The sequence below is a fragment of the Vibrio sp. S457-15 genome (assembly GCF_000960545.1).
Lineage (GTDB): Bacteria > Pseudomonadota > Gammaproteobacteria > Enterobacterales > Vibrionaceae > Vibrio > Vibrio parahaemolyticus.
This window is the reverse complement of record NZ_JYOQ01000174.1, coordinates 1-57,671: the sequence shown is the minus strand read 5'-3', so window position 1 is coordinate 57,671 and position 57,671 is coordinate 1. Positions and strand designations below refer to the sequence as shown.

The following is a 57,671-nucleotide window of genomic DNA, read 5'->3' as shown; positions in this document are numbered from 1 at the left end:
CTATTGATTTGCTCGCGAAGCAAATCGGTATTTTCGTCATAAACAAAGTTCAGGGAAGAGTAGGTAGATTTCATTGCGTGTCCTTGCCTTTACGTCACCTACATCCCAGAGTTGAGGTGTTAGGTGACTTTTTCGCCTTTCATGGATCTCAGTGTGTTTTGGCATCGCAACTGTGCCGCGTTTAACTCCATCATTACCGCTTGAATGTCGTTTGCTTGCTGTTGCAATGCTGCCTTCTTCTCTTCGATCAACCGAATCATATAGTTCAACTGCTCAGTACTTTGATCGGTATCGTAGAGTTCAAATAACTCTTTGATATCTGCAAGAGAAAAGCCCAATCGCTTACCTCGCAAAATCAGTTTTAGTCGAATTCGATCGCGACCATTGTAGATTCGTGTGTTGCCTTTACGTTCTGGAGTTAGGAGACCTAAATCTTCGTAGAAGCGAATACTTCGGGTAGTAATGTCGAACTCTTTCGCGAGCTCGCTGATCTTAAATGTGTTCATTCCTTAACCTTACGACTTTCGTATAACATTCATACGAATATACAATTCGTTAACGTTAAAGTAAATAAACAACATCCACTCTTGAGCCTTGATATCACTCGCATTTACTCGAAATAAAATAGTCACTCGAACAAACAATAACCTCAAACTTGACGTTAACGTAAATGTTAGTATAGTTATGACGTAAACGTCAACAAAAGGTTAATGGAATGAAAAATGAAACATGGATTGTTGCCGCTAAGCGAACGCCTATCGGCTCTTTTCAAGGTGCATTAGCTTCAACAGATGTCACGGAACTCGGTGCGAAAGCCATCCAAGGGGCACTAGCCGAAAGCCAACTCGATGTGCAAAAAATAGACGAAGTGTTGATGGGATGCGTTTTACCCGCCGGCGTGGGGCAAGCGCCAGCAAGACAAGCAAGTCTTAAAGCAGAAATGCCAAAATCGATCGGTTGTACGACACTGAATAAAGTCTGTGGTTCGGGTATGAAAACCGTCATGCTGGCCCATGACCTGATTCAATCTGGTAACGCGCACGCGGTTATCGCTGGCGGTATGGAAAACATGTCCTCTTCTCCTTATCTACTTAAGAAAGCGCGTGATGGTTTCCGTTTAGGTCACGAGCAAGTGCTTGATCACATGTTTTATGACGGTTTGCAGGATGCCTACCAAGGCGAATTGATGGGTGCCTTTGCCGAACAAACCGCGCAAAAGTACCAATTCAGCCGTGAAAGTATGGATATCTGGGCACAGCAGTCGGTGACTCGTGCGCAGCAAGCGATTGAGCAAGGTTTGTTCAAAGAAGAGATCGTGCCTGTTAACGTAAAAAATCGACGCGACGAAACCTTGGTGGTAGACGATGAGCAACCGAGCAAACTCGACGTCAATAAAATTCCCACCTTACGACCTGCGTTTGCCAAAGATGGCGGCGTAACGGCAGCAAATTCCAGTTCTATTTCTGATGGTGCATCGGCAATGGTATTGGTTGATAGTGAATTTGGCCGTCAGGAAAACCTTCAACCTCTAGCAAAAATTGTCGCGTACAGCACGCATGCAAGACAGCCTGATGAGTTCACCATCGCACCCGTATTCGCGATTGAAACGCTGCTGGAAAAAACGGGCTGGGACAAATCAGACGTGGACCTTTGGGAAATCAATGAAGCCTTTTCCGTTGTCGCTCAATACGCGGTGAAAGCACTCGAATTGGACGAGAGCAAAGTGAACCCTCGCGGCGGCGCTTGTGCGTTGGGGCATCCAATTGGTGCGAGTGGTAACCGAATCCTCGTGACTTTGATTCACGCTCTTAAACAAACAGGCGGTAAACGTGGCGTTGCATCGCTTTGTATTGGTGGCGGCGAGGCTACCGCCATCGCGATTGAAATCTGCTAATTCATTCTCAACAAAGTTTCACTTACATAACAGTAGTCAGTAACAAGCTGAAAAATACAAGGATGTCATCATGACAGAACAAGTAAAGCAGTATATCGGTGGTGAATTTGCCATGTCCGACTCAAAACAATGGCTAGATGTAACTAACCCGGCAACCAACGAAGTGATTGCGCAAGTACCTTGTGCCACGGAATCAGAAATGAATGCGGCGATCGCTAGCGCAACAGAGACGTTTAAGCGTTGGAAAGAAGTCGCTGCGCCGGAGCGTGCAAGATTGATGCTGCGCTACCAACACCTGCTAAAAGAGCAACACGATGAGTTGGCGATACTGCTTTCAAGTGAAACAGGTAAAACCCTCGCTGATGCGAAAGGTGATGTTTGGCGCGGGATTGAAGTGGTAGAACAAGCGGCGAACATTTGTAGCTCAATGATGGGCGAAACGGTTGAAAACGTCGCGACCAATATTGATGGTTACTCTTACATTCAACCACTCGGTGTTTGTGCTGGTATCACACCCTTTAACTTCCCAGCGATGATTCCATTGTGGATGTTCCCAATGGCGATCGCTTGTGGCAACACCTTCATTTTGAAACCGTCGGAGCAAGTGCCGCTGACTGCAATGAAATTGGCAGAGCTATTTGAACAAGCTGGCGCACCAAAAGGCGTATTGCAAGTTGTTCACGGTACCAAAGAGCAAGTCGATCGCATTCTGACTGATCCAGTCGTTCGTGCGATCTCTTTTGTTGGCTCTGTGCCAGTTGGGGAGTACATCTACAAAACCGGTACGGATAACCTAAAACGCGTGCAGTCATTTGCGGGTGCGAAAAATCACATGGTCATCATGCCAGATGCAAACAAACAGCAAGTCATCAATAACCTAGTTGGCGCGTCAGTCGGTGCCGCAGGCCAACGCTGTATGGCGATTTCGGTGGCGGTATTTGTCGGCGAAACCAAAGAATGGATTCCAGAGCTTAAAGAGGCGTTAGCTCAGGTTCAACCAGGCGCGTGGGATGATGAAACCGCCGGTTATGGTCCGCTGATTAGCCCTCAAGCGAAGCAGCGAGTGGTTAATCTGATTAATGAAGGCAAAGCGTCAGGCGCGAATTGTGTTCTGGACGGTACAGATTGCGAAGTATCTGGCTTCCCGAACGGCAACTGGGTGGGGCCAACAATGTTTACCAATGTGACCACTGACATGTCGATCTATCAGGAAGAGATTTTCGGCCCAGTGCTGTTAACTATGGAAGTGGATGACCTAGATGAAGCAATTGAGCTAATCAATGCAAACCGTTTCGGTAACGGTACGTCTATTTTCACGGCGAACGGCGCTGCCGCGAGAAAGTATCAACACAATATCGAAGTAGGTAACGTAGGCATCAACGTGCCGATTCCGGTGCCATTGCCATTCTTCTCATTTACAGGGTGGAAAGGCAGTTTCTACGGTGACCTGCATGCTTACGGTAAACAAGCGGTTCGCTTCTACACCGAAACAAAAACTGTCACTGCGCGTTGGTTTGAAGATGACATTCCAAGCGGTCCAAACATGACCATTCAACTTAGCTAATTAATGGATTAGCGATACCTCTAGCCAAGCCCTTCATCCCTTTAGAGGGGTTGGATCGGATACAAATGCAACGAATTAGACCTTAGGACTTCAAGATGGATTTTGAATTAAACGAAGATCAACTCGCGTTTGCCGAAGTAGCAAAGCAGTTTGCAGACCAAATGTTAGCGCCGCATGCGGCCGAGTGGGATGAAAACCATCACTTCCCTAAAGATGTACTGCGTCAAGCAGGTGAACTTGGCTTTCTGAGCATCTATACGCCGCCAGAGCATGGTGGTTTGGGATTGTCTCGTTTGGATGCGGCGATCATTTTCGAGCAGTTGGCTATGGGTTGTACCGCGACTACTGCGTTTATGACCATTCACAACATGGCGACATGGATGATCACCAGCTTTGCCAAAGCGGAAGTGGTGCAGCAATTTAGCGCGGATCTAATTTCGGGTGAAAAGCTCGCTTCCTACTGTTTAACCGAACCTAATGCCGGCTCTGATGCCGCTTCACTGACGACCAGTGCAGTGCGTGACCGCGATGAGTTTGTCCTCAATGGCGCAAAAGTGTTTATCTCTGGCGCGGGTGATACAGATGTTCTCGTCGTGATGGCGCGTTCGTGCGGCGAAGGAGCGGGAGGCGTTTCTGCGTTCGTCGTTCCTGCTGATTGCGAAGGCATTAGCTACGGTAAAAAAGAAGCCAAAATGGGTTGGAACTGCCAGCCAACTCGCATGATTACCTTCGAAAATGTTCGTATTCCGGCTGACTATCTGTTGGGTGAAGAGGGAGAAGGCTTTAAGTTCGCCATGCTTGGCCTTGATGGTGGTCGAATCAATATCGCTACTTGTTCCGTCGGTACTGCGCAACAAGCACTGAACGAAGCCAAGCAATACATGAACGAACGCAAACAGTTCGGCCGTTCACTGGCGCAATTTCAAGCGTTGCAGTTCAAGCTTGCTGATATGGCGACTGAGCTGGTCGCTGCGCGTCAAATGGTGCGACTCGCTGCCGCTAAACTCGATGCCCAGCACGCAGAAAAAAGTGCGTACTGTGCCATGGCAAAACGCTTTGCCACCGATGTTGGCTTTAAAGTCTGCGATCAGGCGCTTCAAATTCACGGTGGCTATGGCTACATCAAAGAATATCCAGTCGAGCGCCATTTCCGAGACGTTCGTGTTCACCAAATCCTTGAAGGCACCAACGAAATCATGCGTCTGATCGTCGCAAGACGATTACTCACGGAAGGCGTTGAACTGCTCTAGAAAGCGAGACACAGCCTTACCTAAAGAAATTAAAAAGGACTGAAAGATTATGACGGCACAAATCAAATTGGAGCGCGAAGCGCATATCGCCAAACTCACGATTAGTAATCCGCCAGCGAACACTTGGACGCTTGAATCCCTAAATCAGCTCAAAGAGTTGGCGATTGAACTCAGTAATGATCGCTCTATTTATGCGTTGGTACTGACGGGCGAAGGCGAGAAATTCTTTTCTGCTGGAGCGGATCTCAACAACTTTGCATCGGGTGATAAATCACAAGCAGCAGATATGGCGTTCGCATTTGGTGAAGCGTTTGAAGCGCTGTCGGCGTTCGATGGGGTTTCTATTGCAGCGGTTAATGGCTATGCGATGGGTGGTGGTCTGGAAGTGGCGATGGCGTGTGACATTCGCATCGCAGAAGAACAAGTACAAATGGCACTTCCTGAAGCATCGGTCGGCTTGTTGCCTTGCGCGGGCGGAACGCAAAACCTGACCGCGTTGGTAGGTGAAGGTTGGGCGAAGCGTATGATTCTATGTGGCGAACGAGTGACGGCCGAGCGAGCGGAAAAAATTGGTTTAGTCGAAGAAGTGGTGGCGAAAGGCCAAGCACTAGAAGCGGCGATAGTACTTGCACAGCGTGTTGCTGGCCAATCGCCGAAATCCGTGTCTGCGTGCAAAACGCTCATTCAAGGTCGACGCAGCCAAACTCACGCTTCTGGATTGGTTTTGGAGCGTGAACTGTTTTTACAGCTGTTCAATACACAAGATCAGACTGAGGGTGTAAACGCCTTCTTGCAAAAGCGTAAGCCACAATGGACAAACAGCTAGCGGAGGCCAAATGACAGGTACAGTAAATGTTTCAAAACTTGAGTGCGCTGATGGCTCCGCTATTGGTGTGTTGGAGATTGATAATCCAGCTGCCCTTAACGCGTTGAGTTACGTGATGATTGAGAAGTTGTACAAACAGCTTAATGAATGGCAAACGGACGACAGCATCGTTGCGGTATTCTTGCATGCTCAAGGTGAAAAAGCGTTTTGTGCTGGTGGTGACATTCAAGCGATTTACCGTGCGCTTGAAAACAAAGAGCAAGACTTTGATTCTGCGTTTTCAGCGATGGAAACCTTCTTTGACCTCGAATATCGCTGTGATCATCTTATTCACACTTATCCAAAACCGATCATCGCGTGGGGGCATGGTTACCTGATGGGCGGCGGTGTGGGCTTGTTTATGGGCGCAAGCCACCGCGTAGCAGAAACCACCACACGCTTTGCGATGCCAGAGATTAAAATCGGCCTCTACCCAGACGTAGGCGCGACGTACTTCCTAAATCAGTTGCCAAAACATTTGGCACTTTTCTTAAGTTTGACGGCTTGCCAAATTAATGCGACAGACATGAAAGCGTTGGGATTAAGCCAATGGATTGCAAAGCCAGAAAGCAAACAAGCTCTGTTGGATCTACTCGCATCGGTAAGTTGGAAGGATGAAGTGAACATCAACGAAAAAATCGCTACTACGCTACGTTCGGTACAAGTGGACGAGCCAAGCGAAGGGATGTTGATGCCATATGCGGGATTGATTGAGCAGCTTTGTTCGGGTGATTTAGATTCGATTGTTCGCGCAATCAGCAGTGCCGACGTTGATGATAAGTGGTTCGTCAATGCGCAAAAAGCATTGAGCTACGGCAGCCCACTGTCGCTCAATATCACTTATCAGCAGCTAACGCAGTATCAAAATCTCTCTTTGAAAGCGTGCTTTGATATGGAATTTAATCTGACGTTACGTTGCGGCTTAGAAGGTGATTTGAGAGAAGGGGTTCGTGCGCTGATTATCGATAAAACCAATCAACCGACTTGGCAACATCGCACGGTTTCTGACGTAACGCCACAAGTTTTGGAGCGCTTCTTCGCGCCAATTGATTCAGCAGAATACCCACTGACCGTATCCTCGGTTGCCACTGTGGCACTTTAGACAAGGAAGAAATACGACATGGATAAAATTGCATTTATTGGCCTTGGCAACATGGGCGCGCCTATGGCTAAGAACCTACTCACAGCGGGCTTGAACGTCGAAGTGTTTGATTTGAATCCAAACGCTGTGGCAGAACTTACCGCACTTGGTGCGTTGAGTGCAGATTCGGTAAAACAAGCCGTTCAAGGTGCGAGCGTGGTGGTCACCATGCTACCTGCTAGCCAACACGTTCAAAGTGTTTATCTTGGTCAAGACGGGATCTTAGATAGCGTAGATTCTGGAACGCTGCTAATCGACTCTTCGACCATCGATCCAGCGACCGCTCGTTTGGTTGGCGAAAAGGCGCTGCAGCTTGGCATCAGCTTTGTTGATGCACCGGTATCTGGTGGCGTTGCGGGCGCAGCGGCAGGTACGTTGACTTTCATTGTTGGCGGCTCACAAGAGAACTTTGTTCAAGCCAAGGGGGTGCTTAGCCGCATGGGCAAAAACATTTTCCATGCAGGTGATGCCGGAGCCGGTCAGGTGGCGAAGATCTGCAATAACATGATGTTGGGCATTTTGATGAGCGGCACTTGTGAAGCACTCAATTTAGGCATGGAAAACGGACTCGATCCCAAAGTGCTGTCTGACATCATGCTGCAAAGTTCAGGCCGTAACTGGGCGCTAGAGCTTTACAACCCGTGCCCAGGTGTGATGGAAAACACGCCTGCAAGCAATGGTTATCAGGGCGGCTTTATGAGTCAGTTAATGGCGAAAGATCTCGGTCTTGCGATGGAAGCGGCGGTTGCCAGTCAAACATCAACGCCAATGGGCAGCTTGGCTCGTAACCTGTTTAATTTTCACAACGGTCAGGGCAACGGACAAAAAGATTTTTCAAGCTTGTTTGAGTTCTACCAAAAGCAAAATCAGGCCTAAGGAGTGCTTATGGATCTAGCAAATAAGGTTATTGCGATCACGGGGGCCGGGCAGGGGCTGGGTAAACAAATGGCACTGTCTTTGGCGCAAAGTGGCGTTCATCTTGCGCTTATCGACCTCAACCCAGACCAACTGGCTGAAACGAAAGCGGAGTGTGAATTTCTCGGCGTTACCGCTCGTTTTTACGTGACGAACGTGACTGACGAGCAGCAGGTGTGCACTGCATTTGCGCAAATTGAAGCGGATTTCAAACAGCTCAATGGCGTGATCAACAACGCGGGCATTATGCGCGATGGGATGTTTATTAAAGTAAAAGATGGTCAGATTAATACGATGTCGCTAGAGCAGTTTCAGTCCGTTCTGGATGTGAATGTGACTGGCACTTTCCTGTGTGGCCGTGAAGCGAGCAAGGTAATGCTGAACACCGACAGTAAAGGCGTTCTAATCAACATATCCAGTGTTGCGCGCGCCGGGAATATTGGTCAAACCAACTACTCCGCATCCAAAGCGGCAGTGGCTACTATGGCTACAGTGTGGGCTAAAGAGTTAGGGCGTTTTGGCATTCGTTCAGTGGCGATTGCGCCGGGCGTCATCAAAACTGCGATGACAGACCAAATAAAGCCTGAAGCGATGGAACGCTTGGTTAATATGATTCCTGTGGGACGCTTAGGGCTTGCGGACGAAATTTCATCGACCATCAAATATGTGTTAACCAACGAGTTCGTCACCGGGAGGGTACTAGAAGTCGATGGTGGAATGCGAATGTAATCTTAATAAGAGGACCAGCGATAACAGTGTTGCTGGTTCTTCCGTATTATTCTAGTGATCGTTAAAGCGCCACTTTAGTTTCACGTAATGTCCTCTTCCAACAGCGTTTATACGCTAGTTTTCATAACACACCATGCTCAGTGACACGACGCAATTATCTCTTTTATCCAAAATTGTGATGTTTTCGAGCAAAATAACCACAAAATCTATTGTTGCGTCAAAACTGAAATTATTCATTTGTCTCTTAAATGAGAAAATTCCTTTTATGGTTGAAAATTATTCTCTTTGTCTTTTTTGTGGGACGAAATCGTTTCTACATCGAAAGTTGGTGATTTATTATTCACTACAGAATGCATGGGAAAGCATGCGCGGTGTGACCATTGTCATTCACGTGCAAAATAATAATCAAAACTTCCCACCACACTGAAGTAACTACCCATCAGGGAATAATAATAATGTCGCAATTTTATAAGCTCAGAGCGTTGTCGCTTGTGTTTTGGTTCGTGTTTTTGACGACCAAAGTCTACGCACAAAGCCCTGAGCCAAAAGATAAGTTTCTGCAATCTCTTGAAGGGATTGAGAGCCAAATTTACGCGCTGCCACAAAGTTCACTAGCACAAATCGAATCATTAGAAGAAGACTCTCTACTGCAAAACCAGCCCAAGGATCTGTTGATTCGTTATTGGCTGGCGAAGTCGACCGTTCTTGAGTTGTTAGGGCGCGATAAAGAGAGCTTAGCAGTGGTAGATAAAGGGCTGAGTTTGACACCAGAGCAAAGCCAAGAGCACTTGCTGTTCAAGCTGATCCAAATTCGAGCCATGATGGGCAATCGAGATATCGATACCGCGCTCTCGTCGTTGGATGCTTTGCTTGAAACATCACGAGAAAAAGGTGACAAGAAATTGGAATCGGAAGTTCTGTTGCTCAAAGGTCGTTACTACGATGAGCAAGGGGACTATAAGAAATCGTACGCGGCGTTGATGTCTTCGATGGAAGCGGCGGAGTCATCGGGTGCGCAGGGCTTAGTCGAACGAGCAGCACTAGAGCTCGGTGATGTATTGGTAAAAATTCAAGGCTATGACCGCTCTGAAGTCGTGCTGAAGCAGGCGTATCGTTATTTTAAAGACCGCCGCATGTCGTTTAATGAGTTGCTTAGCGTCCTAACTATTGCAAAGCTACACAAAGCTCAGTTCCAATACGATGAAGCCATCACATCTTATCAAGCAGCTTTAAAGCTTGCGCAGATTATTGGTGACGGACGTTTTCGCTTTCGGGTGAACTTGGAGCTTGCGTCTCTGTATCGCGAAACCAACAACGAAAAAAACATGCTGCGTCATCTCAAGCTTGCCGAAAACTTGCAGTACCGTGAAACCTCGAATGCGTACTTGGCAACATTTAAATTGTTGCAAGCTGAGTACATGCTAGAGCGTAAGCAGTATCAAGCTTTGTTAACGATGATTACGCCTTTACTTCCTGAGATCATCGAGAGTCGCTATATCAAACAGCAGCAAATGGAGCTGTTAAAAGTCGCTGCTATGGCTTACGCCGGAGATCAAAACTTCGAATTGGCCTATCAAACCTACGGTCAATATCATGAAAAATTCATTCAATTTAGTAATCAGCGTGAAGTCGAGAACTTAGAGCGACAACAAACCTTGTTTGAGCTAGAGCGATTAGAGTACGAGAACGAAAACCTCAACTGGAACAATGTGCTACAGCGTCTAGAGCTGGAGAATAATCGCCGAACGTTCTACCTGTTGGGTGAAGTGTTATTGGTAATGATTGGTATTTTATTGCTTATGGCGTTGGTATTTTTGTACGTGAACCGTTCGCGTTTACGTATGCGTCGTTTGGCGAAAACCGACATGTTAACGGGCCTATTTAACCGCCGATTCTTGGAAGAGTGGTTTGCGAAACCTGCAGAGCAAAAGCCTAAGCTGATTGAAAAGCCAATTCCAGAAACGAAGAAAGGTCAGTTGGTTCACAAGCTAAACAAGCAAGTCATGCGTGTTCAATACGGCTATTTGGCGCTCAATCATTGGGTTGAAAGAAAGCTTGATAAGCAGAAAATGGTAGCGAAAAAGCCGGAAACAGGGCCTATCACGCTGGTTATGATGGATGTCGACCACTTCAAACAAGTCAACGATACCTATGGCCATGTGTTTGGTGACGTCGTATTAACTGGCGTAGCCAAAGTGCTCGATTCGTCGGTGCGTGAGAGTGATATTGTTGCTCGTCTTGGTGGGGAAGAGTTCGTTATCGTTCTTCCTAATACCGATCTTGAAGAAGCAACCGCGCTGGCTGAACGACTGCGTATTGCGCTTTCTCAACGTGGCTTTGTAACGGAGAACAATCAAGCCGTGAATGTCACTTGTAGTTTTGGTGTGATCACTTCGGATGACGTCGACGTTGCATTTGAAGCGCTTTGTAGCCAAGCAGATAAGTTGTTGTACGAAGCCAAATCCAGTGGACGAAACTGTGTGAAAGCAATGTCGTTTAGCTGATCATTGCACAATAAGAGTCGCGCAACGCGGCTCTTTTTTTGCCAGTTTTATGTGCTCACCACTCCCTTCTTAAGTTCTGGCAGAACTCGACGTACTTATCTATCTGAATCTTATCAATATGCTTCCTGCAAGTGCAGCACTTGGATATGCGTCCATTTTGCCAGGTGCTCCCACCTTTCATTTAAATCTTCCAATTTACGTAGTTGTGGTTGGTAACAAGTCAGCAACGCACGGGACTGGGCAGTCAATTGGAATTACCTGCTCATCATTCAGAAACAACACAACACAACACAAATAATTAGTGTTCGATGTAAATTTTTTATAAGGCTTCTACATTGCTTTATTCGCTGCGTTGATGCTTAAGTTGAGTTTAATTAAGGATCTTGATTAAACTATTGAAAATAAATGTATTAACTTGTTTTGTTTGTTGTTTTTGGGTGGTTGTTTGAATAGATAATGGGTTGGGTTTGTCTTGGTATAGTGTGTATTTAAATCTCATTATCACTACTTTTAATAATAAATAGTTTGAGTTCGAACTAATTTTTTGGCATTTTATATTTAACTAACCGTTCAATTAAAAATAACAAGGACGCAAAATGCCAAAGGTGGGGATGCCTGAAATCAGAAAACCGCAGCTTGTAAAAGCGACCATGTCAGTGATTGACAGAGTCGGTTTACATGCTGCGAGCATCTCGTTGATCAGTAAAGAGGCTGGAGTATCAACGGGGATAATTAATCACTACTTCGGTGGTAAACACGGATTGTTGGAAGAAACGATGCGCGAGATCCTTCGTCAGCTTTCTTCAACAATCACTGGGAAGCTTCGTGTGTTGCCAGCAGATGCTCATCATCAGCGTATCAACGCCATTATTGACGGCAACTTTGTTGGTTATCAGGCAGAAAACAAAGTGGCTAAAACGTGGTTGGCTTTCTGGTCTTACTCTATGCATGACGAGCAACTTAAGCGTTTGCAACGAGTGAATGAACGACGTCTGTTGTCCCATCTAAGAAGAGAACTAAAAGCACTATTAAGTGCGGAGCAAGCAGAGTTGGTTGCTCACGGGATAGCGTCACTGATTGACGGTATATGGCTACGCGGCACGCTCAACCCGCAAGGCATCGATGCTGATAAAGCGAGGATCATCATCAACGATTATCTCGAAAAGCAGCTAACGTTTTACTCTCATAAAATATAAAAGTCACAGGTCTTCACTATGGAAATGAAAACACATTACATCGATGGTGCAATGTATATCGGATGTTCTGAAGAGCATTTCACCACTTACAATCCGGCAAATGGTGAGCCATTGGCCAATGTTAAACAAGCAGCCCAGAGCGATATGGAAGCCGCTATTGAATCTGCAAAGCGCGGTTTTGAGGTTTGGTCTGCAATGACGGCCATTGAACGTAGCCGGATTCTTAATAAAGCGGTAGCGATTCTGCGTGAACGCAATGATGAGTTAGCCGCTTTAGAAGTGGCGGACACGGGTAAGCCAATTCAAGAAGCGATCGCTGTTGATATTACGACAGGCGCAGATGTTATCGAATATTACGCTGGTCTTGCGCCAAGTTTGCAGGGTGAGCAACAACCACTCAATGAAAACCAGTTTTTCTATACGCGCCGAGAGCCGTTAGGTATTTGCGCAGGTATTGGTGCCTGGAACTACCCGATTCAAATCGCAATGTGGAAATCTGCACCGGCATTGGCTGCCGGTAACGCAATGATCTTTAAGCCGTCGGAAGAAACTCCGCTTACCGCTCTTAAGCTTGCGGAAATTTATTCTGAAGCGGGTCTTCCTGATGGTGTGTTTAACGTCGTGCAGGGTGACTACCGCGTAGGGCAGATGCTAACTGCGCATCCGGATATTGCTAAAGTATCGTTCACTGGCGAATCAGGTACTGGCAAAGTTGTTATGGGTGACAGTGCAAAAACGCTTAAGCAAGTCACAATGGAACTTGGTGGTAAGTCTCCTCTGATCGTATTCGACGATGCAAAGCTGGACGATGCGGTATCCGCAGCAATGGTTGCTAACTTCTACACTCAGGGTGAGGTATGTACCAACGGTACCCGTGTATTTGTCCATGAATCTATCTACGACGACTTTGTTGCACAGCTTAAAACTCGCACTGAGAAACTGGTTGTTGGCGACCCTCTTGATGAAAATACGCAAATCGGTGCCTTAATTTCAAAAGAACATGAAAGCAAAGTGCTGTCAGCGATTGAGAGCGCAAAAGCGAGCGGTGCCACTCTGCTGACCGGCGGTTACAAAGTAACAGATAATGGCCTGCAAAATGGTAACTTCGTTGCTCCAACCGTATTTATCGACTGTGACGACAGCATGAGCCACGTACAGCAAGAGATCTTTGGTCCTGTAATGTCCGTGCTTAAATTCAGCGACGAAGCTGAAGTTATCGAACGCGCTAATGATACGGATTATGGCCTAGCTGCTGGTGTCTTCACTCAGAATCTCTCTCGCGCTCATCGCGTTATTCACAAAATTCAGGCAGGTATCTGCTGGGTTAATGCTTGGGGTGACTCTCCGGCAGAAATGCCAGTTGGTGGCTACAAGCAATCCGGCATTGGCCGTGAGAACGGCGTCGAAACACTGAAGCATTACACGCAAACTAAGAGCGTACTGGTTCAGCTTAGCGATTTCGAAAGCCCTTACGCCTAAACACACCTAGGAGACACAAAATGAAACAACACTACGATTATATTATCGTCGGTGCGGGTTCGGCCGGCTGTGTGTTAGCGGATCGCTTGAGTGAGAGTGGTCAGCACTCAGTATTATTGCTGGAAGCGGGTGGTACGGATAAGAGTATTTTCATCCAAATGCCGACAGCACTTTCGTACCCGATGAACACTGAAAAATACGCTTGGCAGTTTGAGACCGTACAAGAAGATGGTCTTGATGGACGCCAATTGCACTGTCCTCGCGGTAAAGTTCTCGGTGGTAGCTCTTCTATCAACGGTATGGTTTACGTACGTGGCCATGCTTGCGACTTCGACCAGTGGGAAGAAGAGGGAGCTAAAGGTTGGAATTACCAAGCGTGCTTACCGTACTTCCGCAAAGCTGAATCTTGGATCGGTGGTGCTGATGAGTACCGCGGTGACAGTGGTCCGCTAGGTACATGTAGCGGCAATGACATGAAGCTGAACCCGTTGTATGAAGCCTTTATTGAGGCTGGTAAAGAGGCGGGCTATCCAGAAACTGACGATTACAACGGTTTTCAGCAAGAAGGCTTCGGTCCAATGCACATGACGGTTGATAAAGGCGTACGTGCTTCAACCTCTAATGCATACTTAAGCCGTGCTAAAAAGCGCAAAAATTTCACGCTCATGAAGCGAGTGACTGTGCGTCGTGTATTACTTGAAGAAACAAGGCTTGAAGAAAAAGGGCTTGAAGAGACAGGACAACAAGGCAAGAAAGCGGTCGGCGTTGAATTTGAGAAAGCAGGTTCAATTCAGCAGTGTTTCGCGAAAAATGAAGTCATTTCTAGTGCAGGCTCAATCGGCTCGGTACAGCTACTCCAACTTTCCGGTATTGGTCCTAAAGATGTACTGGAAAAAGCGGGCATCGAGTTGAAACACCAGTTGGAAGGGGTAGGTAAAAACCTGCAAGACCATCTGGAAGTGTACTTCCAATACCACTGTAAGCAGCCAATCACACTGAACAGTAAACTAGGCTTGGTGAGCAAAGGGCTAATCGGTACCGAGTGGATTCTTACTAGAAAAGGCCTAGGCGCAACCAACCATTTTGAATCGTGTGCGTTTATTCGCTCGCGTGAAGGGCTGAAGTGGCCAAATATTCAATATCACTTCTTACCAGCTGCGATGCGTTATGACGGTCAGGCGGCCTTTGATGGCCATGGTTTCCAGGTACACGTCGGCCCTAATAAACCAGAGAGCCGTGGCACTGTAGAGGTGGTTTCTTCTAACCCGAATGATAAGCCAAAGATTGAGTTTAACTACATCTCGACCGAGCAAGATAAAAAGGACTGGCGTGACTGTATTCGTCTGACGCGCGAAATTCTCAATCAACCTGCGATGGATGAGTTCCGTGGCGATGAGATCCAGCCCGGTCTCAATATCACTACCGACGAGCAAATTGATGAGTGGGTTAAGCAAAATGTTGAGAGTGCTTATCATCCTTCATGTAGCTGCAAAATGGGTGCAGACGATGATCCGCTAGCCGTACTGGATGAGCAGTGTCAGGTGCGCGGCATCCAGGGTTTGCGTGTTGTGGACTCGTCGATTTTCCCAACCATTCCAAATGGCAACCTGAATGCGCCAACCATCATGGTTGCAGAACGGGCTGCGGACATGATTTTGGGTAATACGCTCGAAAAATCAAATAACACTCCGGTTTGGATTGCACCGAACTGGCAAGAGATGCAGCGAATGCATCCACCGAAAAGAGACTTGGAATCGATCTCTTAATCTTTAAAAACTGAGAATAAAGTCAGAAATTATTAAAAGGAATTCAACATGTCTAAGATGACGAAAATACTATCGACTATCGCGTTAAGTTCTTTAGCTACCGGCGCTTACGCAAACCAATGTGAAACCGTTCGGTTTGCCGATGTCGGCTGGACAGACATTACCGCAACCACTGCTGTGACAACAGAGCTACTGAAAGGCTTGGGTTACAAAACTAAGACGGATCTGCTGTCTGTACCAGTAACTTATTCTTCTATGGCGAACGGCGACATTGATATCTTCCTTGGTAACTGGATGCCAACGATGGAAGGTGACATTGCTAAGTACCGAGATGCTGGCACTGTCGAAACAGTAAAAGCGAATCTTGTCGGCGCGAAATACACCTTAGCCGTACCAAAATACGTTTATGACGCAGGTGTGAAGAGCTTTGCTGACCTGGAAAAACATGCCGACAAATTTAAAGACCGCATTTACGGCATTGAACCAGGTAACGATGGTAACCGCCTGATTCAATCCATGATCGACAGCAACGCATTTGGTTTAAAAGACTTCAGTCTGGTTGAATCAAGCGAAGCGGGCATGGTGTCACAAGTATCACGTGCGGTACGTCGCAATCAGTGGATCGTTTACCTGGGTTGGGCGCCGCACCCAATGAACAGTAATGTTGAAATGGAATACCTATCGGGTGGCGATGATTTCTTCGGCCCAAATTACGGCGGTGCGAACGTTTATACGAACGTACGCAAAAACTACCTTGCTGAGTGCACAAATGTGGGCCAATTGGTGAAAAACCTAGAGTTCAGCCTAGAAATGGAAAACGAGCTGATGGAAGCGATTCTCAACCAGAAGCAAAAACCATCTAAAGCCGCACAGGCTTGGTTAAACGCGAACGCAGACAAAATCGAAGCGTGGCTGAAAGACGTGAAAACCGTCGATGGTCAAGACGCACAGTCGGCAATTGCTCGTTACCTTAAAGACAACGTTTAATTGATTTTTCTTAGTGGGCAGCGATGCCCACATCATCAACACAAAGGTTTTATTGTGAATTTTATTACGGACAACAAACTACCGTTGGGCCAATGGATGGAAACGGGCGTCGATTGGTTAACCATCAATGCATCCGGCTTTTTCGATGCAATCTCTATTACCCTAGAAACCATCATTATGTTTGTGGTGGACATCTTTAAATGGATGCCGCCAGCCGCTCCTATCATTATGACTGCTGCGTTAGCGTGGTTTTTGCACCGCAGTCTCCCGTTGGTCGTATTTATTGTATTGGCTCTGTTGGCAATTCTTAACCTTGGCTACTGGCAAGAAATGCTGGAAACCTTTGTTCTCGTGTTTGCAGCGACAACGATTTCCGTATTAATTGGCGTGCCACTTGGGATCATGGCAGCGCATCGCCCTTGGTTATACACGTTACTCCGACCTATTTTGGATTTGATGCAAACCGTACCGACATTTGTGTACTTGATCCCGACATTGGTTCTTTTTGGTTTAGGCATTGTACCGGGACTGATATCAACCATCATTTTTGCCATTGCAGCACCAATCCGATTGACGTATTTGGGCATCATCAAAGTGCCAGAAGAACTACTGGAAGCGGGTAAAGCATTTGGTGCAAGCCGTATGAAGTTACTGTTTAAGGTGGAGTTACCTGCGGCATTACCTAGCATCATGGCGGGGGTTACTCAATGTATTATGCTATCTCTTTCGATGGTGGTCATTGCCGCACTAGTAGGTGCAGATGGTTTAGGTAAGCCGGTTGTACGCGCACTGAACACGGTAAATATCTCGCAAGGTTTTGAAGCTGGTTTAGCGATTGTTCTTGTTGCCATCATTCTTGATCGCTTATGCAAAGCACCAAACCAGAAGGAGGCTTAATCATGGACGCAATTACTATTGAAAATCTTGATGTAGTGTTTGGTCAGCAGCAATCACAAGCTTTGGCTTTGCTGGATCAAGGTAAGTCTCGTCAGGAGATCATCGACGAAACCGGTCAGGTCGTTGGTGTTGATAATGTTTCTCTGACGGTCAAACGCGGTGAGATTTGTGTGTTGATGGGGTTGTCGGGTTCTGGCAAATCCAGCTTGCTTCGCACCGTGAACGGACTTAATGGGATTTCTCGTGGTTCGCTGAAAATTCAAGATGGCGACAATATGGTGGAGCTTGCTAACTGTAATGAGCAAACGCTTCGTCATCTACGTACTCATCGAGTGTCGATGGTGTTTCAGAAGTTTGCTCTGATGCCTTGGCTAACCGTACTGGATAACGTTGCCTTTGGCCTGGAAATGCAAGGCATCGGTAAAGCAGAGCGCCGTGCAAAAGCACGTGAACAGTTAGAAATGGTTGGCTTGTCAGAATGGGAGAGTAAGTTTCCGCATGAGCTTTCTGGCGGTATGCAGCAGCGTGTGGGCTTAGCGCGCGCATTTGCGATGGACACAGATATTCTTCTCATGGATGAACCGTTTTCAGCACTTGACCCACTGATCCGAGCGCAGCTGCAAGATGAACTGATTCTGCTGCAAGAAAAGCTCAATAAAACCATTTTGTTCGTCAGTCACGACCTCGATGAAGCACTCAAAATTGGTAACAACATTGCCATTATGGAGTCGGGTAAACTCATTCAGCATGGTAAGCCAGAGCAGATCATTCTGGCACCAGAAACCGATTATGTGGCGGACTTCGTTGCACATACGAATCCTCTGAATGTGCTTAAAGGTCGTTCTCTAATGAAGTCGAGTGATGCTCTGGTACGTGAAAAAGAGCGTGTTCTTATTTGTCCTGATAAAGAAATTTGGGTGACGCAAGAGTCGAAAGGGCTGAGTTTGTCGGACTCTGAACAGTCACTGATTCAGTGGGTGAGCGAATCATCGAACCTTGATGATGTCGAATCTAACTCTCTGGTTCAGGTTAGCCCGAACATCAGCATGCGCGAAGCGATAGAGCTTAAGCAGCGCAGTAACCAGCCTCTGTTGCTGGTGGAAGATGACAAGTTGGTTGGTGTGTTGAGTGATCACGAGTTGTATGACGCGCTGCTTGGTAATTTTAAATCCGAGCAAGTGGCTTAGTCGATATAAACGTCTGAACTGAAAGCGATACTCAACTCAAATTACACTCAAAACAAACAAGCCGCACACCAATGTGCGGCTTGCTCATTCAACAATGATGATTTCAATCAGCTTTTATAGCGTGGTGATAACATCATCCAATGCCATACGCGCTTTAGGTAGGCCGTGATTGTAGTCTTCACCATCTTTGTGGTAACCAATCGCCAGCGCAACTTCACAAACGTGGCCTTCCAACTCGTCTTTAAATTCTTCGCCAATCAGCTCAGGATCAACGCCTTCCATCGGAGTTGAGTCAATACCAAGGCGCGCTAACGTGTGCAGTAGGTTACCCAGCGCGATGTAAACTTGCGCCTTAGTCCAATGACCGTTGAAGCCATTTTCATCGGTGTTAGCTTCGGCAAATGCGTATGCGCCCATAAAGGTGTTGTACATATCTGCTGGTAGGTGACCTGAAGTGACTTCGGCATCCACGCGTTTTGCAAACTTCTCTTTTGTGAACTTAGGATCGTAAGCAAGAAGGATCGTGTGCGACGCCGTGGTTGCGTGGGGTTGGTTAAATTGGTGTTTGTTCGCGAATGTGCTGTGGAAGCGTTGTTTCGCTTCATCACTTTCAATCACGATGAATTTCCATGGTTGCGAGTTGATTGACGATGCAGACAGACGAATGGCTTCTTTGATGATGGCCATATCTTCTTGAGAAATGCGTTTTTCTGCGTCGTATTTTTTCGCTGTGTAGCGGCTGTTTAGATCTTTAATGATTTGATGAGACACGTTTTTATCCTCGTTATTCAGTTTTATATCGGCCGCTTTTAGCTTCGACAACCACGCGTACCTCGAAAGTGAGTTCATAGTACCGAATAACCAGCAATTGATAAGATGGCTTTTATTTAAATCACTTTTAACTTTTTGTTGAAAATCGAACAGAGAACTTGGGAGTGATGTTTCAAACTCTGCGTAGAGAACGTGGTCTTTGCTGTTTCTTGGCCAAAATTACAAGCTTTGAGATATTCGCTTGCCCCTTGTTTGAGATATTAAATTACACTCATAAAATATGAGTTGTACTCTGGTTTTCGTTTGGAGTGGTCATGAATGTGATTGAGGTTTTCAACGACAGTTACGAGCGTTGTATTCTCAGTGAGCACTTTTTCGAGCGGTTTTATGCCAAGTTTTGGTCGAAAGGAAAGAGCTTTCGGCAGAAATTTGAAGGCGTAGATATGCAAAAGCAAGTTCGTATGCTCAAAGGTTCGATCGTCTTTTTTATGATGACAGACACGTCTTCTGATGCGCGAAAAATGATGGAAAAGTATGGCAAAAAGCACGGTATCGGTAACATTGGTATCAAACCCGAAGACATTGATATTTGGTTTGAAAGCTTATTGGAAACAGTACAAGAGTGTGATTATGAGTACAACTCCGACGTTGAAAAGGCATGGCGCGCTTGTTTTAAATCGGGTCTGGAAATCATGAAACGCGAATGTGGTACGCCGCCAAGTAAATCCGACACGGGTCAGTGATCGAAAGGTTTGTGATATCTAATATGAAGAAGCGGCCTTACTGTTTACACCAAACTCAACGAGACCAAACTAAGTCCGCTCAAGTTAAACCAAAGCCGCTTCCGCCCTTATTTGAAAATTAATGTGGTTATTCTTCTTTATCCTGCCCCTGATTCTTTTTAACGGCGTTGGCAATATCCGTTACCGCTTCGACCAAATTAATTGGCATTGGGAAGATGATGGTTGAGGTTTTGTCCGTCGTAATTTCGGTTAAGGTTTGCATATAGCGTAATTGCAGCGCGTTTGGCGCTTCGTTTAGCATTTCTGCGGCTTCTTTCAGCTTGTTCGACGCTTCCAATTCACCCGTTGCGTGAATCACTTTCGCTCGGCGGTTACGTTCCGCCTCGGCTTGTCGAGCCAGCGCGCGAACCATGCTGTCGTTCAAATCGACGTGTTTGACTTCGACGGTGGAGATTTTAATGCCCCAATCGTCGGTTTGTTGATCGAGAATGGACTGTAAATCCTTGTTGAGTCGTTCTCGTTCGGATAGCAGTTCATCCAACTCGTGTTGGCCCAGCACCGAGCGCAGCGTCGTTTGTGCTAACTGGCTGGTGGCATCGCTGTAACTTTCAATATTGTTGATTGCCATTTGTGGGTCAACCACACGAAAATACACCACCGCGTTAACGCGCACAGAGACGTTATCTTTGGTGATCAAATCTTGTGTTGGTACATCCAGCACAATGGTTCGTAAATCAACACGCACCATTTGTTGGATGAAAGGAATCAAAATGATCAAGCCTGGGCCTTTTACTTCTTGAAATCGCCCCAGAAAGAACACCACGCCTCGTTCGTACTCGCGCAGAACCTTAAACATTTGTGTCGCTAATGCGAACAGCAGCACCACGATCACAGCAACAGTGTAGAGCATCATAAACGCCTCCTATTCTTTAGGGCGGTCATTGGGCTTCACCGTTAAGGTTAGCCCTTTAACATGAACAATGGTGACCGATTCACCTTGTTTGAGTTCTTGATCTTGTTCGGTCTTCGCTTGCCAAAATGCACCTTCAAACTGCACGCGGCCTTGTCCGTCGATGAAGTCGTCACTCACAATGGCATGTTTACCGGGGTAGGTCTCTAAACCTGTGGTGACGCCTTTTCCTCGAATCCTGAGTAAGAAACCAATAGTGAGAAGAATCAACGCGATAGAGAAAATGGCGATACCGAAAATCAACGGTAGGGCAATTTGGAAGCCCGGGAGCTCGCTGTCCATCAGGAATATTGAACCAAGCACAAATGCTACTACGCCGCCCAAGCCTAAAATGCCAAAGCTTGGGCTAAAGGCTTCGGCAATCATGAGCGCGATACCGAGTAGCAGCAGTCCTAAACCTGCGTAGTTGACGGGCATCATTTGCAGTGCGTACATCGCAAGCAGTAAGCAGATGCCGCCAAGCACACCGGGTAAACCCACTCCGGGGTTATAAAACTCGAGTAATAGGCCGTAAATGCCGATGAGCATTAGAATGTAGGCGACATTAGGATTGGTGATCACCGCAAGCATTTCTGCGCGCCAGTCCGGTGTTCTTTCAACCCAAATGGGATTGTCGAGTGACAATGTCACGAGGAGATTGTTCACCTTGACGGATTTACCGTTTATCGCGGTGACCAACTCTTCTGGCGAGTTGGCGATGACATCAATGACATTGAGTTCTAAGGCTTCTTCTGCGTCTAAACTGGCGGCTTCACTGACGGCTTTTTCTGCCCATTGTGCATTGCGGTCATGTAATTTTGCGAGCCCTTTAATGTAGGCTTTTGCGTCATTGATGACCTTTTTCTCCATGGCGGTTTTAGCCGGAACTTGATCGCCGCTCTTTTCTGCATTGGGTTTGTTTTCATCCGAGGCTTCTTTGTCTTTGCCGTCATCAGAAGAGGGCGCTTGTGGTGCACCACCTATGGCGACAGGTGTTGCTGCGCCTAGGTTGGTCGCTTCTGCCATTGCCGCAACGTGGCTGGCAAGCAGAATGTAAGTGCCCGCGCTCGCGGCTCTAGAGCCTGAAGGCCCAACCCAAGTCGCAATCGGTGTGGTCGAGGTTGTGATGGCGTGAATAATGTCTCTCATCGCGCTATCTAGCCCGCCAGGGGTATCCATTTTGAGAATCACTAGGCTCACGCCGTTGATTTGAGCTTGTTCAATTTCCCTAGTGAGGTAGTCACTGTTGGCTGGGCCAATTGCCCCTTTTACGGGCACAATCCAAACCGTATTTGCCAGTGTTTGGCCAGCAAATAGAAGCAGCGGTAGTAGCCATATCCATGTCCGTTTCATGCAGTCCTCCTTGTCCGGTGACAGGGACTTATTTAAAACCTTGTTTAAAGTATATACGCAGACATTTATATCGGGTTGAAACCGTGTTCGATCATCAGTGCGATGCAATACTGAGTCTTACTTGGCAAGAAGCAGAGAGATTGGGGAACAAAAAAGGCAAAGCGACAGAGGCCGCTTTGCCTTGGGAGGGGGAGCTAGACTAACAGTGGGGCAAGCCAGAAAACTGAGCGAATGCGTCTTCTCGAGTCATCGGTTTATAGAAGTAGAAACCTTGTAACTCATCTATATTCCACACTTTTAGTTTGCGGACTTGGCTGGCCGTCTCGACGCCTTCTGCAACGATGGTTAATCCCAACTCTTGCGACATATTGGCGATGTTTCGCACGAGCGTTTTGGCTCGGTCGTTGGTTTCAATTTCATCCACGTACGATTTGTCGAGTTTGACGATGTCTAGCGGGAAGTTGCACACGCTGCTAAATGACGCGTAGCCTGTACCGAAATCGTCCAACGCCAGTTGTACGCCCAGTTGTTTGATTTCGTTGATGCAGTGGATGGATTCCGTTTCGCCGCCCATCAGCATACTTTCGGTGATTTCTAGCACCAAATGACCAGCAGAGATGTTGTGCTCTTCAATCATGGATTGCAGGAATGAAATCAGCCGTGAATGGTAGAAATGCTGCGCACTCAGGTTGACGTGCACCGTTAGTGGCGGCAAGCCTTGGCTGTGTCTCTTTGTGTTCAGTTTTCCGATAAAATCGCAAGACTGATTGAGGATGGACTCTCCAAGCTCTACAATCAGTTTCCCTTGCTCTGCAAGCGGAATAAAGATCAACGGCGAGATAATGCCGAGCGTTGGATGCGGCCATCGAGCCAATGCTTCAAAGCCAATGATTTCACCTGATTTCGCGTTCACGATTGGTTGAAAATAAGGAATGATGTTGTCTTGTCGAATTGCTACTTCTAAGTCGCGATGGATGATCATCGACGTTTCTGCCTGCTCAGATAATTCACCATCAGCAACCAACACTTCATGCATGTGACGCCCGCTCATTGACTGCGCTGAGTAACGAGCAACAAGCAATAGGTGCTCAAGGGACTGGTGGGTGATTTTAGGGTCAACCATCACGGCTTTGCTGTCGAGCGACAACATAATCCCAGAGAGTTCGATTTTGTAAGAGAGCTGATTTAACAGTCGGTTTGCCGCTTCCAATGCGTCGCTGTGACCGCTTGCATTGGGAAGAATGACGATGAACTCATGCTCACTAATCCGACCAATTTGGTGAGTGCCCAAATGGTCGCGCAACAAAGTCGAGATGTACTGGATCGCCTCATCAAAGATCAGGTGTCCGTACACTTCAGCGATTTGCTTGAGGCTCTTACTAGTGATGTAGATGAACGAGAAGTGATTCGGTTGGTGTTTCACCAACTCTTCAAGTGCGCCTAAGATTACCGGGCGATTACAAAAGCCAGACACAGGATCAAAATCGGTCAGCTTTTGAATCATCTCTGCTTGTTGTTTGTTTTCACTCAAATCTTGCAACAGCAGCATCAAGGCGGTGTGCCCGTTGTGCTGAATCAGTGTTGCTTCTATTAAACAATCGATGGTTTCGCCGTGGCTGTCTAGCATCTGTGCTTCAAACTGATTGCGGCCATGTTGAAGCTCTCGATACATTGCATCAACACGACACTCATCAGCAGTCGTAGGGCAGAGCGTGTCTAATGACTGCTCAAGAAGCTCGGACTTTTTATAACTCAGTAGTTCAAGCGCTCGATGGTTGGCGTCGACGATTTCACGTTCAATAACGATCAGCATGCCCAACGATGAGCTGTGGTAAAGTGCGCCGAATTTCTCCATGGAGTCTTTCAGCTGTAACTGAGTCATAGACGTGTTTTCAGAGAGCTTTTGCACAAGCTTTGTCGCGAGTTCTAACTCATCGAACTTTACGGACTGCAAACCTTCAAGCTGATATTGGGAGGCGATTTCGTTAATGCCTTCTGCAAAGTGGCTAAAGCGTGTTGCCACCTTTCTTTTGAAGATGAAAAACGTGCTGGTAGCAATGACTGACGCTACCACCCCAACCGTCGCAAAGAGGTAAATAAAGAGCGTATTACCTTTTGAATAGTGTTCACGTTTGGTTTGTGTTTTCAACCACGCAATCGGCTCACCCGCGAGATCGCTGATTGGGGTCCATTTGATGATGGACTCTGAGGTTTTATCGATGCTTTTAGTTTTTGCATGATCGACAGGATTAAACGACTTGGTCACGAGCGTATTGCTGGCAGACATCATCGCTTTAAAGTCGCCAGGGAAACGCTCAGACAGATTGCGTCCCCACAGCATCCAGCCGTTCGAAGGACGATCTCCTTCGCTGTTGCGAACCGGCGCTAAGCTCAACCCCCAAATGTTGTCATTGATCTTAAATATGCCCGCCAAACTTTCGCGGTGAACATCAAGCTTACTGTTCATCGCCAAAATATGCTGTTGGAGGAGTGGCACGGACACGACTTTATTGTTTAGTGAGGATGAAGACTCTGGTGTGCTTTCACGACTCAATGACACTAAGGACTGACCATCCAGTGTGATAAACGACATCAAATCGAGGTTCAGCGCATCAAGGGTTTCGACATATAAGTTGCGTTCGCTGTAACCTGCGATGTCACGGTGTGCGAAAAGGTCATAGGTCTCATCCCAGTAAGCCCAATCATAGGAACTTCCTTCTTGCTGAGTCACCATCATGTCAATTACGGCGATAGCTTGCTGACTTGAGTGGTCAATTTCCATGTTTTCCAACTCATCTAAGCTGTAAAGGAAAAAGTATCGGCTGATAAAAAGGAAACTAATTATCATCCCGAGCAGACCGAGCGAGAAATACAAGGCAGTCTTGTAGCGAAGATTTAAGTTAAACAAGCGAGGTGTTTGCATTAAAAAATAGTTATAAGTATTAGTTTTAAAAAAGTGTACGACATATCATATTTGAAATAGTTGATGCTCGTCCAACTTGTCGACATCCATTTTCGCTAGCTTATCTAGGTTATATAGTGAGTTAACCGATTGCTTTTTAAGCAAAGCGAGCAGTAAATTAATAAAAAAGTAGATAGTACAATCGCTTAGATAACAGCGCTTCTAGCACGTCATTTTTTGCAAAAAATTTTGTTGATTGTTTAACACGCCTTGATACAAGCATCCGTTTTTCATTCGCCTGTTGACGTAGTAAACTGCGAAAAAACAACAGGAAATTGTGATGTTTATAGTTCAACGCTTGGTCAAATTGGCCATCATCTGTGTCATCTTCTTCACCATCTTTGATTTGATTGCTTACGGTGAAGTCACTTGGTTTTATCGCCTGCTTGCCTTCATCAACTAGCCACGCTCTATTGCCTTCCTGACGCGAGTTCGAATTCTATTGGACTCGCTCTGTCTGTTTTTATCTCTCTCCCTCTTGAGCTTTATACGAAACAAAATCATACCTTTTACTCTCACCTGAAAATGGCAAAAAATCGCATTTGCAACTAGGTTCATAATTAGGGCGTTCTAGGAAGTTCAAGTTATGAGGCTGAGTACAGCTATCAAATGGGGTGCCGCCGTGCTATTCGTTTGTACCGCATCATCCGTCAGTGTTGCAAAAGCAGAAGTCGAGCTTGTTTTGCCTATCGAGGGCGATCCGGTCGTCGACGTTAAGTTAGCGCGTATTGGTTGGCATTTATTTAGAGATCCCAACTTGTCATCGAATGGTAAAGTCAGTTGTGAAAGTTGCCACAATCTACAAACGAATGGCGCGCAAAACACAGCCGTAGCAGCAGGTGTAAAAGGGGCAGGAATACGAAACGCGATCACGGTTTTTAATGCGTCACTGAATTACCGACTGTTATGGGATGGCTCGTCGAATACGTTAGTCTCTCAAATGGATGGCCCAATTCACGACCCGTTAGAAATGGATTCCAACTGGCCGAAGATTGAAAGCTACGTTCAAAACAACGAGCAGTATCAAGCGCTGTTTAAACGCGCTGGAAACCTGCCAATTTCTATCGACAACATCAAAGCGTCCATTGTTGAGTTTGTGAAAGGGCTTGAAACTCCAGGCGCGCCGTTTGATGCCTACTTATTGGGTTACACGCATGTTTTGAATGAGAAAGCGAAACGAGGTTGGAAAACCTTCCAGAAAGCTGGTTGCGTACAATGTCATCAAGGGAAAAATGTTGGCGGCGCGATGATTCAACGCTTCGCTTACTTTGAGCATAAACCCGTGCAGAAAGACACAGGTCGCCATTTACTCACAACGGAAGGGGATGAGGGGTATTATTTCCGTGTTGCCAGCTTAAGAAACGTCGCATTAACGGGGCCGTATTTTCATAACGGGCAAGTGACCACCCTTGCTGAGGCCATTCAAATCATGGCACAAACGCAGCTTGGTATTACGATGAGTGATAGCAATATCGAAGACATCGAAGCGTTCTTGACGTCACTCAGCGCCCCAAGGCCAGTAATTTTAGAGATGCTGGAAAATGAATAAGTTTAGGTTGGTCAATTCATGCTTATTTATTGCGATGCTGGTGGCGTGCACCTTTGCCTACATGGCTCACATTAACTCCAAGAGTACGCAACAACTTCATAGTGCGCTTTCTGAGGTCGGCCATCAGCTGATTGAAGAACGCGATGTGATTGTGAATCAGTATGCCATCAAGGAAAGAAAGAACTTCGAGCTCACTAAATCGTTGGTTGATATTGAAGTTGAAGCGGAAAAATTGGCTGATACCTTCGATAATGCCGTTTGGTTTCCCATCTCGCCCAACCGCCAGAAAATACAACAGACGTTAGCCAAGTTTGAGCAACGGGTTATTCAAACCACTTCGCAATTAGACATGTTGATTGGGGTACAAGTCGAAAATCAATATGCCTTGCTGATGCTGTTGGACATCTATGAAGAGGAGTTTTCGACGCACATTGGTGAAACGCAATTAGATAAACATTACGTCGAGTTTTTTAGCCGCGACTTAGTGAATCAAAGTGGGGAGCAAAGCGAAAGTGGCGCGAACTTTTTGGGGCGCTTACATGAAAGCGATAAAAAAATCGAGCTGTTGACCAATGAGCTACTGGATCACAATTACTTTGTGTTTGTGGAAGAGGCCGAGCACTCACTTCTTGATCTCGCCCAAAATGAGGCGCGCTTCACTTGGCTGTTTGTGTTTGTCGCAGTGATGTTGTTAGTCGGGTCGTTCTTGTATCAACTGCAATACCGAATGCACAACTTGAAGCAGCTTAACTCGGAGTTGGAAGCCGAGACGGACAAAGCAGAGCGAGCCGCGAAGGCTAAATCCAGCTTTCTTGCTGCAATGAGTCACGAATTAAGAACGCCAATGAATGGTGTGCTCGGGATTTCTCAGTTGATTGCAGAGGAAACCAAAGAGCCTGTCACTAAAGAGCATATTAAGGTGATTCTGGATTCAGGGCAGCATTTAATGACTATCCTCAACGACATCTTGGACTTTTCTAAAGTTGAGGAAAATAAGCTAGAACTGGAAAAAGCCCCGTTTCATCTTGAGCAAGTATTAACTCCGGTTTGCAGCGCCATACAACCGTTAATTGATGAAAAAAGCATTGAGCTGATTGTTGAGAACGACGTTCCGAACAACACCGAGTTCACAGGCGATTGTGCTCGACTTCGCCAAATTCTGTTTAATTTGGCGGGTAACGCCGTGAAGTTTACCAATGAAGGGCACGTACTGATTCGTACCGAGTTAAATAGTGAAGACAAACATCTGTTGATCATCGTCAGTGATACAGGGATCGGTATCGCGCCCGATAAACAAGGGCGAGTATTTAACTCCTTCGAGCAAGCAGATTCTTCAACTACAAGAAGGTTTGGAGGAACGGGTTTAGGGTTGGCCATCGTTAAAAAGCTCACTGAACTTATGGGTGGTTCTATTACCTTAAAGAGCGTAGAAGGGGTCGGCACGCAGTTTATTGTCACTTTGCCGATACCATGGAATGAAAGCGAAAAACCGAGCCCGCAGCATACGCCAGTTCAAACCCGAAGCACTCAGAACTTGCGCATTTTGTTGGCAGAAGATAACCGCGTAAATGCTTTGGTAGCGAAAGGCTTTTGCGAAAAGTTAGGGCACACAGTAGATGTCGCAGAAAACGGGCTGGTTGCCGTAGAAAAGGCACGCGACAACGATTATGACCTTATCTTGATGGATAATCACATGCCAGAGATGAATGGTGTCGAAGCGACTCGTTTTATTCGCGAAAAGCTAAGGGTAAAGACGTTGCTGTTTGCCTATACTGCGGATGTCTTTCGTGAGGCTCATGACCACTTTATCGCGGCAGGTGCCGATCATGTCCTAACCAAGCCTCTACAAAGGGAAAGTTTTGCTGACGCTTTGAAGCAATTCAGTGCGAGGCTCAAAGTGAAACAAACTGAAGAGGTATCGCCAGCGAGCAATGTATTGCAACTGCAACGTAAGCCGATTGAAAACTTGAGGCTGACGGAAGAAGAACTGTCGAACTCCGAAATGTTGGCGTACCTCAAAGAACATCCGAATGAGTTACTTGATCTGCTCAACAGCATCATCACCGATTTTGAACTGGCGGTTGATGACCTGATTGAAAACTTTATGCAGAGCGATTTCGACTCTCTCAAATTGACGATGCATACGACCAAGGGAATGGCGTTGAATTTAGGGCTGAAGATACTGGCTAGCCAAGCGCTGGAACTCGAAACACAGTTAAAAATGGACCAAGTGCCAGCGATTGAACAGCTACAGATGTTGATCAATCGCCTCCAAGTGAATATTCATCAAGGACACCGTTTGAGAGATGAGTTAGTAAAAGCGCAACAAAACTCAGAGCAGGTGCTTTGAAGTGGCTGTTCTCTCATTTCACTTAGTGTCTGTTTTCTTTCCGTATTGAGCTGTGATTTACTACACCACTCAACAATCAGGGAATGAGTATGAGTAAGCACACGGCATTAATAACGTGGCAACGCCAGGTCAATGAAATATTTAGCGATAATCAATACAGTCGAGCGCACACTTGGCGCTTTGATGGCGGTTTGTTAGTTCCTGCTTCGCCATCTCCTCATGTTGTTCCGTTGCCGCTGTCGGTAGAAGAAAACGTCGATCCCGAAGAGGCGTTTGTTGCGGCACTTTCTAGTTGCCATATGTTGGTTTTCCTTTCGATTGCAGCAAAGCGTCGTTATGTGATTGACTCTTATGTTGATGCAGCTGAAGGGGCGTTGACCGTTGGTGAAAATGGAAAAGAGTGGGTTTCGAGAGTGGTGTTAAATCCGAAAGTTGTATTTTCTGGTGATAAGCAGCCAAGCTATGAGCAATTGGAAAAAATGCATCACATGGCGCATGAAAACTGTTTTATCGCGAATTCGGTGAAAACGGAGATCGTGACCAATATTCTTCATTCTGATTAATGCTCTATAGCTAAGCTAAAACTCTAAATCGCAATGATAGTAATGAGATATGAGTGATCTGTTTCACACTATTGCTTCGTTGCCTGCCTTAAATGCGTGATTGTTGTGCAGTCGCGCAACTCGTTTGTTGTTAACTTAATGTTAACATTGTGCCATGTGTGATTAGTAAAGTCAGAATCATGGATGTAATTAAGCCTTTGGACTCGTTTATTCAGCAAGATGGTATGCCGGTTTTTGGGCACTTGTCGGCGATTCCAAGATCACTCGATTTAGAGTCATTTCAATATCTCAATGAGATGGACAATCCTGTATCGAAGTGGCGAAAACATTTCGATTATAAGCAGTTCCAGTTCGTGTCTCTCGTGACCCCTGACTATGTCGTCGGGATTGCTATTGCCGATATTCGCTATTTGGCCTCCGGATTTTGTTATTTGTTCGATATTAAGCGCAATGCACTCACCGAGCAGCAATGGCTTAAACCTTGTCGGCTTGGTTATCAGACTCAGCCATCGAGCTGGTTGAGCAAAGCACATCTCGCGAACAATACAATTCAGTTCTCTATTGAGGAGGGGCAGTGGCATGTTCAGTTTGTGACGCCTTCCGTTAACGCCAACATTACACTGCATCCACAGCCACAAAGTTTGCCTCTTATGCTCTCTACGCCAACGGGTTACTCCGGATGGACGTATACACAAAAACACAACGCGCTGACGGTAACAGGGAATCTATTTATTCTGGGTGAAGAGCAAGACCTGTCACAGGTTGCTGCGGGTTATGATTTCTCGGCGGGTTACATGCGAAGGGAAACGAGCTGGCGCTGGGCGAGTATCAACCATAAAGATGGCGACAAAAGCTTGGGTCTCAACCTCGCCGCTGGCGTAAACGAAACCGGGTTTTGTGAAAATGTACTGTGGGTGGATGGTGAAAGGCATTTGCTTAATCCGGTGCAGTTTCAATTTTCACGTCAGAATCCACGTACTGATTGGCGCATCACCTCCGAAGATGGTTGCGTAGACTTAGTGTTTGAGCCTATCAATCAACGTTCTGAGAAAAAGAACTTCTGGTTTTTGAAAAGTAACTTTCGTCAATATATCGGCCACTTTTCAGGGTTTGTTGTGGATGGCAATGGCAGTAAGCACGAACTAGACGGTGTTGTGGGTTTAACGGAAGATCACTACGCAAAATGGTAGATAAGACAATGGATTGGTCACAAATCATGGAACGACCGGAGCTCTTGCTTATGGCTTTGGCCCCTATCTTTTTTCTCTGCATCGCCGCGGAATACGGTTTGGGACAGCGTCGAGGTAAACTGCCTGACAGCGCACAATATTATTTGCCGGAAGTGGCGTGTAACTTTGTGTTGGCGGGATTACATCAAGCTGCTGATATTTTAACGGGGCTGCTGATTGCGCACTTCTACTTGTGGATGTTTGATTGGCGATTATTTGATATCGAAATGAGTGTATCGACCTTCTTGCTTCTTATGTTGCTGCAAGACTTTTTCTATTACTGGTTCCACCGTGCTAGCCATCGTATTCGTTGGATGTGGGCGGCACATGTGGTGCATCACAGTTCAGAAAGAATGAATTTTAGTACGGCGTTTCGCCAAAGCTTGATGTACCCATTGGCGGGGATGTGGCTGTTCTGGCTACCTTTGGTCATTATTGGCTTTGACCCTAAATGGGTTGTATTCGTGGTGTTGTTGAATCTAGGTTTGCAGTTCTTTGTGCACACGCAGTCGATTAGTTCACTTGGCCCACTGGAGTGGGTATTCAACACGCCGTCTCACCACCGAGTGCATCACGGAATCAATCGTCAATATATTGATAAAAATTACGCAGGTGTTTTGATTATCTGGGATCGAATGTTTGGCACTTTTGAACCAGAAATAGAAACGGTTCGTTATGGCATTTCTAAACCGGTAAACAGCTTCAACCCAATCAAGGTGACGTTTGCAGAATGGAAAGATATGTTCAACGAGGTACGTCGACCAAATTTAACGTGGCAACAACGTTGGCGCTGTTTGTTTGCTCCGCCTTCGGATTCAACTGAGTAACTTAGAAAAGAATTTCTTGTGAGTAGATATTGGAGCGGGCAGCGGGAATCGAACCCGCATCATCAGCTTGGAAGGCTGAGGTAATAGCCATTATACGATGCCCGCGCATCGATAGGACTCAGCTAATATGCCACATTGATTTCAAAAGAAAAGTCTTTTTTCATCAGTCGCTTGTTAGTTGTATAAAAAACTGTCTTCTTGGTGAAAAAATACGCTTTCGATGAGCGTAAATGGCTTCCTGATGATGCTCGACGAAAATGACACCGTTATGTGACAGAGCTGGCTCATTAATCGTCAATCCATTTGATGGTTTAATCATCACCTGACATTGAACACTTATCATTCATGGTCAAGACTCAATATTGAAATGACACAACTTTATTGTCAGCCGTATAAGTAAAAAAACGAGGAGAGCGCGTATGTGGAAAACAGTAACAATTGGGGCAATGGCGCTTTTGATGGCCGCTTGTACGACAGTAACAACAGACGTGGATAAACAAGCGGACTTCGCTTCTTACAAAACGTTTGATTTTGGTACTCAAAATGATGCTCCAGCAAGTATCGATGGACGCCGTATAGAGCAAGGTTTGGCTGCTCAACTGGAATCGAAAGGGCTTTCTCGAGTTGCAAGTGGGGGTGATTTATACGTTCATCACGATATCGTTGAGGAGTCGGAGTTGGTATCGTCTGGTTCTTCTTTTAGCGTCGGTTATGGATGGAACAGCTTTGGTGTGATTACATCAAGCCCTGAACGATATAAAGAACGCAAATACGGGAAGTTAGTGGTAGAGCTGGTGGATAGTAAGGCGAACCAAGTTGTGTGGAAAGGCGTTTCAAGCCGCAAGTTAACCGAATCAATGAGTACTGAGAAAAGGGAAAATTTGATCACAGAAGAAGTGGCGAAAATGTTCGAAAACTACCCATACGGCAAGAACTAAGTCCTCAGTTATATCAAACTAAGTGGCTAAAACCACGAGGCGAGAATTTCGATTGCAAATTCTCGCCCTCAGAGTTAAAAGTACGTATTACTGTGATGTAGGTGAACGTTGTGCGTGCTCTTCTTATTAGCTTTTTCGGGCTATTTCTGAGCTTATTGGCGGTTTCTGTCGGCCAAGAGTCAACGTCGCCTGAAACTGTTCACCACTACACCGTCGGCAGTGTGTTTTATGATGAAGACGCACAAGTTTCCGAAACGCCACTAGCACCACCTTTTCATTCGTTTGCTAGCCTGTTAAATCGCAATGCACTGCGAGTTCATGATTCAAAATCAGAGCTTGATGAGCTCGATATTGGTTGGTTCGAAACGTTGGCTCCTCATTGGAACCGCGCTTTATCAGAAACGCCATATTTGAACGCGGGTCTGACGGCTTTTCTTGGTCTTGCGAAAGACTTCTCTCATTCAAAATATCAAATTGGAGATGGGTTAGGCTCTAATCTTATCTATAGGTTTATTCACGCTCGATAGTCCTAAGCATCTACCTTGTTGTTATTTAGTGATGTTTAGGAGCTCTTTTTATGTTTGATTTAATGATGGGCGTCTTGCTTGCCTTTTGGCATCAAGACTTTTCTGCACTTATGGCACCAGGAAGTGCAGGGGTTATTTATATTGTCGTGGCGACATTAATCTTTTTGGAAAGTGGTTTTATTCCTGCTGCGCCATTTCCATGCGATAGTGTGGTGGTGTTGTCTGGCACACTTGCGGCGGTGGGCGTGCTTGATCCTATTGCCATCATGTTGGTGATTATTGTGAGTGCGGGCTTAGGAAGTTGGGCGGCATACTTGCAAGGAAAATGGCTAAACCGCCTACCTAAAGTTCAAGGCTGGGTGAATGCTGTTCCACAGAAAAGACTCGAACAAGTCGATGTTCTTTTGGGTAAACATGGCTTAATTGCATTGTTTTGCGCTCGTTTCATTCCGGTGGTGCGTTCGCTTTTGCCATTGATGATGGGATTACGTGTGAAACGCGTGTCAAAGTTCCATTACTTTGCATGGCTGAGCGCCATATTGTGGACGTTGTTACTGTGCGGCTTTGGCATGCTCCTGCCTTTACTTCCGGAGAATATCAGCAAGATGGTGACGATGGGGTTAATGGCTGCGCCAGTGATTACTCTTACTATTGCTGTGATGAGTTTTGTAATTCTCAAGGTGCGCAAAGCGCGGTTTAAATCTAAGGCGGCGTCTCAGCTCTCTTAACAATGGTTCACTCATGTGTAACTAGGATATTGATGTAAGCAAAAGGCGCAGAGAATGCGCCTTTTGTTTTTGGAACGGTTAACCCTTTACCGAGTTCTTCATTCTCGCTGGTGTCAGTAGCCCACGCGGTAGAGCTGCTCACCAACATCTTTACACTGTGTTTGATAGAACTGTTCTATCTCAGAATCGTTGTTGTCTTGTGCTTTAAACTCGGTTTCGGTGGAAGAGAGTTGGCTAAAGCTGTAACCACGTTCAGACATTAAGTAGTGACGAAAAACGGCTCGGTGCTCTGGTATCGCGTTACGAGCATTGGAAGCATTTGCGCATTCCAATAGCGTTTCGTTTGTCATTTTGTCCGCGTTTGTGTCTGTATTTGCAAATGTTGGTACTGCAGTGAAAAGTAGGGCCGTTAACGCTGCTGCTGTGAATTTTTTCATAAATAGACCTCGAATCAGATCAGATAAATTTGAGGACATCCATGCCTGGTGTGACATGCTTCCTTGTTTTTCTTTGTGGTATCAAACTGTGATGATCGATTCGCGGCCGTGTTTAAACACGTACAGTAAATTCGCCTCTTTCCGCCCTGATAAACGATAGAGAGAACGTTGGTTTTTTAACATGCCATAGCTATCAGTAGGCAACGGAATAGTTTGCCACGCTAACTCTTTTAATGGAGGAGGCAAAAACGCGACAAGTAGATGGTATTCAGATTCAAAGCTGAGGGAGAGCGAACCGTCATCAGTAGACGTTCGGCGGTAACTCACCAGAGCGAACAAGTCTCGCTTGATGTGGCGCTCAAACCCATCAGAACCCCAATAGTGTTGTTGTGCTTCTGAGTGTGGGGCGTTGACTACGGATTGAAAATCAGATTGTACGAGTTTGTCGAGGCGTTCTGACGTCACGTGATTTGTATTGTGGTGCGCTGCATGCAAATGCCCAGAGAGCATGGACAGTGTCAGCACAAATAAAATACGAAGAAGATAACGCAAAAAAACAATCCTAAACGTCAGTGGGTATAGATTTGGGCAATACATTAGTCGGTAAGTGACCAATTGTGCGTATACTAACGAGACGAAACAGGAATGAACAGTATTTTAAGCGAATCTAACCAACACCTGAAAAAGCGCTAATAGATTCATGACGTGATTGACTCTCCAAGAGCACACAAATATTGGCGTTGTTCTGCTCGACATGCGATTTTATTTGCGACTTGTAAGAACATCAGGCAACAAAAAAGGGAGCTAGGCTCCCTTAGTATTGGTGTGCAGCGTGGTTTACGCGCTGGCGTAGATCACGCTACCACCTTTAATCGTGTCAATGATTTCGCGTGACAGCTTTTGAGGTAACGCTGGGCAACCCCAACTGCGTCCCAAGTAACCATTCTTTTTAATGAAAGAAGGATTCGCATAGTCTGCGCCGTGTACAACGATGTAGCGCTCGCGAGCTTTGTCATTAAGGCCAGAGCTAAGACCATCTAGTCGCAGCGAATAGCCATTAGAACCGTAGTATGTTGTGTCTGTCAAAAACGTGCCAAGTGATGTTTTGCGAGAATTCACGACATTCGAAAACTGTGTTGCTGTTTTCTTTCCGCTATTCACACCATGAGCCACGTAAGTGTTGTAGATCAGCTTCTTTTTGTTTACGTCCACAACATAAAAACGTTTTTCGGTCGATGGTTTGCTGTAATCAATAATGGTTAGTATCGACTTCTTTCTATCTGGTGTTTTTTGGTAGGCGATGAAGGCATCGCGAAACAGTTTAAAGTCGATGACGCCATTGAGTTTGGCTTCTTTATAGGTTTTTTCAATAACTTGCTGGGATACGCGGTTCTCTGCCTTGCTATTTGGGTGTTGCGCCATTGCAAAAGGAGAAACCGACAAACATGTCCATATCAACAATAAAAATAACTTTTTCATTTTGACTAAATAAAAACTCTTTGGTGTTACAAATTTATCGATTGCTTCATGCACTCGTTAAAACAACTTGCACATCAATATAATTATATTCCCAATGTTTCTTATTATGCACAAAAGCACGTAATGTTGGGATTCCATTAAGTTTCAAGGGTTCTGTCTAACCAATTGAAACTGCTTAATATTAATAAGTTAATCGTTGCTTTTGAAAAACTTCGACGTAAATACTAGCCGATTTCGCTAATTAATAAAACTGTGTTTAGCGATATTTTTGATAGAGTAAAGTTAAAAAACAACGTTTAATTAAATGGATGTGGAAAATATCTTTTAATTTCAAAGTATTTATTAGAACCATGAGCGGAGGACAAAAAGTTTACTCTGTGATCCAGCTCGAAACGCCGCGTTACTTAAGGGGCAGCCTCTGAACGTTGTGATTAAGGTTTTATAAGTAGAATAAAGGATGTAGAACGGAAAGATAGGTAAACAGCTCTTCATATGAGCGTTTCACTCCAACTGAAAAAATGTGATGATGAGTTTTATAAGGTACGGATATGGAACGAATGGAAACTCTAAATAAGGCATTTCTATATAAGGAAAAACGAAAGTGATGGGTATCCATTATTTTTATATTTGCTTTGTATGAACTGAATAGGTAATTAGACTTTTCTTATAAACAAATTAACGACCGATTAAGACAAGTTAAAACGGAATTAGTTTCATTTTTTAAAATAGTTCTTATTCGATAAATAAAAATTGTGGTCTGGATAAAATATTATTTTGTCTTTTCTGAATTTGTTTCTTAAGTTTTTTGAGCAAAGTACGGTTATAAGTCAAATCTTCACTCAGAACATCGTGTTAGTTTCTAAACACTAATTTGGCTAGTTGAGGTCGTTATCGCGTTATAGAATTACGCTTAACGACCGCTTGCTTATCAATAAGATCATTTTCAGGGAGAAGAATTAATGACGAATAAATGTGGTCAATGCCGACAATTCACGAGAGTGAAATCAAGCGATCAGGATATATGTGGCGCTTGGGGACATCCTACCTGCGCAACTAGGATAGCTTGCGAATTTTTTATGCCTACTATTTCAGCGAAACTGCGTGTCCCGACAAGTCAAGAACCCAAAAGCTGAGGTTGTAGAGAAGCTCTCCTTGCCTCATTGCTGATTGTTTTGACTGATAGCGTACGGAATATTCCCCCTTTAAATCTCAAGGGTATATAATGTGTGGCGCGTCGCAAAAGGGCGGCGCATTGCTACACTTCAGGACTCGTATGTTTAAGAAATCTCTTGTTTTCATTCTTGCCGCGTTTTCACTTCCTACTTTTGCTGCATCAACGATAGGTATTGTTGGCGCGATGGATGTAGAGGTTGAAGCTCTGCTGCCAAAAATTCAGAATCAACAAATCAAAAAAGTTGCGAACCACACTTTTTATATCGGTGAGCTTGAGGGCAAATCCGTCGTGGTAACGCAATCTGGTGTTGGCAAAGTCAATGCTGCGATGACGACCACTTTGCTGATTGAATCTTTTGGTGTGAACCAACTGATTTTTACTGGTATAGCAGGAGCAAGTGACCCGAAACTTGATCCATTGGACGTGGTTATTTCTACTCGTACTGTACATCATGACGTTGATTTAACCGCATTCAACAAACCGAAAGGGTTATTACCGGACTATCAAGAGCGTTACTTTTATGCTGACAAAACGCTACAAAATTACGCGTATGAAGCAGCGGTGGAGACGTTAGGCAAAGAGAGTGTGTTCCGAGGCATCATTGCTTCTGGTGATCAGTTTATCGCCAGTAAAGTAAAAGTCACGGGGATCTACCAAGAGTTCAACGCGATGGCCGTCGAAATGGAAGGTGCAGCATTGGGACAAGTTGCAACCGCCTTTAAGGTTCCGTATGTTGTCATCCGCACGATTTCCGACAAAGCGGATGGTTCTGCTGATGTGGTTTATTCTGAGCTGAAAAAAGCGACGGCAGATAACTCAGCAACCATTACGCTCAACATGCTTAAGCGCATGCAATAGGGTGAGAATACGAAAAGCAGCACATTAAGTGCTGCTTTTTTATGAGTTCGTCAAAGTAAACATTATCGATTCTTTACCTTCAAATTCCACCCTCAGCCGCGAGTTTGGTTGTAAGCGGCTGAGAGAATCGATTGCCATCGTTGGCCGATTTCCACCACAAGCTAAGTTGCTCTTTGTCCATTGGCTTTCCGAACAAGTATCCTTGCATGAAATCACATCGATAAGCGGACAACCATTTGTGCATAACGTCGTGTTCAATGCCTTCGGCGGTCACGGTTTTGTTTTGAGCATGGCACAGCTCAATGATCGGTTTGATCACGTGTCCATTATTGGTATTCATCAACGTCAGTAGAAACTCTCGGTCAAACTTAATCTTTTGTACTGGGTATTGAACAAGTTGAGTGAGCGACGTGTAGCCAGAGCCGAAATCATCAATAGCAAGTCGATAACCCAGTTTCGAAAGCTCATCAAGCAATGCCGTGCCTTGCTGTTCCGCGGCAAACGTCTCGGTAATTTCTAGTTCGATACATTCTGGTTTGATGCCATTTCTCGTTACGTGTTTATGAATAAATTGCGCCATTTCTAACGAGTTTAATTCGGCCGATGAAAGGTTGATGGACAGGACAATGTCTTTGCCAAAAATGCTTCTTAAATGATGGTATTCCTCGGTTGCATTGGCAAACACCCAACGGTCTATTCTGTCAAACAACCCAGCTTGCTCGGCGATTGGAATAAATTCGGTTGGTGGCACTGGCCCCAAGCCTTCTGCGTCCCAACGTAGAAGCACTTCTAAGCCTTCAATTTTGTTGTCTTTGTTATTCATGTAAGGTTGAAACACAAGCCTAAACTCATCTTCAACGTTGCTTTTACGCAGTGCACGTTCGATCTGACTGCGTCGCTGAGATTCCAAATTTAGCTCTGCTGAGTAGTACGCGTACTGATTTTTTCCAGCACGTTTGGCTTGGTACATTGCTGCGTCTGCATTGGACAACAGTTTCGCGATGTCTTGCCCATCTTGCGGGTACTGAGCGATGCCAACACTGGCGGTCACCGGGAAGGCGTTCGCCCAAGTTTGGCTTAGGTTGCTAATTGGTTTTAATAGTTCTTTGGCGAGTAAATCTGGGATGCTGCCCACGTCTTTATTGGAGCTGAGTAGAATGGCGAACTCGTCACCAGATAAACGCGCGCCCAAACAAGGGCTGTCGTATTGCTGAGAGAACTTTTGACAGGCGTTTTTAATGTGAGTCGAGAAGACCTTTAGCAGGTTGTCGCCAAGTTCATGGCCATATTTATCATTCACGTACTTGAAGTTATCCAGATCGACATAAATCACCCACAAATGAGAAGGTGGCGAGGCTAGTTCACGCGTGGCAAGTTGGTGGAATCGATGACGGTTTGCCAGCTGAGTAAGGTGATCAGTTTCTGCGAGACGTTTGGTCTTTTTGTAAATGACGTTGAGCTCTTCGTACATATCAAAAAAGCGTGATGAAAGACGGCCAATTTCATCATTGGTTCCGAGCTTTTCAATGTTGTCTCGCTGATTCGATTCTAGCTCACTGAGTTGTTTATCGAGGCGAGAGACTGGATGCAAAACGTAACGATAGAGTACTAAGACGATCAGCGTTATGGTACAAAATGCCGCGATACCAAAAGAAAGTGCAAGCTCTAGCCATACTTTGTCCACTTTGTTCCACATCAGATACTCCGCAGGGGAGAGTACCGCATAAAAGTGGGGCAGAAGTTCAATGGTTTGCGCAAGAGGGATGTCTAGATAAATGGGTTTATCGGCAAACGTAATCACACTATGAGTATCAAATTCGACGTCGTGTTTGATGTCGTTAAACACTTCTAAAGATACGGACACGACAACAAAAAACACGTTGCTAGGATCGAAGCTAACTGGCGGTGCGCCCGTTCGTTTATCAATGAGTTCGTATCGCAACAAGATGCTTTGGCCACTGGAGTTATAAATGAACCCTGTGTGGCTGTATTCACCACGAGCCGCGAAGCTGGTTGCTATGTACTCCAGCACCTTTGGGTCAACAACGCCGGACGATTCATAATATTGGTTTTCGGTGTAATAAAGCAGATTTTGCTTGCCGTCGAGGATCGCCATGCTTGCATCCCCTTTATAACCATGGCTCAGGACATCAGCGGTTTCATCTAGGCGGCTAAAAAGTACTCGCTCACGGTAGGGATTGTCGTGATTGATAAAATAGTCCTGCAGCACATCACTTTTACTCAGCGTGTACGCATAGCTGTTAAGAAAAATATTGGCTTGTCGAAATTGCCCCGCCAGTTTTTCCATCTGAAGTTGTATGTAGCTATCTTCGCGCTTGATGAGTGTTACTTTTTGAATGCTATAGATGATGTAACTCGATACCAGCGCACTCAAAATGATCACGGGTGCGACAAGCAAGATAACTCGATTGCTTAATTTCATTATGGTTCTTCGACTTCCGTTTGTGTCCCTACAAACGTTGCTTACCTAAACGGTACTGAACGGATGATATATTTTTTGCAAATTGTAACCAGATTGTAAGGTGGGTGTTCTCGAAAATCAGACAACCATTTTAGAAATGTGATGATGTGGCAGATTTCCTTCCCGTTAACTAGAGGCTTTCTCAGTAATTGGACGTATTTCTGCTTTCGCGGGCACAAACCGTAGGGTTTTTGTGGGCTTTAAAAATGCTCATCGAAACGTTTCGATGGGTAAAGTGTGACTTGGTCGGCCTTTTCTTTCTCTTAGTTGGAAAAATCACGGATCATTCTCACACCTTACCGATCGGTGACTGGTGAAATCTCGCAAGCGTCTTATTATTGCATCGAAACGTTTCGATGAGTTTTCTGTTAATAATGAAAATTTCCTAAAACAGGCACTCATTGTTGTATGAACGTGTAACCGAAAGGTCGATGAGATGAAAAAAAGTACCCTTATTAACTCAGATATTTCTTACTTAGTGGCAACGCTAGGCCACACCGATGAAATCACGATTTGTGACGCGGGGCTGCCGATTCCTGATCATGTACAGCGCATCGATTTGGCGCTAACGCATGGCGTACCAAGTTTTCTTGATACCGTTCGCGTGATTTTGTCTGAGTCACAGATTGAAGGGGTCATCATTGCAGAAGAATTTTCCGATGTCAGTCCTGTTCTTCATGAAGCACTGCTTAAAGAGTTGAGCAAAGAGAGTGAGGAAACGGGCAAATCGATTGAAATCAAATACGTTTCGCACGAGGCCTTTAAAGCACGCACCGAGCAAAGTCGCGCAGTGGTTCGAACCGGTGAATGCACACCGTACGCGAACGTGATTTTCCAAGCGGGCGTGGTTTTTTAAGCCTGAGAATTGAGGACAGATTATGACTCAAGCCATTCTACAACTGAGCGAAATCGAAAAAGCGTTCCCAGGTGTAAAGGCGCTAGATAAAGCGAGCCTGAATGTATACCCAGGTCGTGTTATGGCGCTCATGGGCGAAAATGGGGCAGGCAAGTCAACTTTGATGAAAGTGCTGACCGGTATTTACCATATGGATGCAGGTAGCATTCAGTATCAGGGTCAACCTGCTGCATTTAAAGGTCCGCGAGATTCTCAAGAAGCGGGCATCAGCATTATTCACCAAGAGTTGAACTTAATCCCTGAACTGACAATCGCTGAGAACATTTTTCTCGGTCGTGAATTTACCGGTTCTATGGGGCGCATTCAGTGGAGCAAAATGTACGCGGAAGCGGACAGACTTCTACAACGTTTGAACGTGAAACACAGCTCGAAAACCTTGCTTGGTGATCTAAGTTTGGGTGAGCAACAAATGGTAGAAATTGCCAAAGCGCTCTCGTTTGAATCGAAAGTCATCATCATGGATGAACCAACCGATGCGCTTACTGATACAGAAACCGAATCTCTGTTCAAAGTGATTAATGAGCTTCGTGAGCAAGGCTGCGGCATTGTATATATCTCACACCGCCTGAAAGAAATCTTTGAAATCTGTGACGACATTACGGTGCTTCGTGACGGTAAATTTATCGGTGAATGCCGAGTAGCAGACACGGATGAAGACGGCTTAATCGAAATGATGGTTGGCCGCAAATTAGAAGAGCAATACCCACGTATTGATGTAAAGCACGGCGAGACATGCCTTGAAGTGATTGGCTTGACAGGTTCTGGCGTTCACGATGTGAGCTTCACGCTTAAACGCGGTGAGATTTTGGGTATCTCTGGTTTGATGGGCGCAGGCCGTACCGAGTTAATGAAAGTGATTTACGGCGCGCTACCAAGCGAGCATGGCGTTATCAATCTCGATAACAAAACCATTAATCCGGTTAGCCCGCAAGATGGCTTGGCAAATGGCATCGCTTACATCTCGGAAGACCGCAAAGGGGATGGTCTGGTGCTGGGCTTATCCGTGAAAGAGAACATGTCTCTGTGTGCATTGGATAAGCTAACCAAAGGCGTACAAATCCAGCACGGCGAAGAAGTCATCGCAGTGGAAGATTTCATCAAGTTATTCAACATTAAAACACCAACTCGCGACCAAATCATTGGCAACCTTTCTGGTGGTAACCAACAGAAAGTGGCGATTGCGAAAGGGTTAATGACCAAACCTAAAGTTCTGATTTTGGATGAACCAACGCGTGGTGTTGACGTTGGTGCTAAGAAAGAAATCTACCAACTCATCAACAAATTTAAAGCCGACGGCATGAGCATCATCTTGGTTTCTTCCGAGATGCCAGAAGTGCTAGGCATGAGCGATCGCATTCTTGTGATGCATGAAGGTCGCATTACTGGCGAATTTGATGCGAAAGACGCCGACCAAGAAAAATTACTCGCCTGTGCCGTAGGCAAAAAGATCAATGAGGAAGCAGCATGAGTACCAATACCATGAGCAAACCGACCGAAACAAGCAGCAAAAAGCTGTTTACTAAAGAGTGGTTGATTGAACAAAAATCACTGATTGCACTGTTATTTTTGATTGTTGTGGTGTCTTTTTTAAACCCGAACTTTTTTACGGTAGACAACATTCTTAACATCCTTCGTCAAACCTCAGTCAACGCGATCATCGCCGTAGGTATGACTCTGGTTATCTTAACTGCTGGTATTGACTTGAGTGTCGGCTCTGTCCTTGCGCTTTGTGGTGCATTTGCCGCGAGCCTAATCGCGATGGAAGTGCCAGTTTTAATTGCGGTTCCAACGGCTCTATTAGCTGGTGCGGCACTGGGCGCAATCAGTGGCATCATCATCGCTAAAGGCAAAGTGCAAGCCTTCATCGCGACGCTGGTCACCATGACATTACTGCGCGGTGTGACCATGGTTTACACCGACGGTCGACCAATTTCTACTGGCTTCACAGACACGGCAGACGCATTCGCATGGTTTGGTACAGGCTACGCGTTAGGTATTCCAGTGCCAGTTTGGTTGATGGTTGTTGTATTCGCAGCGGCTTGGTACCTACTTAATCACACTCGCTTTGGTCGCTATGTTTACGCACTAGGCGGCAATGAATCTGCGACTCGCCTGTCTGGTATTAACGTAGACCGAGTGAAGATTGGTGTGTATGCCATCTGCGGTATGTTAGCTGCACTTGCGGGCATCATCGTGACATCTCGTCTGTCTTCTGCTCAGCCAACGGCGGGTATGGGATACGAACTGGATGCGATTGCAGCTGTGGTACTTGGCGGTACGAGCTTGATGGGCGGTAAAGGCCGTATCATGGGGACATTGATTGGTGCGCTGATCATCGGCTTCTTGAACAATGCGCTTAACCTACTGGACGTTTCTTCTTACTACCAAATGATAGCAAAAGCAGTGGTTATCTTGCTGGCGGTATTGGTAGACAACAAAAACAAGTAATTCATAACAATCTACATATCAATATGTGAATACAAATCGAGCCAGTAGGCGTGTGCTGGCTCACCCTACACAAAGGACTAGAACGATGAAAAAACTTGCAACTCTTATCTCTGCTGCACTTCTTTCTTCCACTGTATCAGTAGCGGCGCAAGCCCAAGATACGATGGCGATTGTGGTTTCGACCCTAAACAACCCGTTCTTCGTAACGATGAAAGACGGTGCGGAAGCTAAAGCGAAAGAACTGGGATACGATTTGATTGTACTGGACTCGCAAAATGACCCGAGCAAAGAACTGTCAAACATCGAAGACCTAACCATTCGCGGTGTAAAAGCGATTTTGATCAACCCAACGGATTCTGACGCAGTGTCTAATGCGATTCGTATGGCAAACCGTTCTAACATCCCTGTGTTAACGCTAGACCGTGGTGCAAGCCGTGGTGAAGTAGTGAGCCACATCGCATCTGACAACGTTGTAGGCGGCGAGATGGCTGGCCACTACATCATGGAAAAAGTTGGCGAGAAAGCAAAAGTGATTCAGCTGGAAGGTATTGCTGGTACGTCTGCGGCTCGTGAGCGTGGTGAAGGCTTCATGACCGCTGTGAAGGGAAGCGATATGGAGCTTCTTGCTAGCCAACCGGCTGACTTTGACCGCACGAAAGGTCTAAACGTAATGGAAAACCTACTGGCTGCTAACCCGGATGTTCAAGCGGTGTTTGCGCAGAATGATGAGATGGCTCTAGGTGCACTACGCGCGGTTCAAGCGTCTGGTAAAAACGTCATGATCGTTGGTTTTGACGGCACAGAAGACGGTATCGCAGCGGTTAACCGTGGCAAGCTAGCAGCGACCATCGCGCAGCAACCTGATCTTATCGGCGCGTTAGGTGTTGAAACGGCTGACAAAGTACTGAAAGGCGAGAAAGTGGATGAGTACATCCCAGTTCCTCTAAAAGTGGTAACAAAGTAAGCCTGACGTGCGATAAAGCGTCCTAATTTCTTTGCTCTCTCCTCTGTTTATATCTGTCGTTTAGGGGGAGAGGGCAAGGTTTATCTAAGCAGCCATGCATCTTGAGGTTGCTTGGGTATAGATGCCTTTGACTTTTTACAGCGACTCAAACGAGAAGTTAAAGTCATCTAAGTATTTTCCAAAAACAGTTTTTCAAAAAAGGGTTCATTCAGAACCGAGGATAACCGTATGAATAAGTTAGTGGTGTTAGGTAGTGTAAACGCTGACCATGTTCTTCAAGTGCCTTCTTTCCCTCGCCCTGGCGAGACGCTGCATGGTCGCAACTATCAAGTTATCCCAGGTGGCAAAGGTGCCAACCAAGCCGTCGCGGCGGCGCGATTAAATGCAGATATTGGTTTTATTGCTTGTGTAGGCGATGACTCTTTCGGCATCAATATTCGTGAAAACTTCAAAATGGACGGCATCGATATCACTGGTGTTAAGATGCAACCAAACTGCCCGACAGGCATCGCGATGATTCAAGTGTCGGACAGTGGTGAAAACAGCATTTGTATATCAGCAGAAGCAAACGCCAAACTCACATCAGAAGCGATTGAGCCAGATTTAGAACGTATTCGCCAAGCGGATTACTTGCTAATGCAATTGGAAACGCCGATGTGCGGCATTGAGAAAGCCGCGCGTGTGGCGAAAGATGCAAAAACCAACGTAATTTTAAACCCAGCTCCAGCTCGTGAATTGTCAGATGAACTGCTTGCTTGTATTGACGTGATCACGCCAAATGAAACGGAAGCTGAAGTGCTGACAGGTGTTACTGTAACAGACAACGAAAGCGCGCAAGAAGCGGCGAATGTGTTACATGGTAAAGGTATTGAAATTGTCATGATCACTCTCGGTGCAAAAGGCGTTTGGTTGAGCCAAAATGGTCGAGGTGAAATCATCCCCGGTTTCCGTGTCGAAGCGACCGATACCACCGCGGCAGGAGATACGTTTAATGGGGCATTCGTCACTGGTCTCTTAGAAGATTTACCTTTAGAATCAGCGATTAAGTTTGCACATGCGGCGGCTGCAATTTCTGTAACCCGCTTTGGCGCGCAAACGTCGATCCCAACTCGCGAAGAGGTGGACGCGTTTCTCGCTGAACAATAAAGCGCACAAGGCCTTTTAAAATAGGAGTAATAACATGGCGACGATGAAAGACATCGCAAAACTGGCAGGGGTTTCCACTTCAACAGTGAGCCATGTTATTAACAAGACGCGTTTTGTGAGCGAAGAAATCTCTGAACGTGTTAACAATGCAGCAAAAGAACTCAACTACTACGCGCCATCTGCTTTGGCGCGTAGCCTTAAAGTCAATCGTACCAAAACCATTGGTATGCTAGTGACAACCTCTACCAACCCATTCTTTGGCGAAGTCGTAAAAGGCGTGGAACGCAGCTGTTACCACAAAGGTTATAGTCTCATTCTATGTAACACCGAAGGTGACAACAAACGCATGCGCCAGTCCATTAATACGCTTTTGCAAAAGCGTGTCGATGGTTTGATCTTAATGTGCTCGTCGTTAGAAGGGGAGCGTATCGATGTATTTGAGCGTTATCCGGATATTCCTGTCGTGGTGATGGACAGGGGGCCGATGCTGTTTACAAGCGATAAAATTCAAGATAACTCACTTCGTGGCGGTTACTTAGCGGCAAAATACTTGATTGATTGCGGCCACACTGAAATCGGATGTATCACTGGCCCTTTGATTAAACACCAAGCGCAAATGCGATACGAAGGTTACAAGCGAGCGATGAACGAAGCAGGCTTGGAATTTAATGCCAATTGGATCATTGAATCGGACTTCGAATGTGAGGGTGGGTATCAAGCGTTCAAGAAAATAGTTGAACGAGGTAAATTACCCAGCTCGATTTTTGTCTCTAACGATATGATGGCGATGGGTGTGATTAACGCCGCAAATGAGCTCGGTATTAAAGTGCCAGATGATCTTTCCATTATTGGCTACGATGACATTCATATCGCGAAATTTATGTCGCCTTCCTTAACGACCATCCACCAACCTAAATATCGACTCGGCCAAGCCGCCGTCGAAACTCTTGTCCGAAGACTGGACGACAAATCTAACGAAGCTCAAGTCGTTCAACTGGAACCAACATTGGTTGTACGCAACAGTGTGAAATTGCTAAATTGTTGAACTCATTGTGCAAACGGATATCACATAACCACAAATTACGTGTGATATTGAGCTAGAAAATTAAAAAAGACATTTCTCTTGAAACGATAAAAGCTTATTATCATCGTTGCTTATAAATAAAAATGTTAATTGTTGTCTAGCGGATTAGTTAAATGTTATCAAAAGGTTATGCGAAGTTCTCGGTCAAACATCCTTGGTTTCACCGAGCGAATGTTCTCGCAGTAGTGATCACTTTTCTCGTGAGCTGTTACCAGCTATTAGTGAATGAAGCTTTTGAATACGTGATTGGCTTTGTTGTTACGCTATTGGCATCGGTGCTATTTGCGTCAGCTTCCGCTTTCAAAAAGCGCTACCTAGGACACGAGTCCTAGTTCATTTGGAATGAATAATTGAGATAAATAGGCGCTTTCAAGTAAGTAATGATCTGATTTATGATCGAGTGCATCAAGAGGAGGACAAATGTCCTCCTTTTTGTTTGTTGCTGCACCCTAATATGGGCGTATTCCAAACAAAATAATAAAGGACATCACCATGGACCTATTTGCCTTACTCGATATCAACAATACCCTCGTTAACATTCCGATTGGAGACGGCTACGCAATGAGCTGGATCGAAGCATTTGGAACCGTCTTTGGTCTGCTTTGCATTTGGTTTGCGAGCCAAGAGAAGACCATCAACTACGTATTCGGCTTACTGAATGTCACGCTTTTTGCTGTTATCTTTTTCCAAATTCAGTTGTACGGATTGCTACTTCTTCAACTGTTTTTCTTCTGCGCCAATATTTACGGTTGGTACGCATGGACTCGCCCAAATGCACAAGGTGAAACGTTGGAAGTTCGTTGGCTTAGCAAGCAAAAGCTGATGGCGACTGCGGTTGTTTGTGTGGTCTCGATTGCATTGTTGACCATCTACATTGACCCATTCTTCTTCGCGCTGGCAAACATTGCTGTTGATAGCCTAAACATTTTCGGTGCAGGCCTGTCTGAGCCAGTACTTGAGCCTGATGCGTTCCCGTTCTGGGATGCAACCATGACGGTACTTTCTGTTGTTGCACAAATTCTGATGACACGTAAATACGTCGAAAACTGGATTCTATGGGTTGTGATCAACATCATCAGTGTGGGTATCTACGCGACGCAAGGTGTTTACGCAATGTCTGTTCAGTACGCGATTCTTATGTTCATTGCTGCCAATGGTACGCGTGAGTGGGCTCGTAGTGCCAAGCGCAATGGCGATAAAACCTTAGCTCAAGCAGCAGCGTAAGGAACAAGCAAATGGCTAAACAACCTCATATTGGTGTTGATGAAACACAAGTCGCTCCTCTTGTTATTGTATGTGGCGAGCCAGATCGAGCGAATCGTATCGCGGCATTATTTGATGATGCAGAAATGGTGTCGGAAAACCGTGAGTACCGCGTGTTTACCGGCAACTACAAAGGTCAGGCTGTTTCTGTATGCAGCACAGGCATCGGCGCACCATCGATGATCATTGCGGTAGAAGAGCTCAAACAGTGCGGCGTAACTCATGTGGTACGTGTTGGATCTGCGGGTGCAATGCAATCGCAGATTCAGCTTGGAGAATTGATTGTTGCTGAAGGTGCAGTAAGAGACGAAGGTGGCTCCAAATCGTACGTCGATTCTGCTTACCCTGCGTACGCAAGCTTTACTCTACTGAAAGAAGTCGAGCGTTATTTGTCGACGCAAACGACGCAATATCATTTCGGCGTAGTACGTTCTCACGACAGTTTCTATACCGATGACGAAGAGGCCATTTGTCAGTACTGGAACAAGAAAGGTATTCTAGGTGCAGACATGGAAACTTCGGCGCTGTTTACGGTCGGTCGATTACGAGGCCTTCATGTGGCTTCGATTTTAAACAATGTCGTACTCTACCAACAAGATGTGAAGGAAGGGGTAGGTCAGTACGTAGATGAAGCTAAAGTGATGATGGAAGGTGAAAAGCTTGCATCTTTCACGGCTTTAGAAGCGTTGATTGCCCAAGCATAGCGTCATCTCTTTCTAAGATTAATATCAAAAGCGGCACATGGTTGTCGCTTTTTTATTTGGTTTCATCGTCTTAATGGAAGGGGTACAATCCATCTGAGATTGTTATCAATAGTAATTGTCTGGATGAATAAGCAAACTGGCTTAGTCTTTGAGTTGCTCATTTGTCCGGATTCGCATCCTTCCTAGCTCAGAGAAAAACGCATGAAAATCAGCCCTTATCCGACTGGTCGCTTCAAAAACTATCTAGAACAGAAAAGTGCCGCGTTTCGTGATCTCATCTATCAGTGCCAAGTAAACACTCGTTATTTTGATGCAGGCGAAGCCATTTTGCGCCAAGGCGAGCAACTTCAGTACCTGTATATCGTGCCTGTGGGACGTGTTTCTATGAGCATTTTGGCCGCCAATGGGCGACGTTTCCAACTAGGGGAGGCGAACTGCGATTACCACATTTATGGCGAAATGGAGTACTTTACTCAAACCCCTTGCCAGTGGAATGTGGTGGCTGATGAGCACATGCAAGTCGATGTCATTTGCATTCAAAAACTGACCGAAGCACTACAGCAGCACCCTGAGATGATGGTGTTTTTTGCCTCTGCACTGGCAGAAGACTATCAGGACTCAATGGATATCTATACTAACCGTTTGCTGCATCCCATCACTTACAACATTGCCTATGATCTTCTCGTCCGTAATCAGACGGATACGCTGCTTGGTGGCTTTGACAAAGTGAACCAAGAGGCGGAACGATTTGGTACGTCAGGCCGTGTTTATCGACGTGCGGTCAAAGATCTTATCGATAAAGGACTCATTGCAAAAACCGACAATGGCTTAGCGATTCTTGATGAAATGGCGTTAAAAGCGTTCATCGATTCGCACGAATAATTCAATTCGGGATTGCAATGATTGTCATTCATAAGTGCTTGAAATGGTTTAATCTAAAATCACTGTAATGAATGTAAAGTCGTATAAATCTTGTTGAATGCTTTTGAGAGTAACGCTATATTGCGAACGCGCATGATAATAGATTTCATTAAGGCTCAACAAAATGAAAAAACTCGTCAGTGCGGCTGTTTTCTCGCTGCTAACCATTTCTCCATCTTTTGCTGCTAACGTTGTTATTGACCATTACATGGGAAAAACCGAGTTAGAACAATCACCTAAGCGGGTGGTTGTGATTGGTTTTGGTCCTTTAGATGCTTTGGATAACTTCGGGATTGACCCTGTAGCTGTGTCAAACTCATCTCATCTTCCGAGCTACCTTTCTAAGTACAGCAAAGAGAATTACACATCTGCAGGCAGTTTGTTTGAGCCTGACTTTGAAGCTATTTATATGCAAAAACCAGATCTGATCTTGGTTGGCCCGCGTGGCTCTGCGAAATATGAAGAGCTAAGTGAAATTGCCCCAACGGTTGTGTTTGCAGCTAAAGAAGGCGAAGGTTATTGGGAAGGCACGCAGGCTCAATGGCGTAACATTGGCAAAATCTTCAACATTGAAGACAAAGTCGAGCAAAAGATTGAAACATTGGATGCTCAATTTAAAGCGATTCGCGACTACAACCAAACGAACAATAACGATGCACTAACGATTTTGAGCATCGGTGACAACATCAGTGCCTTTGGTGCGAAGTCCCGCTTCGGTGCGATTTACAATGACTTTGGTTTCATTGAAACGGTAAAAAACATCAAGACTGGTACACACGGTGACGTGATTTCTTACGAGTTTATCCGTGAAGCTGATCCGAAAAACATTTTGGTGATCGACCGTAACTCGCTGCATGCGAAGCCGAGCCAAGACCTTCGTAAATCGATGGACAATGATTTGGTGAAAGCGACGACGGCATACAAGAACCAAAAAATTACGTTCTTGGATGTTGATGCGTGGTACTTGGCTATGTCAGGCGTGACTGCGACAGAAAAAATGGTCAACGAGATCAAAAACACCGTCGATCTTTAAGCCCGGCTAGCAGAGGTTAACTTTGAAAAAGTTATTGCTAACCCTTGTGGTTTTAAGCATGGTTTCGTTGTTTGTTGGGGTGGCAGATATGACGCCCCAACAATTGTTTTCTGGCGATGCAAAAGCATTAGAGCTTTTCTTCACTAGCCGTATTCCTCGTTTGTTCGCGATTTTGCTTGCTGGGGCAGGGCTGAGTATCGCTGGCCTTGTGATGCAGCAGATCAGCCAAAACCGTTTTGCCGCGCCTTCGACCACGGGGACAATCGAGTGTGCCATGTTGGGCTACGTAATGAGCGTGGTTTTCTTTGGCGATGGTGATCATCTTTGGTTGGTGTTTGGTATCTCCGTGCTTGGAACGCTTACGTTTGTGCATTTCATCCAACGTATCCAATTCAAAAGTGTGGTGTTTGTACCGCTCGTCGGGATCATTTTCGGTAACGTTATTGAATCGATGACCACGTTCATCGCCTACAAGTACGATGCGCTCCAAAGCTTGAGTGCTTGGTCGGTCGCTAACTTCGCCAACATTTTGCGGGGGGATTTTGAACTGCTTTACATTGCGGTTCCGATGGTGATTCTCAGTTACTTGTTTGCCGCAAGAATCTCTGCGGTCGGTATTGGTAAAGACTTTGCCGTGAACTTGGGTTTGAACTATCAGCAAGTGGTTACTATTGGCGTGCTGTTGGTGTCCATCATGTCCGCAAGTGTGGTGATGATTGTTGGTCAGCTGCCGTTTCTTGGCCTTATTGTGCCGAACCTCGTCAGTCATTTTTACGGTGATAACCTGAAGAAGAACATTCCTTTAACCGCCATGTATGGTGCCATATTGGTTCTCGGCTGTGATTTAGTGAGTCGTTTGATCATCTTCCCTCATGAAATGCCAATTTCCATTGTGATCAGCATTTTAGGTGGCGTGGTATTCATTGCGATGTTGCTAAGAGGTAAGCAGCATGCGTGATTCAACCAAAATCGTTTTGCTCGGTGTTATCGCTCTGGTGTTTGCCTTTTTGTTTATCGGCATTGGCTTGAACGCAGACAACTACCAGTACTTTCTTTCGCGACGTGTACCCAAAGTGCTGGCGATTGTATTAGCTGGCGTGGCGATTGCTCAGTCATCTATGGTGTTTCAAACCATTACGCATAACCGGATATTGACGCCAAGCATTATGGGCTTTGATGTTTTGTACGTGCTCACACAAGTGTTGATCGTATTGTTGTTTGGTGGGTTGAGTACATTAGTGTTGAATATCTACGTCAACTTCACCATCGCGGCATGCATCATGGTGGCGTTTTCACTGCTTTTGTTTGGCTTCTATTTCTCCAAAGGCAGCCGAAATTTGATCACCTTATTGTTGGTCGGTTTGATATTTGGTCAGCTGTTTTCCAATGTTGCGTCTTTTTTCTCGTTATTGATGGATCCCAATACGTTCGCTTTCGTGCAGTCCAAACTGTATGCAAGCTTTAACAACGTAAAGGTTAATCTCGTGTACTTCAGTGCGCCTATGTTGATATTGGCTTGCTGGTTGCTGTTTCGTATGCATCGCACATTGGATGTGTTCTGGTTAGATCAAGACAACGCAAAAAGCTTGGGTGTTGATGTGCCGAAAGTGACGCGCAACGTCTTCATCCTTTCTGCGGTTTTGATTGCGATTTCTACCGCTTTGGTTGGCCCAATTATGTTCTTTGGTTTGCTTGTGACCAACTTGAGCCGCGAGATGTTTCATTCCTATCAACATAAAACATTGTTGATAGGCTGTTCACTGTTGGCCATTAGCTCCTTGCTTTCAGGGCAGTGGATCATTGAAAACGTTTTTAATTTTGAGACAACGCTAAGCGTGGTCATTAACTTCCTTGGCGGCATTTATTTCTTGTATCTGCTGTTGAAAAACAAAGTCGTATAAACATGATAGTCATAGAGAAACTAACCAAAGCATTTGGTTCGAGTAAAGTCGTTGATAGCGCGGATACTCAGTTCGAAAAAGGCAAAGTGACGTCAATCATTGGCCCAAATGGAGCTGGCAAGAGTACCTTACTCTCCATGGCTTCTCGCCTAACAGAGCGAGACGGTGGTAGCGTCATCATCGACTGTAAAGAGATCGCTGAGTGGGATACTAAAGAGCTGGCGAAAAGGCTTGCTGTGCTTCGCCAAGCGAACTCAATCACGATGCGATTTACCGTGAAAGAACTGGTCTCTTTTGGTCGCTTCCCTTATTCAAAAGGCAATCTTACCAAAGACGATCATGCTGTCATTGCACAAGCCATTGATTACTTAGACCTGCAAGATATTCAAGATAAATACTTGGATGAGTTGAGTGGTGGTCAGCGCCAGTTGGCGTTTATCGCCATGGTGATTGCTCAGGATACGGACTACGTTTTCTTAGATGAACCGCTGAACAACTTGGATATCAAGCACTCATTGCAGATCATGAAGGTGATTCAAAGGCTTGCTCATGACATGAACAAAGCAATGGTGGTTGTGATTCACGATATCAACTTCGCGGCGTGCTATTCCGATGTCATTCTGGCGCTTAAACAAGGTAAAGTGGTGGCAAGTGGCGCGGTTGAAGAGGTGATTCAGGCAACAACATTGGAAGACATCTACGAAACGCCATTTAACATCATTGAGTTAAATGGCAAGCGCATGTGCACTTACCACTAATCTGAACCAACTTGTTGCCTTTAACGAACTGCAATAGATAGGCGAGCTTACTTAGTGAGCTCGTCTATGATTGGGCAGCGACTTTTTGCATCGCCAGGACAAGCCGATACCCAACCTTCCAACTGCTTTTTAATTTCCATCAGGTGAGCAATTTTCTCTTCTACTTCGCGCAGTTTATCCATCGTTCTTTCTTTCACTTCGCTGCTTTTACGGTTTGGGTTATGCGCAAGCTGGACGAATTCTTTACATTCTTGAAGTGAAAATCCTGCGTTTTTTGCTCGTGAAACTAAGTTAAGTTCTTGAATATGATTATCCGAATACTCGCGATAGCCAGAATCACTGCGCGCTGGTGGAGAGATGATCCCTTTGTCTTCATACAAACGAATCGACTTTGATGACAGTCCCGTTAGCTTCGCGACAGCGCCAATATTCATGTTTAACCTCCACATTCGAGATAACACCGATGCCGTTAATTGTCGTTGTGTATCAGCGCGTTAAACATATTGTTTTTACGCAGCGTTTGATTTGCAACCCGATGGCATTGGCTTGATGTTTAACGCGAGTATATACCCATGTCGTTGACGATATATACCCCAAAAGTGCGTAAGTAGGTTGGATAGACGCATTGTTGAGCGTTCCCGTCACTCTTTTACGATCTCATGGGGCGGCACACCGAACACTTTTTTAAACGCATTAGTGAAATTAGAAGGATGGAGATAGCCCGCTTCGTACGCGGCTTCAGTAATCGACACTAAACCACGCTCCAAATGTACTCTTGCGATCTCAAGACGACGATAACGGATATAACCATTCACCGTCATATTGAGTGACTGTTTAAAGCGGCGTTGTAGGTTAGACACACTCATCGAGAATACCTCTGCAATGTGTTCGAGGCTCAACTCTTGTTCAAGGTGCGTTTCGATATAGCTGACAATGTTTTCCACGCGTGAATCACTATGACGTTCGGTGATTTTATCTCGGTAACAGTTGGTGTTTTGAGGGCAAAAATCCTGTGGCATTTGTTGTGTTGCGTGAAATAGAATTTGATAAATCAAACTTTCGATTTCGAGCTTGTCTTGGAAACGATGTGGTGTATCCCGGTTGGTGAGTTCGGTGGCAAGTTCAGTTAACGCCTGATTAAGCTCTAGGTGGTAAAAGGCTTGGTGCGTTTCAAAGAAGGCAGTACTGCAACACGACTCTTCCGTACGGGACTCTAACCATTGCGGCTTTACAAGAATATTAATCTTGTTGACCTGATTGTTTTCAATAAGCGAACGACGAAAGTTAGTAGGATGAATGAGATTCACCACCACGCCTTGAGGTGTATCACTGGCGTCGAGATCGAACTGTAAATCGTCGTAGCCAAAAGAGAGTTTTCCTTCGAGAAGAATGGTGATCAACAACGAAGCGTGCGCGGTAGAGACGATATTGGAGTCAACCAATTCAATGCAGCGCCCACCATGCACAAAAATCTGGTCATTGTACTGATAAGACAAAAACTTCCCTTCAGCCAGTTGGGTCTGGCATGGTTGCCCTTGCGTCACAATAAACTGTTTTTCCGTGGCTTCCAGTTTTTGGGTCATAGCTATTTTGCCAAGTTTAGTTCGTTTGGCGGTGACTTCCTGCATTTGACGTTTCCTCATAACACTTGTGCGATTTCGCATAACTGAATCGCCTTTGTATTTATAAAACACCTGCTTATTATACCTGAGAATTGTTATCATTAATATTTAGGAATGTACTTATGGAAAGCCCAGCTTGCTCATCAATCAAGCTTTCAAGCCTTTGCCTTGCAGTGGGAATGGCCTTGGCAAATCCCGTTTTAGCTCAAGAATCTGACTCTCATTTCGAAGAAGTCGTAGTATGGGGAACGAAAGTTTCCAGCAATACCGAATCGATGTTCGCGGACGATATGTCATTAAAGCAGGCCGATCATATGTCGGATCTACTGCGTGATATTCCGGGCGTTGATGTGGGTGGCACTCACTCAGTCAACCAGCGCATCACGATTCGCGGCTTGGGTGAGACTGACTTGGATATCCGTCTGGATGGCGCGTCACAACACGCGAGTATGTTCCACCACATCGGTAACTTAACGCTGAACCCCGATATTCTTAAGTCGGCAGATATTCAAGTGGGTAACAACTCAGTGACGCAAAATGGGTTGGGTGGTTCGGTGTATTTTGAAACCAAAGACGCACGTGATTTGCTTCGTTACGATGAAACTTTTGGCGCGCGTGTATACGGTGGTTTCGCATCTAACGACAACCAACAAGGCTCTTTAACGTTATACGGTTTGCTGTCAGAAAACGTAGACGTAATGGTTTACGGTCACTACGTGACGCGTGACGATTTCAAAGATGGGAACGGCGACAAGACGTTTGGCTCGGCAGGGGACGTTTACAACATTTTTGCGAAGCTTGGTTACGAGTTTAATGACATTCACCGCTTCGAACTTTCCTACGATATGTACCGTGACAGCGGCGATTACAGTCCTCGCCCTGATATGGCAGGTAGTGCAAACAATGGCTTGTCGAGCAAGTTGCTGATCCCAACGGATTACGATCGCGATACCGTCACGCTCAGTTACGAGCTTAGAGGGGAGAAGCACCAAGGTAACGTGACGCTTTACAACACCGAAACTGAAATCAAACGTGATGAAACGGTTATGGCACCGCGTTGGCCTTCGAACCGCTTGTCAAAGAACACGGCTAAGAACCAAAACTTCGGCTTAAATGCGAAATTCCAATCGGATTTTGCTCTCGCTCAGTTTGATAACCGAGTGACTTATGGCTTTGACTACATGGATAAGACGTCATCTAGTTACTATGGCAGCAGCAAGTTTATGGATGAATCGGCAGTTTCAACGGCGCTGTTTGTTGAAGATCAGTTCTTCTTTTCGGATGCCTTCTTTATTACTGCGGGTCTGCGTTTTGATGATTACAAACGTAAAGCGGAAACAGGCACAAGCAATTTTGATGACGTGACTTGGGCATTGGCTGCAGAGTGGGCGGTGACACAAGACTGGACGCTGTTTGCGAGCTCGCGTTCACTGTTTAAAGGTCCAGAGTTGATGGAAACGTTCATCGCGTATCAAGACGTTGCGTACCTCGATGAAGGCATGAAAGCGGAAACGGGCCAAAACACCCAAGGTGGTCTGCGTTTCAACAAGACGTTGGATAAACACTTCTTCGGTGCCAATGTGACGGTTTTCCAAACAAACATTGATGATTACATTGCTGATAAATACCAAGATGCGACTCAAACCTACCTGATTTACAACATCGGTGACGTTGAGATCAAAGGCTTTGAAGCCAGTGCGTCCTACGGGTATGACAAATTCAACAGTAAGCTTTCTTACTCGCGGTCTGATACCAAAAACAAGAACACTGGCGGCCCAGTCGCAGGTGGTAATGGTCGCAGTATCGACATGGGTGACAGCATTGCTTTAACGCTGGATTACCAATCTGATTCGCTAGAAACCATCTTTGGTTGGACATCCATGTTTGTATTTGAAGAAGACAATGTGTTTGATGGCCAACCTGCTAAAGATAGCTACGATGTGCATAATCTGTACGCTCAGTGGATGCCGTCAAACGTTGATGGCTTATCGGTAACGTTCGGTATCGATAATATCTTCGATGAGGTTTACACATCACATGCGTCACGTTCGGGCACGGTACGCGGCTTCATGCTAGATGATTACGAACCAGGTCGCAACTTCAAGCTTTCCGTGGCTTACCAATTCTAAAACCAATTCATAAGGCTCTCGAAAGAGGGCCTTTTTACACGAATAAGCAAAGTGACAATATGATCAAAGAAACGACCAAGATTGAAAGTGAACACGCGAGCAAATACTTAGTGACGCTATGCCGACATTTCGCACGTAAAGTGCCTGCAACGTGGTATGAACAAAGTGGCTTGGTAACATTCCCTGCTGGAAAGGCAGAATTCAGTTTGAATGGGCTCTGCCTCATTATTGCGTGTGAAGCGGATTCTGAAAAGCAGTTGGAGCAAGTGAAGGGCATTATTGAATCGCATGTCGAAATGTTTTCACGTAGAGAGACGCTCGAGCTTGATTGGATTCGATAAAAACGAATTTTAGACAATAAAAAAGGTTCATCGCGGCTTTCCGGGGAAAGCCGCTTTTATCTTTAAGAAGAAGTAATCAGTGTCTCGATAGCCATATCCCATCCTCTTGATTAACTTTATCTTGTTATTTATCCCTTCAAGCGTACAG

At 45.6% G+C, this 57,671-nt stretch carries 54 protein-coding genes and 1 tRNA gene (1 of these 55 running past the window's edge); 41 read left to right on the top strand and 14 right to left on the bottom strand.

From position 1 onward, the window contains the following. Positions 1 to 74, bottom strand: the start of a protein-coding gene (locus tag UF05_RS17605) for an isovaleryl-CoA dehydrogenase (RefSeq protein ID WP_031427942.1). It extends 1,096 nt beyond the left edge of the window; the window shows 74 of its 1,170 coding nt (coding positions 1–74); it begins with the start codon at positions 72 to 74; the stop codon falls past the left edge of the window. A 45-nt stretch (positions 75 to 119) separates the two neighbouring features. Next, the gene (locus UF05_RS17600) at positions 120 to 506 is read right to left on the bottom strand and encodes a MerR family transcriptional regulator (RefSeq protein ID WP_005373242.1); all 387 of its coding nucleotides are present in this window, start codon (positions 504 to 506) and stop codon (positions 120 to 122) included. A 209-nt stretch (positions 507 to 715) separates the two neighbouring features. On the opposite strand from UF05_RS17600, the gene UF05_RS17595 reads away from it, so the two are divergent. From UF05_RS17595 to choV, 14 genes are all read left to right on the top strand, one after another. After that, the gene (locus tag UF05_RS17595; protein ID WP_045545439.1) at positions 716 to 1,894 is read left to right on the top strand and encodes a thiolase family protein; all 1,179 of its coding nucleotides are present in this window, start codon (positions 716 to 718) and stop codon (positions 1,892 to 1,894) included. Positions 1,895 to 1,964: 70 nt separating this feature from the next. Further along, positions 1,965 to 3,458 carry a CoA-acylating methylmalonate-semialdehyde dehydrogenase gene (locus tag UF05_RS17590; protein WP_045545438.1) on the top strand — a complete coding sequence of 498 codons (1,494 nt, stop codon included), beginning with the start codon at positions 1,965 to 1,967 and terminating at the stop codon, positions 3,456 to 3,458. Between the two features lie 95 nt (positions 3,459 to 3,553). Further along, positions 3,554 to 4,708 carry an acyl-CoA dehydrogenase family protein gene (locus UF05_RS17585; protein ID WP_045545437.1) on the top strand — a complete coding sequence of 385 codons (1,155 nt, stop codon included), beginning with the start codon at positions 3,554 to 3,556 and terminating at the stop codon, positions 4,706 to 4,708. 49 nt (positions 4,709 to 4,757) lie between these two features. Beyond that, positions 4,758 to 5,534, top strand: a complete 777-nt coding sequence (locus UF05_RS17580; RefSeq protein WP_045545436.1) for an enoyl-CoA hydratase — start codon at positions 4,758 to 4,760, stop codon at positions 5,532 to 5,534. Positions 5,535 to 5,544: 10 nt separating this feature from the next. After that, positions 5,545 to 6,675 (top strand): enoyl-CoA hydratase/isomerase family protein, encoded by a 1,131-nt coding sequence (locus tag UF05_RS17575; protein ID WP_045545435.1) that lies wholly within the window; start codon positions 5,545 to 5,547, stop codon positions 6,673 to 6,675. Positions 6,676 to 6,693: 18 nt separating this feature from the next. Further along, a complete protein-coding gene (mmsB, locus tag UF05_RS17570) occupies positions 6,694 to 7,590 on the top strand; it encodes a 3-hydroxyisobutyrate dehydrogenase (RefSeq protein WP_045545434.1) in 897 nt (298 codons plus the stop codon). Between the two features lie 9 nt (positions 7,591 to 7,599). Continuing rightward, entirely contained in the window at positions 7,600 to 8,358 is a 759-nt protein-coding gene (locus UF05_RS17565) for an SDR family oxidoreductase (RefSeq protein ID WP_045545433.1), read from the top strand. Between the two features lie 455 nt (positions 8,359 to 8,813). Beyond that, a complete protein-coding gene (locus tag UF05_RS17560; RefSeq protein ID WP_048852630.1) occupies positions 8,814 to 10,862 on the top strand; it encodes a tetratricopeptide repeat-containing diguanylate cyclase in 2,049 nt (682 codons plus the stop codon). Positions 10,863 to 11,458: 596 nt separating this feature from the next. Continuing rightward, positions 11,459 to 12,058: a transcriptional regulator BetI gene (betI, locus tag UF05_RS17555; protein WP_020841944.1), complete on the top strand. Its 600-nt coding sequence runs from the start codon at positions 11,459 to 11,461 to the stop codon at positions 12,056 to 12,058. 18 nt (positions 12,059 to 12,076) lie between these two features. Next, the gene (betB, locus tag UF05_RS17550; protein ID WP_025536486.1) at positions 12,077 to 13,537 is read left to right on the top strand and encodes a betaine-aldehyde dehydrogenase; all 1,461 of its coding nucleotides are present in this window, start codon (positions 12,077 to 12,079) and stop codon (positions 13,535 to 13,537) included. A gap of 20 nt (positions 13,538 to 13,557) precedes the next feature. Then, positions 13,558 to 15,303, top strand: coding sequence for a choline dehydrogenase (gene betA, locus UF05_RS17545; protein ID WP_045545432.1), 1,746 nt, complete (start codon positions 13,558 to 13,560; stop codon positions 15,301 to 15,303). A 48-nt stretch (positions 15,304 to 15,351) separates the two neighbouring features. Then, positions 15,352 to 16,290 (top strand): choline ABC transporter substrate-binding protein, encoded by a 939-nt coding sequence (locus UF05_RS17540; RefSeq protein ID WP_045545431.1) that lies wholly within the window; start codon positions 15,352 to 15,354, stop codon positions 16,288 to 16,290. A gap of 54 nt (positions 16,291 to 16,344) precedes the next feature. Continuing rightward, on the top strand, positions 16,345 to 17,187 hold the full coding sequence (gene choW, locus UF05_RS17535) for a choline ABC transporter permease subunit (protein ID WP_005487988.1): 843 nt from the start codon (positions 16,345 to 16,347) through the stop codon (positions 17,185 to 17,187). A 2-nt stretch (positions 17,188 to 17,189) separates the two neighbouring features. Beyond that, complete coding sequence (gene choV, locus UF05_RS17530; protein ID WP_045545430.1) at positions 17,190 to 18,374, top strand: choline ABC transporter ATP-binding protein; 1,185 nt, start codon at positions 17,190 to 17,192, stop codon at positions 18,372 to 18,374. A gap of 114 nt (positions 18,375 to 18,488) precedes the next feature. Here the strand turns inward: choV and UF05_RS17525 are convergent, their stop codons facing one another. After that, positions 18,489 to 19,145, bottom strand: a complete 657-nt coding sequence (locus tag UF05_RS17525) for an NAD(P)H-dependent oxidoreductase (RefSeq protein ID WP_005499154.1) — start codon at positions 19,143 to 19,145, stop codon at positions 18,489 to 18,491. Between the two features lie 314 nt (positions 19,146 to 19,459). Between UF05_RS17525 and UF05_RS17520 the strand changes: the two genes are divergently transcribed. After that, complete coding sequence (locus UF05_RS17520) at positions 19,460 to 19,888, top strand: globin (protein ID WP_045545429.1); 429 nt, start codon at positions 19,460 to 19,462, stop codon at positions 19,886 to 19,888. 127 nt (positions 19,889 to 20,015) lie between these two features. Here the strand turns inward: UF05_RS17520 and UF05_RS17515 are convergent, their stop codons facing one another. The 3 genes from UF05_RS17515 to UF05_RS17505 all read right to left on the bottom strand — a co-directional run bounded on the left by UF05_RS17515 (position 20,016) and on the right by UF05_RS17505 (position 25,113). Continuing rightward, positions 20,016 to 20,801, bottom strand: coding sequence for a slipin family protein (locus tag UF05_RS17515; protein WP_005463674.1), 786 nt, complete (start codon positions 20,799 to 20,801; stop codon positions 20,016 to 20,018). A gap of 9 nt (positions 20,802 to 20,810) precedes the next feature. After that, the gene (locus tag UF05_RS17510) at positions 20,811 to 22,190 is read right to left on the bottom strand and encodes an NfeD family protein (protein WP_045545428.1); all 1,380 of its coding nucleotides are present in this window, start codon (positions 22,188 to 22,190) and stop codon (positions 20,811 to 20,813) included. 199 nt (positions 22,191 to 22,389) lie between these two features. Next, positions 22,390 to 25,113: a bifunctional diguanylate cyclase/phosphodiesterase gene (locus UF05_RS17505; protein WP_031817649.1), complete on the bottom strand. Its 2,724-nt coding sequence runs from the start codon at positions 25,111 to 25,113 to the stop codon at positions 22,390 to 22,392. Positions 25,114 to 25,432: 319 nt separating this feature from the next. On the opposite strand from UF05_RS17505, the gene UF05_RS26680 reads away from it, so the two are divergent. From UF05_RS26680 to UF05_RS17475, 6 genes are all read left to right on the top strand, one after another. Beyond that, positions 25,433 to 25,555 (top strand): hypothetical protein, encoded by a 123-nt coding sequence (locus UF05_RS26680; protein ID WP_017447435.1) that lies wholly within the window; start codon positions 25,433 to 25,435, stop codon positions 25,553 to 25,555. 183 nt (positions 25,556 to 25,738) lie between these two features. Continuing rightward, positions 25,739 to 26,701, top strand: a complete 963-nt coding sequence (locus tag UF05_RS17495) for a cytochrome-c peroxidase (RefSeq protein ID WP_045545427.1) — start codon at positions 25,739 to 25,741, stop codon at positions 26,699 to 26,701. Next, the gene (locus UF05_RS17490; RefSeq protein ID WP_045545426.1) at positions 26,694 to 29,051 is read left to right on the top strand and encodes an ATP-binding protein; all 2,358 of its coding nucleotides are present in this window, start codon (positions 26,694 to 26,696) and stop codon (positions 29,049 to 29,051) included. Before UF05_RS17495 ends, UF05_RS17490 begins: the two co-directional genes overlap by 8 nt. Positions 29,052 to 29,140: 89 nt before the next feature. After that, positions 29,141 to 29,614, top strand: coding sequence for an OsmC family protein (locus UF05_RS17485; RefSeq protein ID WP_045545425.1), 474 nt, complete (start codon positions 29,141 to 29,143; stop codon positions 29,612 to 29,614). A gap of 179 nt (positions 29,615 to 29,793) precedes the next feature. Further along, a complete protein-coding gene (locus tag UF05_RS17480; RefSeq protein WP_045545424.1) occupies positions 29,794 to 30,804 on the top strand; it encodes a DUF2804 domain-containing protein in 1,011 nt (336 codons plus the stop codon). 8 nt (positions 30,805 to 30,812) lie between these two features. Next, the gene (locus tag UF05_RS17475; RefSeq protein ID WP_045545468.1) at positions 30,813 to 31,670 is read left to right on the top strand and encodes a sterol desaturase family protein; all 858 of its coding nucleotides are present in this window, start codon (positions 30,813 to 30,815) and stop codon (positions 31,668 to 31,670) included. Positions 31,671 to 31,700: 30 nt separating this feature from the next. Here the strand turns inward: UF05_RS17475 and UF05_RS17470 are convergent. Continuing rightward, positions 31,701 to 31,775: transfer RNA gene (locus UF05_RS17470), tRNA-Gly, on the bottom strand. Positions 31,776 to 32,089: 314 nt separating this feature from the next. Between UF05_RS17470 and UF05_RS17465 the strand changes: the two genes are divergently transcribed. The 3 genes from UF05_RS17465 (at position 32,090) to UF05_RS17455 (ending at position 33,863) form a co-directional block, all read left to right on the top strand. After that, positions 32,090 to 32,608: a DUF4136 domain-containing protein gene (locus UF05_RS17465; RefSeq protein WP_005463686.1), complete on the top strand. Its 519-nt coding sequence runs from the start codon at positions 32,090 to 32,092 to the stop codon at positions 32,606 to 32,608. 110 nt (positions 32,609 to 32,718) lie between these two features. Then, entirely contained in the window at positions 32,719 to 33,135 is a 417-nt protein-coding gene (locus UF05_RS17460; protein WP_005477338.1) for a hypothetical protein, read from the top strand. A gap of 50 nt (positions 33,136 to 33,185) precedes the next feature. Further along, positions 33,186 to 33,863, top strand: a complete 678-nt coding sequence (locus UF05_RS17455) for a DedA family protein (protein ID WP_025631141.1) — start codon at positions 33,186 to 33,188, stop codon at positions 33,861 to 33,863. A gap of 113 nt (positions 33,864 to 33,976) precedes the next feature. On the opposite strand, the gene UF05_RS17450 is transcribed toward UF05_RS17455, so the two are convergent. The 3 genes from UF05_RS17450 to UF05_RS17440 form a co-directional block, all read right to left on the bottom strand. Beyond that, positions 33,977 to 34,300, bottom strand: a complete 324-nt coding sequence (locus UF05_RS17450) for a hypothetical protein (protein ID WP_021452262.1) — start codon at positions 34,298 to 34,300, stop codon at positions 33,977 to 33,979. A gap of 81 nt (positions 34,301 to 34,381) precedes the next feature. Then, positions 34,382 to 34,852 carry a hypothetical protein gene (locus UF05_RS17445; RefSeq protein ID WP_017447441.1) on the bottom strand — a complete coding sequence of 157 codons (471 nt, stop codon included), beginning with the start codon at positions 34,850 to 34,852 and terminating at the stop codon, positions 34,382 to 34,384. A 285-nt stretch (positions 34,853 to 35,137) separates the two neighbouring features. After that, entirely contained in the window at positions 35,138 to 35,779 is a 642-nt protein-coding gene (locus tag UF05_RS17440; protein ID WP_005499139.1) for a murein L,D-transpeptidase catalytic domain family protein, read from the bottom strand. A gap of 1,273 nt (positions 35,780 to 37,052) precedes the next feature. Here UF05_RS17440 and UF05_RS17435 point away from each other — a divergent pair. After that, a complete protein-coding gene (locus tag UF05_RS17435; RefSeq protein ID WP_045545466.1) occupies positions 37,053 to 37,811 on the top strand; it encodes a 5'-methylthioadenosine/adenosylhomocysteine nucleosidase in 759 nt (252 codons plus the stop codon). Between the two features lie 79 nt (positions 37,812 to 37,890). Here UF05_RS17435 and UF05_RS17430 read toward each other — a convergent pair whose 3' ends face one another. Then, positions 37,891 to 40,254 (bottom strand): EAL domain-containing protein, encoded by a 2,364-nt coding sequence (locus tag UF05_RS17430; RefSeq protein ID WP_045545423.1) that lies wholly within the window; start codon positions 40,252 to 40,254, stop codon positions 37,891 to 37,893. A gap of 475 nt (positions 40,255 to 40,729) precedes the next feature. Between UF05_RS17430 and rbsD the strand changes: the two genes are divergently transcribed. From rbsD to vctC, 14 genes are all read left to right on the top strand, one after another. Further along, the gene (gene rbsD / locus UF05_RS17425; protein ID WP_015313345.1) at positions 40,730 to 41,149 is read left to right on the top strand and encodes a D-ribose pyranase; all 420 of its coding nucleotides are present in this window, start codon (positions 40,730 to 40,732) and stop codon (positions 41,147 to 41,149) included. Between the two features lie 22 nt (positions 41,150 to 41,171). Continuing rightward, positions 41,172 to 42,677: a ribose ABC transporter ATP-binding protein RbsA gene (rbsA, locus tag UF05_RS17420; protein ID WP_021449517.1), complete on the top strand. Its 1,506-nt coding sequence runs from the start codon at positions 41,172 to 41,174 to the stop codon at positions 42,675 to 42,677. Then, positions 42,674 to 43,657 (top strand): ribose ABC transporter permease, encoded by a 984-nt coding sequence (rbsC, locus tag UF05_RS17415; RefSeq protein WP_005463702.1) that lies wholly within the window; start codon positions 42,674 to 42,676, stop codon positions 43,655 to 43,657. Before rbsA ends, rbsC begins: the two co-directional genes overlap by 4 nt. Positions 43,658 to 43,742: 85 nt before the next feature. Further along, positions 43,743 to 44,621, top strand: coding sequence for a ribose ABC transporter substrate-binding protein RbsB (rbsB, locus tag UF05_RS17410; protein WP_005463703.1), 879 nt, complete (start codon positions 43,743 to 43,745; stop codon positions 44,619 to 44,621). A 228-nt stretch (positions 44,622 to 44,849) separates the two neighbouring features. Beyond that, entirely contained in the window at positions 44,850 to 45,767 is a 918-nt protein-coding gene (gene rbsK, locus UF05_RS17405) for a ribokinase (RefSeq protein WP_017447445.1), read from the top strand. Between the two features lie 34 nt (positions 45,768 to 45,801). Then, entirely contained in the window at positions 45,802 to 46,812 is a 1,011-nt protein-coding gene (locus UF05_RS17400; RefSeq protein WP_045545422.1) for a substrate-binding domain-containing protein, read from the top strand. A 152-nt stretch (positions 46,813 to 46,964) separates the two neighbouring features. Next, entirely contained in the window at positions 46,965 to 47,183 is a 219-nt protein-coding gene (locus UF05_RS17395) for a hypothetical protein (RefSeq protein ID WP_025794438.1), read from the top strand. Positions 47,184 to 47,343: 160 nt separating this feature from the next. After that, positions 47,344 to 48,075, top strand: a complete 732-nt coding sequence (pnuC, locus tag UF05_RS17390; protein WP_005499105.1) for a nicotinamide riboside transporter PnuC — start codon at positions 47,344 to 47,346, stop codon at positions 48,073 to 48,075. An 11-nt stretch (positions 48,076 to 48,086) separates the two neighbouring features. Next, the gene (locus UF05_RS17385; RefSeq protein ID WP_045545421.1) at positions 48,087 to 48,818 is read left to right on the top strand and encodes a nucleoside phosphorylase; all 732 of its coding nucleotides are present in this window, start codon (positions 48,087 to 48,089) and stop codon (positions 48,816 to 48,818) included. A 201-nt stretch (positions 48,819 to 49,019) separates the two neighbouring features. After that, a complete protein-coding gene (locus UF05_RS17380; protein ID WP_005455737.1) occupies positions 49,020 to 49,700 on the top strand; it encodes a Crp/Fnr family transcriptional regulator in 681 nt (226 codons plus the stop codon). 163 nt (positions 49,701 to 49,863) lie between these two features. Next, complete coding sequence (locus UF05_RS17375) at positions 49,864 to 50,772, top strand: siderophore ABC transporter substrate-binding protein (RefSeq protein WP_045545420.1); 909 nt, start codon at positions 49,864 to 49,866, stop codon at positions 50,770 to 50,772. 22 nt (positions 50,773 to 50,794) lie between these two features. Beyond that, positions 50,795 to 51,730: an iron chelate uptake ABC transporter permease subunit VctD gene (gene vctD / locus UF05_RS17370; protein WP_025794435.1), complete on the top strand. Its 936-nt coding sequence runs from the start codon at positions 50,795 to 50,797 to the stop codon at positions 51,728 to 51,730. Beyond that, a complete protein-coding gene (vctG, locus tag UF05_RS17365; protein ID WP_045545419.1) occupies positions 51,723 to 52,673 on the top strand; it encodes an iron chelate uptake ABC transporter permease subunit VctG in 951 nt (316 codons plus the stop codon). Before vctD ends, vctG begins: the two co-directional genes overlap by 8 nt. 2 nt (positions 52,674 to 52,675) lie before the next feature. Then, entirely contained in the window at positions 52,676 to 53,431 is a 756-nt protein-coding gene (gene vctC, locus UF05_RS17360; RefSeq protein WP_005482130.1) for an iron chelate ABC transporter ATP-binding protein VctC, read from the top strand. 47 nt (positions 53,432 to 53,478) lie between these two features. On the opposite strand, the gene cueR is transcribed toward vctC, so the two are convergent. Next, entirely contained in the window at positions 53,479 to 53,865 is a 387-nt protein-coding gene (gene cueR / locus UF05_RS17355; RefSeq protein WP_005486235.1) for a Cu(I)-responsive transcriptional regulator, read from the bottom strand. Positions 53,866 to 54,072: 207 nt separating this feature from the next. Beyond that, positions 54,073 to 55,059, bottom strand: coding sequence for a helix-turn-helix domain-containing protein (locus tag UF05_RS17350; RefSeq protein WP_045545418.1), 987 nt, complete (start codon positions 55,057 to 55,059; stop codon positions 54,073 to 54,075). 116 nt (positions 55,060 to 55,175) lie between these two features. On the opposite strand from UF05_RS17350, the gene UF05_RS17345 reads away from it, so the two are divergent. Further along, the gene (locus UF05_RS17345) at positions 55,176 to 57,182 is read left to right on the top strand and encodes a TonB-dependent siderophore receptor (RefSeq protein ID WP_045545417.1); all 2,007 of its coding nucleotides are present in this window, start codon (positions 55,176 to 55,178) and stop codon (positions 57,180 to 57,182) included. A 59-nt stretch (positions 57,183 to 57,241) separates the two neighbouring features. Then, positions 57,242 to 57,523 (top strand): DUF2218 domain-containing protein, encoded by a 282-nt coding sequence (locus tag UF05_RS17340; protein ID WP_045545416.1) that lies wholly within the window; start codon positions 57,242 to 57,244, stop codon positions 57,521 to 57,523. 27 nt (positions 57,524 to 57,550) lie between these two features. Here UF05_RS17340 and UF05_RS25000 read toward each other — a convergent pair. Then, a partial coding sequence (locus UF05_RS25000) for a transposase (RefSeq protein WP_137408763.1) occupies positions 57,551 to 57,671 on the bottom strand: 121 nt, incomplete at its 5' end.

Excerpts from the sequence above, each read along its gene's own strand:
- UF05_RS17440 (WP_005499139.1), bottom strand. The coding sequence starts at position 35,779 with ATGAAAAAGTTATTTTTATTGTTGATATGGACATGTTTGTCGGTTTCT.
- UF05_RS17395 (WP_025794438.1), top strand. The coding sequence starts at position 46,965 with ATGTTATCAAAAGGTTATGCGAAGTTCTCGGTCAAACATCCTTGGTTT.
- UF05_RS17595 (WP_045545439.1), top strand. The coding sequence starts at position 716 with ATGAAAAATGAAACATGGATTGTTGCCGCTAAGCGAACGCCTATCGGC.
- betB (WP_025536486.1), top strand. The coding sequence starts at position 12,077 with ATGGAAATGAAAACACATTACATCGATGGTGCAATGTATATCGGATGT.
- UF05_RS17505 (WP_031817649.1), bottom strand. The coding sequence starts at position 25,113 with ATGCAAACACCTCGCTTGTTTAACTTAAATCTTCGCTACAAGACTGCC.
- rbsD (WP_015313345.1), top strand. The coding sequence starts at position 40,730 with ATGAAAAAAAGTACCCTTATTAACTCAGATATTTCTTACTTAGTGGCA.
- rbsB (WP_005463703.1), top strand. The coding sequence starts at position 43,743 with ATGAAAAAACTTGCAACTCTTATCTCTGCTGCACTTCTTTCTTCCACT.
- UF05_RS17375 (WP_045545420.1), top strand. The coding sequence starts at position 49,864 with ATGAAAAAACTCGTCAGTGCGGCTGTTTTCTCGCTGCTAACCATTTCT.
- UF05_RS17495 (WP_045545427.1), top strand. The coding sequence starts at position 25,739 with ATGAGGCTGAGTACAGCTATCAAATGGGGTGCCGCCGTGCTATTCGTT.
- cueR (WP_005486235.1), bottom strand. The coding sequence starts at position 53,865 with ATGAATATTGGCGCTGTCGCGAAGCTAACGGGACTGTCATCAAAGTCG.
- UF05_RS17385 (WP_045545421.1), top strand. The coding sequence starts at position 48,087 with ATGGCTAAACAACCTCATATTGGTGTTGATGAAACACAAGTCGCTCCT.
- UF05_RS17510 (WP_045545428.1), bottom strand. The coding sequence starts at position 22,190 with ATGAAACGGACATGGATATGGCTACTACCGCTGCTTCTATTTGCTGGC.
- UF05_RS17520 (WP_045545429.1), top strand. The coding sequence starts at position 19,460 with ATGAATGTGATTGAGGTTTTCAACGACAGTTACGAGCGTTGTATTCTC.
- UF05_RS17450 (WP_021452262.1), bottom strand. The coding sequence starts at position 34,300 with ATGAAAAAATTCACAGCAGCAGCGTTAACGGCCCTACTTTTCACTGCA.
- UF05_RS17490 (WP_045545426.1), top strand. The coding sequence starts at position 26,694 with ATGAATAAGTTTAGGTTGGTCAATTCATGCTTATTTATTGCGATGCTG.
- UF05_RS17480 (WP_045545424.1), top strand. The coding sequence starts at position 29,794 with ATGGATGTAATTAAGCCTTTGGACTCGTTTATTCAGCAAGATGGTATG.
- UF05_RS17585 (WP_045545437.1), top strand. The coding sequence starts at position 3,554 with ATGGATTTTGAATTAAACGAAGATCAACTCGCGTTTGCCGAAGTAGCA.
- UF05_RS17465 (WP_005463686.1), top strand. The coding sequence starts at position 32,090 with ATGTGGAAAACAGTAACAATTGGGGCAATGGCGCTTTTGATGGCCGCT.
- UF05_RS17430 (WP_045545423.1), bottom strand. The coding sequence starts at position 40,254 with ATGAAATTAAGCAATCGAGTTATCTTGCTTGTCGCACCCGTGATCATT.
- UF05_RS17435 (WP_045545466.1), top strand. The coding sequence starts at position 37,053 with ATGTTTAAGAAATCTCTTGTTTTCATTCTTGCCGCGTTTTCACTTCCT.
- betI (WP_020841944.1), top strand. The coding sequence starts at position 11,459 with ATGCCAAAGGTGGGGATGCCTGAAATCAGAAAACCGCAGCTTGTAAAA.
- UF05_RS17540 (WP_045545431.1), top strand. The coding sequence starts at position 15,352 with ATGTCTAAGATGACGAAAATACTATCGACTATCGCGTTAAGTTCTTTA.
- choV (WP_045545430.1), top strand. The coding sequence starts at position 17,190 with ATGGACGCAATTACTATTGAAAATCTTGATGTAGTGTTTGGTCAGCAG.
- UF05_RS17455 (WP_025631141.1), top strand. The coding sequence starts at position 33,186 with ATGTTTGATTTAATGATGGGCGTCTTGCTTGCCTTTTGGCATCAAGAC.
- vctC (WP_005482130.1), top strand. The coding sequence starts at position 52,676 with ATGATAGTCATAGAGAAACTAACCAAAGCATTTGGTTCGAGTAAAGTC.
- rbsA (WP_021449517.1), top strand. The coding sequence starts at position 41,172 with ATGACTCAAGCCATTCTACAACTGAGCGAAATCGAAAAAGCGTTCCCA.
- UF05_RS17400 (WP_045545422.1), top strand. The coding sequence starts at position 45,802 with ATGGCGACGATGAAAGACATCGCAAAACTGGCAGGGGTTTCCACTTCA.
- pnuC (WP_005499105.1), top strand. The coding sequence starts at position 47,344 with ATGGACCTATTTGCCTTACTCGATATCAACAATACCCTCGTTAACATT.
- UF05_RS17340 (WP_045545416.1), top strand. The coding sequence starts at position 57,242 with ATGATCAAAGAAACGACCAAGATTGAAAGTGAACACGCGAGCAAATAC.
- betA (WP_045545432.1), top strand. The coding sequence starts at position 13,558 with ATGAAACAACACTACGATTATATTATCGTCGGTGCGGGTTCGGCCGGC.
- UF05_RS17475 (WP_045545468.1), top strand. The coding sequence starts at position 30,813 with ATGGATTGGTCACAAATCATGGAACGACCGGAGCTCTTGCTTATGGCT.
- UF05_RS17515 (WP_005463674.1), bottom strand. The coding sequence starts at position 20,801 with ATGATGCTCTACACTGTTGCTGTGATCGTGGTGCTGCTGTTCGCATTA.
- vctG (WP_045545419.1), top strand. The coding sequence starts at position 51,723 with ATGCGTGATTCAACCAAAATCGTTTTGCTCGGTGTTATCGCTCTGGTG.
- UF05_RS17485 (WP_045545425.1), top strand. The coding sequence starts at position 29,141 with ATGAGTAAGCACACGGCATTAATAACGTGGCAACGCCAGGTCAATGAA.
- UF05_RS17580 (WP_045545436.1), top strand. The coding sequence starts at position 4,758 with ATGACGGCACAAATCAAATTGGAGCGCGAAGCGCATATCGCCAAACTC.
- UF05_RS17575 (WP_045545435.1), top strand. The coding sequence starts at position 5,545 with ATGACAGGTACAGTAAATGTTTCAAAACTTGAGTGCGCTGATGGCTCC.
- UF05_RS17565 (WP_045545433.1), top strand. The coding sequence starts at position 7,600 with ATGGATCTAGCAAATAAGGTTATTGCGATCACGGGGGCCGGGCAGGGG.
- UF05_RS17590 (WP_045545438.1), top strand. The coding sequence starts at position 1,965 with ATGACAGAACAAGTAAAGCAGTATATCGGTGGTGAATTTGCCATGTCC.
- UF05_RS17380 (WP_005455737.1), top strand. The coding sequence starts at position 49,020 with ATGAAAATCAGCCCTTATCCGACTGGTCGCTTCAAAAACTATCTAGAA.
- rbsC (WP_005463702.1), top strand. The coding sequence starts at position 42,674 with ATGAGTACCAATACCATGAGCAAACCGACCGAAACAAGCAGCAAAAAG.
- mmsB (WP_045545434.1), top strand. The coding sequence starts at position 6,694 with ATGGATAAAATTGCATTTATTGGCCTTGGCAACATGGGCGCGCCTATG.
- UF05_RS17600 (WP_005373242.1), bottom strand. The coding sequence starts at position 506 with ATGAACACATTTAAGATCAGCGAGCTCGCGAAAGAGTTCGACATTACT.
- UF05_RS17345 (WP_045545417.1), top strand. The coding sequence starts at position 55,176 with ATGGAAAGCCCAGCTTGCTCATCAATCAAGCTTTCAAGCCTTTGCCTT.
- UF05_RS17350 (WP_045545418.1), bottom strand. The coding sequence starts at position 55,059 with ATGCAGGAAGTCACCGCCAAACGAACTAAACTTGGCAAAATAGCTATG.
- rbsK (WP_017447445.1), top strand. The coding sequence starts at position 44,850 with ATGAATAAGTTAGTGGTGTTAGGTAGTGTAAACGCTGACCATGTTCTT.
- UF05_RS26680 (WP_017447435.1), top strand. The coding sequence starts at position 25,433 with ATGTTTATAGTTCAACGCTTGGTCAAATTGGCCATCATCTGTGTCATC.
- UF05_RS17560 (WP_048852630.1), top strand. The coding sequence starts at position 8,814 with ATGTCGCAATTTTATAAGCTCAGAGCGTTGTCGCTTGTGTTTTGGTTC.